Source organism: Saccharothrix coeruleofusca (assembly GCF_017876325.1).
GTDB lineage: Bacteria > Actinomycetota > Actinomycetes > Mycobacteriales > Pseudonocardiaceae > Actinosynnema > Actinosynnema coeruleofuscum.
In genome coordinates this window covers 453,969-508,802 of the sequence record NZ_JAGINV010000001.1, presented here as the reverse complement: position 1 = coordinate 508,802, position 54,834 = coordinate 453,969, and the positions used below count along the sequence as shown (strand labels likewise).

General features: G+C 72.4%; 63 protein-coding genes and 2 tRNA genes (2 of these 65 running past the window's edge). 19 read left to right on the top strand and 46 right to left on the bottom strand.

Annotation, left to right across the window (positions count from 1 at the left end; translation table 11 throughout):
* The 3 genes in view from crcB to JOF41_RS02525 are tightly spaced (each overlapping or abutting the next) and all read right to left on the bottom strand, a layout consistent with a single transcriptional unit that may run on beyond the window.
* Positions 1-180: the 5' portion of a fluoride efflux transporter CrcB gene (gene crcB, locus JOF41_RS02535; protein WP_189222006.1), read on the bottom strand. The gene continues 165 nt to the left of window position 1, outside the view; the window shows 180 of its 345 coding nt (coding positions 1-180); it begins with the start codon at positions 178-180; its stop codon lies off the left edge, out of view.
* Complete coding sequence (locus JOF41_RS02530) at positions 177-530, bottom strand: fluoride efflux transporter FluC (RefSeq protein WP_209615809.1); 354 nt, start codon at positions 528-530, stop codon at positions 177-179. The genes crcB and JOF41_RS02530 overlap by 4 nt, the downstream gene beginning before the upstream one ends.
* Complete coding sequence (locus JOF41_RS02525; RefSeq protein ID WP_209615806.1) at positions 527-964, bottom strand: MarR family winged helix-turn-helix transcriptional regulator; 438 nt, start codon at positions 962-964, stop codon at positions 527-529. The genes JOF41_RS02530 and JOF41_RS02525 overlap by 4 nt, the downstream gene beginning before the upstream one ends.
* 228 nt (positions 965-1,192) lie before the next feature.
* Between JOF41_RS02525 and JOF41_RS02520 the strand changes: the two genes are divergently transcribed.
* Entirely contained in the window at positions 1,193-3,199 is a 2,007-nt protein-coding gene (locus JOF41_RS02520) for a diguanylate cyclase domain-containing protein (RefSeq protein ID WP_307867190.1), read from the top strand.
* A 94-nt stretch (positions 3,200-3,293) separates the two neighbouring features.
* Here JOF41_RS02520 and JOF41_RS02515 read toward each other — a convergent pair whose 3' ends face one another.
* The 4 genes from JOF41_RS02515 to JOF41_RS02500 all read right to left on the bottom strand — a co-directional run bounded on the left by JOF41_RS02515 (position 3,294) and on the right by JOF41_RS02500 (position 7,269).
* Entirely contained in the window at positions 3,294-4,658 is a 1,365-nt protein-coding gene (locus tag JOF41_RS02515; RefSeq protein WP_209615803.1) for an NAD(P)(+) transhydrogenase (Re/Si-specific) subunit beta, read from the bottom strand.
* Positions 4,655-4,930, bottom strand: a complete 276-nt coding sequence (locus JOF41_RS02510) for an NAD(P) transhydrogenase subunit alpha part 2 (protein WP_209615800.1) — start codon at positions 4,928-4,930, stop codon at positions 4,655-4,657. Before JOF41_RS02510 ends, JOF41_RS02515 begins: the two co-directional genes overlap by 4 nt.
* On the bottom strand, positions 4,927-6,036 hold the full coding sequence (locus JOF41_RS02505; RefSeq protein WP_307867189.1) for an NAD(P) transhydrogenase subunit alpha: 1,110 nt from the start codon (positions 6,034-6,036) through the stop codon (positions 4,927-4,929). The genes JOF41_RS02510 and JOF41_RS02505 overlap by 4 nt, the downstream gene beginning before the upstream one ends.
* A 78-nt stretch (positions 6,037-6,114) precedes the next feature.
* Positions 6,115-7,269, bottom strand: coding sequence for a nitric oxide synthase oxygenase (locus tag JOF41_RS02500; protein WP_189222009.1), 1,155 nt, complete (start codon positions 7,267-7,269; stop codon positions 6,115-6,117).
* A gap of 319 nt (positions 7,270-7,588) precedes the next feature.
* Here JOF41_RS02500 and JOF41_RS02495 point away from each other — a divergent pair, with 319 nt between their 5' ends.
* Entirely contained in the window at positions 7,589-8,800 is a 1,212-nt protein-coding gene (locus tag JOF41_RS02495) for a macrolide family glycosyltransferase (protein ID WP_372448516.1), read from the top strand.
* Between the two features lie 83 nt (positions 8,801-8,883).
* Here the strand turns inward: JOF41_RS02495 and JOF41_RS02490 are convergent, their stop codons facing one another.
* Genes JOF41_RS02490 through JOF41_RS02480 form a run of 3 tightly spaced genes read right to left on the bottom strand, consistent with a single transcriptional unit; the run spans position 8,884 to position 10,831 of the window.
* Positions 8,884-9,123 (bottom strand): helix-turn-helix transcriptional regulator, encoded by a 240-nt coding sequence (locus JOF41_RS02490; RefSeq protein ID WP_189222011.1) that lies wholly within the window; start codon positions 9,121-9,123, stop codon positions 8,884-8,886.
* Positions 9,120-9,971 (bottom strand): ABC transporter permease, encoded by an 852-nt coding sequence (locus tag JOF41_RS02485; RefSeq protein ID WP_189222012.1) that lies wholly within the window; start codon positions 9,969-9,971, stop codon positions 9,120-9,122. Before JOF41_RS02485 ends, JOF41_RS02490 begins: the two co-directional genes overlap by 4 nt.
* A complete protein-coding gene (locus JOF41_RS02480) occupies positions 9,968-10,831 on the bottom strand; it encodes an ABC transporter ATP-binding protein (protein WP_209623995.1) in 864 nt (287 codons plus the stop codon). Before JOF41_RS02480 ends, JOF41_RS02485 begins: the two co-directional genes overlap by 4 nt.
* Before the next feature lie 193 nt (positions 10,832-11,024).
* Between JOF41_RS02480 and JOF41_RS02475 the strand changes: the two genes are divergently transcribed.
* The 6 genes from JOF41_RS02475 to JOF41_RS02450 all read left to right on the top strand — a co-directional run bounded on the left by JOF41_RS02475 (position 11,025) and on the right by JOF41_RS02450 (position 17,024).
* Positions 11,025-12,224: a cytochrome P450 gene (locus JOF41_RS02475; RefSeq protein ID WP_189222013.1), complete on the top strand. Its 1,200-nt coding sequence runs from the start codon at positions 11,025-11,027 to the stop codon at positions 12,222-12,224.
* Positions 12,221-12,415: a ferredoxin gene (locus tag JOF41_RS02470; protein WP_189222014.1), complete on the top strand. Its 195-nt coding sequence runs from the start codon at positions 12,221-12,223 to the stop codon at positions 12,413-12,415. The genes JOF41_RS02475 and JOF41_RS02470 overlap by 4 nt, the downstream gene beginning before the upstream one ends.
* Positions 12,416-12,567: 152 nt before the next feature.
* Positions 12,568-13,245, top strand: coding sequence for a Crp/Fnr family transcriptional regulator (locus JOF41_RS02465; protein ID WP_189222015.1), 678 nt, complete (start codon positions 12,568-12,570; stop codon positions 13,243-13,245).
* A 69-nt stretch (positions 13,246-13,314) separates the two neighbouring features.
* The gene (locus JOF41_RS02460) at positions 13,315-14,040 is read left to right on the top strand and encodes a hypothetical protein (protein ID WP_209615789.1); all 726 of its coding nucleotides are present in this window, start codon (positions 13,315-13,317) and stop codon (positions 14,038-14,040) included.
* Complete coding sequence (locus tag JOF41_RS02455) at positions 14,037-16,028, top strand: hypothetical protein (RefSeq protein WP_209615786.1); 1,992 nt, start codon at positions 14,037-14,039, stop codon at positions 16,026-16,028. The genes JOF41_RS02460 and JOF41_RS02455 overlap by 4 nt, the downstream gene beginning before the upstream one ends.
* Before the next feature lie 438 nt (positions 16,029-16,466).
* Positions 16,467-17,024: a DUF4352 domain-containing protein gene (locus JOF41_RS02450; RefSeq protein WP_209615783.1), complete on the top strand. Its 558-nt coding sequence runs from the start codon at positions 16,467-16,469 to the stop codon at positions 17,022-17,024.
* 197 nt (positions 17,025-17,221) lie between these two features.
* On the opposite strand, the gene JOF41_RS02445 is transcribed toward JOF41_RS02450, so the two are convergent.
* From JOF41_RS02445 to JOF41_RS02430, 4 genes are all read right to left on the bottom strand, one after another.
* Positions 17,222-17,836, bottom strand: a complete 615-nt coding sequence (locus JOF41_RS02445) for a YdcF family protein (RefSeq protein ID WP_244990041.1) — start codon at positions 17,834-17,836, stop codon at positions 17,222-17,224.
* 190 nt (positions 17,837-18,026) lie between these two features.
* Positions 18,027-18,101 (bottom strand) — tRNA-Ile (locus tag JOF41_RS02440).
* Between the two features lie 76 nt (positions 18,102-18,177).
* Positions 18,178-19,026, bottom strand: a complete 849-nt coding sequence (locus JOF41_RS02435; RefSeq protein WP_209615777.1) for an oxygenase MpaB family protein — start codon at positions 19,024-19,026, stop codon at positions 18,178-18,180.
* Between the two features lie 209 nt (positions 19,027-19,235).
* Positions 19,236-19,307, bottom strand: a tRNA-Asn gene (locus tag JOF41_RS02430).
* A 137-nt stretch (positions 19,308-19,444) separates the two neighbouring features.
* Between JOF41_RS02430 and JOF41_RS02425 the strand changes: the two genes are divergently transcribed.
* On the top strand, positions 19,445-19,693 hold the full coding sequence (locus JOF41_RS02425; RefSeq protein WP_189222029.1) for a hypothetical protein: 249 nt from the start codon (positions 19,445-19,447) through the stop codon (positions 19,691-19,693).
* A gap of 5 nt (positions 19,694-19,698) precedes the next feature.
* On the opposite strand, the gene JOF41_RS02420 is transcribed toward JOF41_RS02425, so the two are convergent.
* Genes JOF41_RS02420 through dnaG form a run of 3 tightly spaced genes read right to left on the bottom strand, consistent with a single transcriptional unit; the run spans position 19,699 to position 22,863 of the window.
* On the bottom strand, positions 19,699-20,442 hold the full coding sequence (locus JOF41_RS02420; protein WP_209615774.1) for a trans-aconitate 2-methyltransferase: 744 nt from the start codon (positions 20,440-20,442) through the stop codon (positions 19,699-19,701).
* 4 nt (positions 20,443-20,446) lie between these two features.
* A complete protein-coding gene (locus JOF41_RS02415; protein ID WP_209615772.1) occupies positions 20,447-20,971 on the bottom strand; it encodes a hypothetical protein in 525 nt (174 codons plus the stop codon).
* Entirely contained in the window at positions 20,971-22,863 is a 1,893-nt protein-coding gene (gene dnaG, locus JOF41_RS02410; RefSeq protein WP_189222032.1) for a DNA primase, read from the bottom strand. The genes JOF41_RS02415 and dnaG overlap by 1 nt, the downstream gene beginning before the upstream one ends.
* A 25-nt stretch (positions 22,864-22,888) precedes the next feature.
* Between dnaG and JOF41_RS02405 the strand changes: the two genes are divergently transcribed.
* Positions 22,889-23,797: a sigma-70 family RNA polymerase sigma factor gene (locus tag JOF41_RS02405; RefSeq protein ID WP_244990038.1), complete on the top strand. Its 909-nt coding sequence runs from the start codon at positions 22,889-22,891 to the stop codon at positions 23,795-23,797.
* Positions 23,798-23,827: 30 nt separating this feature from the next.
* Here JOF41_RS02405 and JOF41_RS02400 read toward each other — a convergent pair whose 3' ends face one another.
* From JOF41_RS02400 to JOF41_RS02385, 4 genes are all read right to left on the bottom strand, one after another.
* On the bottom strand, positions 23,828-24,394 hold the full coding sequence (locus tag JOF41_RS02400; RefSeq protein WP_209615769.1) for a carboxymuconolactone decarboxylase family protein: 567 nt from the start codon (positions 24,392-24,394) through the stop codon (positions 23,828-23,830).
* A 77-nt stretch (positions 24,395-24,471) separates the two neighbouring features.
* Positions 24,472-25,542, bottom strand: a complete 1,071-nt coding sequence (locus tag JOF41_RS02395) for a serpin family protein (RefSeq protein WP_189222035.1) — start codon at positions 25,540-25,542, stop codon at positions 24,472-24,474.
* 56 nt (positions 25,543-25,598) lie between these two features.
* Positions 25,599-26,849 carry a deoxyguanosinetriphosphate triphosphohydrolase gene (locus tag JOF41_RS02390; protein WP_209615766.1) on the bottom strand — a complete coding sequence of 417 codons (1,251 nt, stop codon included), beginning with the start codon at positions 26,847-26,849 and terminating at the stop codon, positions 25,599-25,601.
* A 10-nt stretch (positions 26,850-26,859) separates the two neighbouring features.
* On the bottom strand, positions 26,860-27,507 hold the full coding sequence (locus JOF41_RS02385; protein WP_189222037.1) for a YdcF family protein: 648 nt from the start codon (positions 27,505-27,507) through the stop codon (positions 26,860-26,862).
* 52 nt (positions 27,508-27,559) lie between these two features.
* On the opposite strand from JOF41_RS02385, the gene JOF41_RS02380 reads away from it, so the two are divergent.
* Both JOF41_RS02380 and JOF41_RS02375 read left to right on the top strand, forming a co-directional pair.
* Positions 27,560-28,291 carry a Type 1 glutamine amidotransferase-like domain-containing protein gene (locus tag JOF41_RS02380; RefSeq protein WP_189222038.1) on the top strand — a complete coding sequence of 244 codons (732 nt, stop codon included), beginning with the start codon at positions 27,560-27,562 and terminating at the stop codon, positions 28,289-28,291.
* A 16-nt stretch (positions 28,292-28,307) separates the two neighbouring features.
* The gene (locus JOF41_RS02375; protein WP_209615763.1) at positions 28,308-29,201 is read left to right on the top strand and encodes a serine hydrolase; all 894 of its coding nucleotides are present in this window, start codon (positions 28,308-28,310) and stop codon (positions 29,199-29,201) included.
* Positions 29,202-29,203: 2 nt separating this feature from the next.
* Here the strand turns inward: JOF41_RS02375 and JOF41_RS02370 are convergent, their stop codons facing one another.
* Positions 29,204-30,379 carry an HNH endonuclease signature motif containing protein gene (locus JOF41_RS02370; protein ID WP_189222040.1) on the bottom strand — a complete coding sequence of 392 codons (1,176 nt, stop codon included), beginning with the start codon at positions 30,377-30,379 and terminating at the stop codon, positions 29,204-29,206.
* A 224-nt stretch (positions 30,380-30,603) separates the two neighbouring features.
* Between JOF41_RS02370 and JOF41_RS02365 the strand changes: the two genes are divergently transcribed.
* On the top strand, positions 30,604-30,912 hold the full coding sequence (locus JOF41_RS02365; protein WP_189222041.1) for a hypothetical protein: 309 nt from the start codon (positions 30,604-30,606) through the stop codon (positions 30,910-30,912).
* A 172-nt stretch (positions 30,913-31,084) separates the two neighbouring features.
* Here the strand turns inward: JOF41_RS02365 and JOF41_RS02360 are convergent, their stop codons facing one another.
* The 5 genes from JOF41_RS02360 to JOF41_RS02340 all read right to left on the bottom strand — a co-directional run bounded on the left by JOF41_RS02360 (position 31,085) and on the right by JOF41_RS02340 (position 35,732).
* A complete protein-coding gene (locus JOF41_RS02360) occupies positions 31,085-32,596 on the bottom strand; it encodes a SulP family inorganic anion transporter (protein ID WP_229795136.1) in 1,512 nt (503 codons plus the stop codon).
* Positions 32,597-32,809: 213 nt separating this feature from the next.
* A complete protein-coding gene (locus tag JOF41_RS02355) occupies positions 32,810-33,145 on the bottom strand; it encodes a hypothetical protein (protein ID WP_189222042.1) in 336 nt (111 codons plus the stop codon).
* Positions 33,146-33,390: 245 nt separating this feature from the next.
* Positions 33,391-33,816: an anthrone oxygenase family protein gene (locus JOF41_RS02350; RefSeq protein WP_189222043.1), complete on the bottom strand. Its 426-nt coding sequence runs from the start codon at positions 33,814-33,816 to the stop codon at positions 33,391-33,393.
* Positions 33,817-33,881: 65 nt separating this feature from the next.
* Complete coding sequence (locus JOF41_RS02345; protein WP_189222044.1) at positions 33,882-35,267, bottom strand: glycine--tRNA ligase; 1,386 nt, start codon at positions 35,265-35,267, stop codon at positions 33,882-33,884.
* An 84-nt stretch (positions 35,268-35,351) separates the two neighbouring features.
* Positions 35,352-35,732, bottom strand: a complete 381-nt coding sequence (locus JOF41_RS02340; protein ID WP_189222045.1) for an antibiotic biosynthesis monooxygenase family protein — start codon at positions 35,730-35,732, stop codon at positions 35,352-35,354.
* Between the two features lie 17 nt (positions 35,733-35,749).
* On the opposite strand from JOF41_RS02340, the gene JOF41_RS02335 reads away from it, so the two are divergent.
* The 3 genes from JOF41_RS02335 to JOF41_RS02325 all read left to right on the top strand — a co-directional run bounded on the left by JOF41_RS02335 (position 35,750) and on the right by JOF41_RS02325 (position 36,908).
* Positions 35,750-36,016: a hypothetical protein gene (locus JOF41_RS02335; protein ID WP_229795138.1), complete on the top strand. Its 267-nt coding sequence runs from the start codon at positions 35,750-35,752 to the stop codon at positions 36,014-36,016.
* 80 nt (positions 36,017-36,096) lie between these two features.
* Positions 36,097-36,492, top strand: a complete 396-nt coding sequence (locus tag JOF41_RS02330; protein WP_189222046.1) for an ArsR/SmtB family transcription factor — start codon at positions 36,097-36,099, stop codon at positions 36,490-36,492.
* Positions 36,489-36,908 (top strand): Fur family transcriptional regulator, encoded by a 420-nt coding sequence (locus JOF41_RS02325; RefSeq protein ID WP_189222047.1) that lies wholly within the window; start codon positions 36,489-36,491, stop codon positions 36,906-36,908. The genes JOF41_RS02330 and JOF41_RS02325 overlap by 4 nt, the downstream gene beginning before the upstream one ends.
* A gap of 26 nt (positions 36,909-36,934) precedes the next feature.
* Here the strand turns inward: JOF41_RS02325 and JOF41_RS02320 are convergent, their stop codons facing one another.
* From JOF41_RS02320 to JOF41_RS02305, 4 genes are all read right to left on the bottom strand, one after another.
* Positions 36,935-37,345 (bottom strand): cupin domain-containing protein, encoded by a 411-nt coding sequence (locus JOF41_RS02320; RefSeq protein WP_229795140.1) that lies wholly within the window; start codon positions 37,343-37,345, stop codon positions 36,935-36,937.
* A 136-nt stretch (positions 37,346-37,481) separates the two neighbouring features.
* Entirely contained in the window at positions 37,482-38,204 is a 723-nt protein-coding gene (locus tag JOF41_RS02315) for a TIGR03943 family putative permease subunit (RefSeq protein ID WP_209615760.1), read from the bottom strand.
* On the bottom strand, positions 38,201-39,211 hold the full coding sequence (locus tag JOF41_RS02310; RefSeq protein ID WP_189222049.1) for a permease: 1,011 nt from the start codon (positions 39,209-39,211) through the stop codon (positions 38,201-38,203). Before JOF41_RS02310 ends, JOF41_RS02315 begins: the two co-directional genes overlap by 4 nt.
* A 42-nt stretch (positions 39,212-39,253) precedes the next feature.
* Complete coding sequence (locus JOF41_RS02305; RefSeq protein WP_189222050.1) at positions 39,254-39,634, bottom strand: winged helix-turn-helix transcriptional regulator; 381 nt, start codon at positions 39,632-39,634, stop codon at positions 39,254-39,256.
* Between the two features lie 88 nt (positions 39,635-39,722).
* Between JOF41_RS02305 and JOF41_RS02300 the strand changes: the two genes are divergently transcribed.
* The gene (locus JOF41_RS02300) at positions 39,723-40,328 is read left to right on the top strand and encodes an ester cyclase (RefSeq protein WP_189222051.1); all 606 of its coding nucleotides are present in this window, start codon (positions 39,723-39,725) and stop codon (positions 40,326-40,328) included.
* 63 nt (positions 40,329-40,391) lie between these two features.
* Here the strand turns inward: JOF41_RS02300 and JOF41_RS02295 are convergent, their stop codons facing one another.
* The 9 genes from JOF41_RS02295 to JOF41_RS02255 are packed head-to-tail and all read right to left on the bottom strand — an operon-like array spanning position 40,392 to position 46,928.
* The gene (locus JOF41_RS02295; RefSeq protein ID WP_189222052.1) at positions 40,392-40,661 is read right to left on the bottom strand and encodes a hypothetical protein; all 270 of its coding nucleotides are present in this window, start codon (positions 40,659-40,661) and stop codon (positions 40,392-40,394) included.
* Positions 40,662-41,027 (bottom strand): hypothetical protein, encoded by a 366-nt coding sequence (locus JOF41_RS02290; RefSeq protein ID WP_189222569.1) that lies wholly within the window; start codon positions 41,025-41,027, stop codon positions 40,662-40,664.
* 59 nt (positions 41,028-41,086) lie between these two features.
* Positions 41,087-41,908, bottom strand: coding sequence for an isoprenyl transferase (locus JOF41_RS02285; RefSeq protein WP_189222053.1), 822 nt, complete (start codon positions 41,906-41,908; stop codon positions 41,087-41,089).
* Between the two features lie 40 nt (positions 41,909-41,948).
* The gene (gene recO, locus JOF41_RS02280; protein WP_189222054.1) at positions 41,949-42,701 is read right to left on the bottom strand and encodes a DNA repair protein RecO; all 753 of its coding nucleotides are present in this window, start codon (positions 42,699-42,701) and stop codon (positions 41,949-41,951) included.
* Positions 42,702-43,598 carry a GTPase Era gene (gene era, locus JOF41_RS02275; RefSeq protein WP_209615756.1) on the bottom strand — a complete coding sequence of 299 codons (897 nt, stop codon included), beginning with the start codon at positions 43,596-43,598 and terminating at the stop codon, positions 42,702-42,704.
* A 58-nt stretch (positions 43,599-43,656) separates the two neighbouring features.
* Positions 43,657-43,989, bottom strand: a complete 333-nt coding sequence (locus JOF41_RS02270) for a cytidine deaminase-like protein (protein WP_189222056.1) — start codon at positions 43,987-43,989, stop codon at positions 43,657-43,659.
* The gene (locus JOF41_RS02265; protein ID WP_189222057.1) at positions 43,982-45,280 is read right to left on the bottom strand and encodes a hemolysin family protein; all 1,299 of its coding nucleotides are present in this window, start codon (positions 45,278-45,280) and stop codon (positions 43,982-43,984) included. Before JOF41_RS02265 ends, JOF41_RS02270 begins: the two co-directional genes overlap by 8 nt.
* A gap of 10 nt (positions 45,281-45,290) precedes the next feature.
* Positions 45,291-45,845, bottom strand: coding sequence for an rRNA maturation RNase YbeY (ybeY, locus tag JOF41_RS02260; RefSeq protein WP_189222058.1), 555 nt, complete (start codon positions 45,843-45,845; stop codon positions 45,291-45,293).
* A 15-nt stretch (positions 45,846-45,860) separates the two neighbouring features.
* Positions 45,861-46,928 (bottom strand): PhoH family protein, encoded by a 1,068-nt coding sequence (locus JOF41_RS02255; RefSeq protein ID WP_189222059.1) that lies wholly within the window; start codon positions 46,926-46,928, stop codon positions 45,861-45,863.
* A 126-nt stretch (positions 46,929-47,054) separates the two neighbouring features.
* On the opposite strand from JOF41_RS02255, the gene JOF41_RS02250 reads away from it, so the two are divergent.
* Entirely contained in the window at positions 47,055-47,846 is a 792-nt protein-coding gene (locus tag JOF41_RS02250) for a GNAT family N-acetyltransferase (RefSeq protein ID WP_307867185.1), read from the top strand.
* 236 nt (positions 47,847-48,082) lie between these two features.
* Here JOF41_RS02250 and JOF41_RS02245 read toward each other — a convergent pair whose 3' ends face one another.
* Positions 48,083-48,427 carry a histidine triad nucleotide-binding protein gene (locus JOF41_RS02245; protein ID WP_229795277.1) on the bottom strand — a complete coding sequence of 115 codons (345 nt, stop codon included), beginning with the start codon at positions 48,425-48,427 and terminating at the stop codon, positions 48,083-48,085.
* A 3-nt stretch (positions 48,428-48,430) separates the two neighbouring features.
* Positions 48,431-49,120 (bottom strand): alpha/beta hydrolase family protein, encoded by a 690-nt coding sequence (locus tag JOF41_RS02240; RefSeq protein WP_209615752.1) that lies wholly within the window; start codon positions 49,118-49,120, stop codon positions 48,431-48,433.
* A 177-nt stretch (positions 49,121-49,297) separates the two neighbouring features.
* Between JOF41_RS02240 and JOF41_RS02235 the strand changes: the two genes are divergently transcribed.
* Entirely contained in the window at positions 49,298-50,554 is a 1,257-nt protein-coding gene (locus JOF41_RS02235) for an SGNH/GDSL hydrolase family protein (protein WP_209615749.1), read from the top strand.
* Between the two features lie 201 nt (positions 50,555-50,755).
* On the opposite strand, the gene JOF41_RS02230 is transcribed toward JOF41_RS02235, so the two are convergent.
* The 4 genes from JOF41_RS02230 to hemW all read right to left on the bottom strand — a co-directional run.
* Positions 50,756-51,490, bottom strand: a complete 735-nt coding sequence (locus JOF41_RS02230) for a 16S rRNA (uracil(1498)-N(3))-methyltransferase (protein ID WP_189222063.1) — start codon at positions 51,488-51,490, stop codon at positions 50,756-50,758.
* On the bottom strand, positions 51,487-52,638 hold the full coding sequence (gene dnaJ / locus JOF41_RS02225) for a molecular chaperone DnaJ (RefSeq protein WP_189222064.1): 1,152 nt from the start codon (positions 52,636-52,638) through the stop codon (positions 51,487-51,489). Before dnaJ ends, JOF41_RS02230 begins: the two co-directional genes overlap by 4 nt.
* A gap of 84 nt (positions 52,639-52,722) precedes the next feature.
* Entirely contained in the window at positions 52,723-53,745 is a 1,023-nt protein-coding gene (gene hrcA / locus JOF41_RS02220; protein WP_189222065.1) for a heat-inducible transcriptional repressor HrcA, read from the bottom strand.
* A 116-nt stretch (positions 53,746-53,861) separates the two neighbouring features.
* On the bottom strand, positions 53,862-54,834 hold the 3' portion of the coding sequence (gene hemW, locus JOF41_RS02215; protein WP_209615738.1) for a radical SAM family heme chaperone HemW. Its footprint extends 242 nt past the window's final position; 973 of the gene's 1,215 nt are visible here — the last part of the coding sequence; its start codon lies beyond the right edge, outside the window — the gene reads right to left on this strand; it ends in the stop codon at positions 53,862-53,864.

Here is a 54,834-nt window from a genome sequence, read left to right as displayed (position 1 = left end):
CAGCGCCCACACCGCGGGCTCGGCGCCGACCAGCCACCCCAGCGCGAAGCAGCCCGCGACGTTCACCGCCAGCGTCGCCCACGGCAGCGGCGACGGGTACCGCGACCGGACGAACCGGTCCGCCAGGTAGCGCAGCGACGCCCCGGCGGCGCTGCCCAGGAACACCAGCAGGGCGGTCACCCCAGCAGCCTCCTGGTCACCGCGAGGGCCGCCCCGGTGGCGGTCAGCGCGACCACCAGCGTCAAGCCCAAGTACCCCAGCGCCACCGCGCCGCCCAGCCGCACCGCGTCCACCGCGTAGGCCGAGAAGGTGGTGAAGCCGCCCAGCACCCCCACGCCCAGCAACGGACGCACCAGCGGGTGCGCGCGCGGCGCGAACGCCATCAGCACGCCGATCAGCGCGCACCCCAGCACGTTGACCAGCAGCGTCCCCCACGGTCCCGGCACCAGCAGGCCCAGCCCGTACCGGGCCAGCCCGCCCAACCCGCCGCCCAGCGCCACCGCGGCGAGCGCGCCGCGCGGGGCGGTCAACTCGTGCGCAGGTGGTCGACCAGCCGGTCCAGCGCCGCCAGCGCCCGCACGACGTCCTCCCGCTCCCCCGGCTCCAGCCGGTCCAGCGCCGCGCCGATGCGCTTCTCGTGCGCGCTCTGCCACACCGCGAGCTTCTCGTGCCCCAGCGGGGTCACCGACAGCCGCGCCACCCGCCGGTCGGTCGGGTCGCCCGCGCGGGTCACCAGCCCGCCGTCGATCAGCTGGCCGACCAGGCCGCTGACCGTGTTGGGGGCCAGCCGCAGCTCGGCGGCGAGGTCGCCGACCCGCATCGGCGGGCGCTCGGCGAGGGTCTGCAGCAGCTCCACCCGCGCCATGGGCAGCGCGTCCCACGGCCACTCCGAGCGGATGCTGGTGCGCAGGGCGCGGCGCAGCCGCGTGACCACGTCCGTGAGCGTGCGAGCCTCGTCCGACATGGGCCAAGGGTACTGATCCACGGCCGCGGCGGGGTGTCCGGAGTGGAGCATCCCGCATCGGACGCGGATCACCCGCAAGGGTCCGGATTTCGCCCTCGCGGCGGCTGGCAGTGGGTGTGTTGACCCCAGCCGCTAGGCCGATCGGGGTCAAGAGCGTTCCACACCTGCCGCAGTGGTCGTGTCCGTCAGTAACCTCCACGCGACCGAGCAGTGGGAGGTGCGCCTGCCGTGCACGAGCACTCCGCCCAACTGCTGGCCCGCGCGTGGACGCGGGCCGTGTACCAGACCGCGTACGTGCCGATGTCCTCCGCCGAGGTCGAGCGGCACCTGCTCGGCCTGGTGGGCGTGGTGGTCGACGCGCTGCGCGCGGAGCCGTTCCGCCCGGACCCGGCGGGCGCGGTCGGCGAGGAGCTGGTGCGGGCCCGCTTCACCAACCACGAGGCGCTGCAGCGCACGGTGGAGGTGCTGGGCCGTGCCCTGCTGGAGGCCCCGGAGCTGGCCGGGGTGGCGGACCTGCCGGGGAAGGTGGTGGCCGTGCTGGGCGTGCTCGGCGCGAGCTTCGCCTCCGCGGTGCGGCACGACGCCCTCGACCAGCACGAGGAGATCACCTGGGCGCTGCTGTCGGCCAAGCAGCGCGCGGAGCGGGGGCTGCGGGTCAGCGAGGCGCGGTTCCACGAGGTCTTCGACGCCTCCGCGCTGGGCATCGCGGTCAGCGACCTGCGCGGGATCTGCCTGCAGGCCAACGACTCGATGGCGACCATGGCCGGGGTGACCAAGCAGGAGCTGGTGGGGCGCGAGGTGGCCGCGCTGTTCGAGCCGGTGGACGCGGCGGCGCGGGGCCCCGAGCTGGAGCACCGGCAACGCGAGCAGCGCAGGCTGCGGCGCGCCGACGGCGAGGCGCTGTGGGTGCGGGTGGCGGTGTCGCTGCTGCGCGACGAGGACGGGCGGCCCGCCTACCAGGTGACCGTGGTCGAGGACATCAGCGACCTGCACCTGCTGCGCGCGCACCTGGACCACCAGCTGCTGCGCGACCCGCTGACCGGGCTGCCCAACCGGCAGCACTTCACCACCCGGCTGGAGGCGCTGCACGGCTCCTCCGGCGCCGGGATCACCCTGTACCACCTGGACCTGGACGCCTTCTCGGTGGTCAACAACGGTCTCGGCCACGCCGGGGGCGACGAGCTGCTCAGGGAGGTCGGGCGGCGGTTGGAGCGCGTGGTCGCGGAGGAGCGCGCGCTGGTGGCCCGGCTGGGCGGCGACGAGTTCGCCATCGTCGTGGACAACTCCCCCACCACGCCGCGGGTGCCCGCGATGGTGGAGCGGATCTACGCGGCGCTGGCCGAGCCGACCGGGGCCGGGGTGGCGCTGTCGGCGGGCATCGGCGTGGTGGACCGGCCCCCGACCGGGTGGGACGCGGCGGAGCTGCTGCGCGCGGCCAACGCCACGCTGCACCGCGCCAAGCGCCGGGGCGCGCGGCAGTGGCTGCCCTACGACCGGTACGAGGACGACCGCGCGCGCACCTGGTTCGCCCGCGCCGCGCGGATGCCGGGCGCGCTGGACGGCGGCGAGATCGAGGTCGAGTACCAGCCGGTGGTGGCGCTGGCCGACGGCTCGGTGACCGGCCACCTGGCCCGGCTGCGGTGGGCGGAGCTGGGCCACGACGAGTGCGTGGACCTGGCCGAGCGCACCGGGCTGTCGCTGCGGCTGGCGCGGTGGGCGCTGCGCGAGGCGGCCACCGCGGCGGCGGGCTGGGACGCGGGCGCGCTGCACGTGGAGCTGTCGCCGATGCAGTCCAGCGACGAGGACCTGGTCGGCGCGGTGAAGCGGACGCTGGACGAGTCCGGGCTGCCCGCCGACGCGCTGCGGCTGTACCTGGACACCCGGTCGATGCTGGTGGCCGAGGGCGAGGACAACGCGCGGGTGCTGCGGGACAGCGGGATCGCCACCGGGCTGGCCGCGTTCAACGGCGGCCAGGCGGAGCTGGCGCTGCTGGAGGAGCTGGCGGTGGACGCGGTGGTGCTGGCCCCCTCGGTGGTGCGCAGGCTGGCCGGACGCGAACCCGGCCTGCTGCACCGCGCGATCGGCCTGATGCTGCGGGAGATCCGCGCGTCGGGGGTGGCGGTGACCGTGCCCGGCGTGGACACCGAGGAGCAGCGGACGTGGTGGGCGGGCGTCGGCGCGGACCACGCCTTCGGCGAAGCCCTGGGCGCCCCCGTGCCCGACTACGAGCTCTAGCCTCGCGAGTCGCCCATAGGTGGGTGACACCGGGGGCGGGCGTGGTCGTCCTGAGTGTTGAACTCGGGGGTTCTGGGGGTTCGACTCGCGGGGGTCAAAGCTGCTTCACGGCGGTGAGCAGCTTGGTCAGGGAGTCCTTGGCGTCGCCGAAGAGCAGGGTCGTCTTCGGGTGGTAGAGCAGGCCGTTGTCCACGCCCGCGAAACCGGGGCGCATCGAGCGCTTCATGAACACCACGGCCTTGGCGTGGTCGACCTCGAAGATCGGCATCCCGTAGATCGGGCTGGCGGGGTCGTCGCGCGCGCCGGGGTTCACCACGTCGTTGGCGCCCACCACGAGCGCCACGTCCACGCTGCCCATGCCGGGGTTGACGTCGTCGAGCTCCTTGAGGTTCTCGTAGGGCACGTCGGCCTCGGCCAGCAGCACGTTCATGTGCCCCGGCATCCGCCCGGCGACCGGGTGGATGCCGTAGTCCACCCTGATCCCGCGCTTCTCCAGCAGCTGCGCCAGTTCCCGCACGGCGTGCTGGGCCTGCGCCACGGCCAGCCCGTAGCCGGGCACGACGAGCACGGAGTGCGCGTAGCCCAGCAGGATCGCCACGTCCTCGACCGTGCCGGACCGCACGGTGCGCTGCTCGCCGCCCGCGGCGGTGGCCCGTGCGGCGGTGAAGGCGCCGAACAGGATGTTGGCCAGCGGCCTGCCCATCGCCTGCGCCATCAGCCGGGTCAGGATGGTGCCGGACGCGCCGACCAGCGTGCCCGCCACGATCAGCAGCGTGTTGCCCAGCACGTAGCCCGACGCGGCGACGGCCAACCCGGTGAAGGCGTTGAGCAGGGAGATCGCGATCGGCACGTCCGCGCCGCCCACCGGCAGCACGAACAGCACGCCCAGCGCCAGCCCGACCGCGAACAGCGCCACCAGCAGCGGGACCGACGAGGTCGCCACCACGGCGGGCGCCAGCGCCAGGCCGAGCAGCGCGACACCCGCGCCGACGAACCGCCCCGCGGGCAGCAGCACCGGGCGGGTGGTCATCACCTCCTGGAGCTTGAGGAAGGTGACCACGCTGCCGGAGAAGCTCACCGCGCCGATGAGCACGGTCAGCACGGTGGCGACGTCGAACAGCGCCGACCCGTCCACCTCGACGAACTCCACCAGCGCCACCAGCGCCGCCGCCGCGCCGCCGACTCCGTTGAACAGCGCCACCATCTGCGGGATGGCGGTCATCTTCACCGACCGCGCGGCGGGCACGCCGACCACCGCGCCCGCCGCCACCGCGAGCAGGATGAGCGGTCCGTTGTGGACCGCGCCGTGCGCGTAGGCGGTGACCACCGCCAGCGCCATGCCCGCCGCGCCCACGAGGTTGCCCAGCCGCGCGTACCGGGGCGTGCTCAACCCCTTGAGCGCCAGCACGAAGCACAGCGCGGCGACGAGGTAGGCGAGCTGGACCCAGGTGGGGCTCACCGCTTGTGCCCCTTGAACATCTCCAGCATCCGGTCGGTGACCACGAACCCGCCCACCACGTTGACCGTGGCCAGGAACACCGCCGCGAGCCCCAGCGCCAGCTCCGGACCGCCCTCGGCGCGACCGGTGATCAGGATCGCGCCGACCAGGATCACGCCGTGGATGGCGTTGGCGCCGGACATCAGCGGCGTGTGCAGGATGGTCGAGACCTTCGACACGACCTCGAACCCGACGAACACGGCCAGCACGAAGATCGTCAGCAGGTCGATCACAGCAGCTCCCCGGTGGGTCCGTGGCGCACGCGCCCGGCGTGGGTCAGGCAGCAGCCGCCGATCACCTCGTCGTCGAGGTCGGGCCGCACCACGCCGTCCTCGGTCATCGCCAGCAGCAGGTTGGCCGCGTTGCGGGCGTAGAGCCTGCTCGCGTGCACCGGCAGCGAGCTGGGCAGGTTCAGCGCCCCGTGCACCAGGACCTCGCCGACCCGCACGTCCTCGCCGGGGGTCGAGGCGGCGCAGTTGCCGCCCGACTCGGCCGCCAGGTCCACCACCACCGACCCCGGCGCCATCGCCTTGAGCATGTCGTGGGTGACCAGCACCGGCGCCCGCCGCCCCGGCACGGCGGCGGTGCAGATCACCACGTCCGAGGCGGCCACCCGCTCGGCGATCAGCTCGCGCTGCCGCTCCAGGAAGTCCTCGGACTGCTCGGCGGCGTAGACCCCGGACTGGGTCTCCAGGGACAGCTCCAGGAACCGCGCGCCCAGGCTGCGCACCTCCTCGGCGGCCGCCGCCCGCACGTCGTAGGCCTCCACCACCGCGCCCAGCCGCCGCGCCGTGGCGATGGCCTGCAACCCGGCCACGCCCGCGCCCAGCACCAGCACCTTGGCGGGCGGCACGGTCCCGGCGGCGGTGGTGAACATCGGCAGGAACCTCGGCAGCCGCTCGGCGGCGACCAGGACCGCCCGGTAGCCCGCCACCAGCGCCTGGGAGGACAGCGCGTCCATGCCCTGCGCGCGGGTGACGCGGGGCAGCAGGTCGAGGCTGAAGGAGGTCACGCCGCGCTCCACCAGGACGCGCACCAGGTCCAGCTCGGCGGCGGGCGGCAGGAAGCCGATGGTGATGTCGCCCTCCCGCAGCAGCCGGGCGCGCTCCGGGTCCAGCGGCTGCACCGACAGCAGGACCTCGGCGGCGCCCGCCGGGTGGTCGGGGACGACGGTCGCGCCCGCCGCCTGGTAGGCGGCGTCGGGGACGTGGGCGTGCCGCCCCGCCCCGGACTGCACGTCCACCGCGAGGCCCGCGCCGGTCAGCAGCGCCACCGTCTCCGGCAGCGCGGCCACCCGGCGCTCGGCGGGCCGCGACTCCGCGGGGATGCCCACTCTCACGGGGGACCACGTTAGTCGATCAAAGGTGACGCAGGCCACACCGCGCCGTTCACGGTGAACCCGTTCACCCGACCGCCGTCAGTTGATCATGGGGCAGACCCCCGTGGTGCCCGCCGGGAAGAAGTTGGGCAGCAACTCCTCCTTGGAGTAGTACCGGTGGAACACGCTGGTGGCGCCGCCCGAGATCGGCGGCACGATCCACGACCAGTCGGCCGGGCAGGACCGCCCGGCCGCCTCCTCGCGCTGCACGTGGGTCAGGAACCGGTCGGACTCGGTGTGGTGGTCGGTGATGGTCACCCCGTCGGCGGCGAAGGAGTACAGCACCGCCCGGTTCAGCTCGACCAGCACCCGGTCCTTCCACAGCGTGCGCACCGAGGAGGTGTCCAGCCGCATCCGCCGGGCCAGGTAGGGCAGCAGGTCGTAGCGGTCGGTGTCGGCGAAGTTGCGCGCCCCGATCTCGGTGCCCATGTACCAGCCGTTGAACGGCGCGGCCGGGTAGTCGACGCCGCCGATGCGCAGCCGCATGTTGCTGATCGCGGGCACCGCGTGCCAGCGCAGCCCCAGGTCGGCCAGCCAGGGCAGCTCGGGGTGGCGCAGGGTCACCTCCAGCACCGCGTCGCGCGGCAGCTCGACCATGGTGGTGTCGTACCCCGCGCGGGAGACGATCAGCGGCAGCACGTCGAACGGCCCGCGCTTGGGCGGCGGCCGCCAGCCGCGCGCCACCGCCTCGGCGGTCAGCTCGGCGTTGCGCCGGTCGCCCAGCACGCCGCCGTCGGCGCCGACGTACCCGGCGTACCTGATCAGCTGCTCGTTGTGGATGCGCGGCCCCTTCGCGCCGGGCTCGTCCGGCGCGAAGACCGTGATCACCGGCCGGATCTTGCCGCCGTTGGTGGCCAGCCGCAGGTGCTCGACGCACTCGTCGGCGATCTCCTTGGGGTCGCGCAGGTCGCGCAGGTCGCGGACCTTCAGGCTGCGCCAGTAGAGCCTGCCGATGCAGCGGGCGCTGTTGCGCCAGGCCACGCGCGCCCCGAAGGTCAGCTCCTCGGGGGTGTGCCGGTAGGTGCCGGTCGCCGCGATCTCGGCGCGCACCCGCGCCAGCCGGTCCTCGACGGGACCGGCCTCCGGGTGCTCGGCGTGGTGCAGCCGGATGAAGTCCTCCGCCTCCGCGATGTCCACGAAGGGCTCGGCACGCAGGGGGATGGCTTCAGCCGGACACAGGGGAACGGGGGCCATGACGGGACACCGTAGTTGCACTTTCGCGGACCTCGCACAGACCCGCCGGGCACCGGGCGACCGACACGGGGCGCAAGCGGCCTCGCACCGTATGTGCCCGATCGGGTGAGTGGGTGGAAGTCCTGCGGAAACAAGGACTATCGGATGGTTACCCGCCGGAATCACACCGATGACCCGTGATTTACATCACCCTCGGTTTTCCCGTGTCGCGCGCCGCGCCGCCCGCGGTGGCGGACAACTCGGTGGCCGGTCCGTCCGCACCCGCGCTACCGTCGAGCGCATGTGGGGATTCCTGGTCATCTACCTCTGATTTCCGGCTCTGACCGCCAACCCGCGCGCACCGCGCGACGGGGCCCGAGTCATCCCGGAAAACAGGAGCACGACCTTGTCCCACATCGCTTTCCTCAACATCCCCGGCCACGGGCACGTGAACCCGACGCTGCCCGTCGTGGCGGAGCTGGTGGCCCGCGGCCACCGGGTCGGCTACGCGGTGGACAACACCTTCGCCGCCGCCGTCGAGCGCGCGGGCGCCACGCCGGTGCGCTACGAGACCACGCTGCCCGCCGCCGACCAGGTGTGGCCCACCGACCTCGCCCCGGCCATGCACCTGTTCCTCGCCGAGGCGAAGGCCGTGCTGCCGCAGCTGACCGCCGCCTTCGCCGACGACCGGCCCGACCTGGTCGTCTACGACATCGGCGCGTGGACCGCGCGGCTGCTGGCGCAGCGCTGGGGCGTGCCCGCGATCCAGTTCTCCCCCACCTTCGTGACCTACGAGGGCTGGGAGGAGCAGATGGGTGAGGTGTACTCCCAACCCGACGTGCTGGACTTCTTCGACCAGCTCGACGCGTGGCTGCGCGAGCAGGGCTCGGCGGTGGACGGGCGCACCTACGTCGGGCACCCGGAGCGGGCGGTGGTCAGCATCCCGCGCTCGTTCCAGATCAACGGCGACACCGTCGACCCCAAGTACACCTTCGTGGGGCCGTGCCTGGACCGGCGGGCGCACGAGGGGGACTGGGAGGCGCCCGGTTCCGCGCCGGTGCTGCTGATCTCGCTGGGGTCGGCCTACACCGACCGGCCGGAGTTCTACCGGCGCTGCCTGGAGGCGTTCGGCGGGACGCGGTGGCACGTGGTGATGGGCATCGGCAAGCACGTCTCCCCCGCCGACCTCGGCCCCGTCCCGGCCAACGTCGAGCTGCACGCCTGGGTGCCGCAGCAGGCCGTGCTGGCCAAGGCGAGCGCGTTCATCACGCACTGCGGCATGGGCGGGACCATGGAGGGCCTCCACCACGGCGTGCCCATGGTCGGCGTGCCCACGCTGGGCGAGCAGCACATGAACGCCGCGCGGCTGGAGGAGCTGGGCGTAGGGCGCTACCTGCCGCACCCGGAGGCCACCCCCGAACGGCTGCGCGCGGCCGTGACCGAACTGGTCTCCGATCCCGCCGTCGCCACGCGGCTGGCGGAGCTCCAGCGGGAGATCCGGGCGGCGGGCGGCACCCGCGCCGCCGCCGACGTGATCGAGTCCCTGCTGTAGTCACGACGCTGTAGCCACGACGCTGTAGTCACGACCGCGAGGCGGGTCAGCCCGCGCCCCGGCGAGCACCGGGGCGCGGGCGGCTACGCCGATCTCTCCCCGCTGCCCAGCCGGGGGAACGGTTCGGTGGAGAACACGACCTCGACCGGGACCTCGAAGTACTGGGCGATGCGCAGGGCCAGGTACAGGCTCGGGCTGTACTCGCCCCGCTCCAGGTAGCCCACCGTCTGGTAGTGGATGCCCAGCGCCTCGGACAGCTGCCTGCGCGACACCCCTCGCTCCGCGCGCAGCATGGCGATCCGGTTGTGGACGGTCTCGCTCACACCGAGCCCCTCTGCAGCGCCGCCTGACGGCGCTGCTCCATGTCGGCCCCCGACTCCCGGCGGGCCATCCGCCGCAGGATCGTAGGCGCCAGCAGGAAGCCCAGCAGCGCCCACACCCCCAGCACGCCGAAGGTCTCCAGGTGCCGCCACGAGCCGCCGATCTCGGCCGCGGCGGCCTCGTCGGGCAGCATCGCCGAGCGGGTGCCCAGCCCCACCCAGTAGACCGGGAAGACCTGGGCCACGCCCTGCACCCACTGGGGCATCCCGTAGATGGGGTAGAAGATGCCGGAGATCGCGGTCAGCCCCATCATCGGCAGCATGGTCAGGCCCATCGCGCCCTGGGGGCTGCGGGTCAGCGAACCCACCACCGCGCCCCACGGCATGGTGGCCAGCAGCCCGGCCACGAACACCGCCGCCAGCAGCGGCCAGTTCGTGCCGCCGAGCAGGCCGCTGACCACGATCAGGCCCGACACCAGCACGCAGGTCGCGCTGATCAGGGCGTCCAGGGAGACCTGGGTGATCCGGCCCACCAGGTAGCCGACCACGCCGCCGGGCACCGCCTTGGCGCGCAGCAGCGTCCCGTCCTCCCGGTTGACCGCCAGCTGCCCGGCCGGGCCGACCAGGCCGTTGAACGCCACGATCATGCCCAGCGAGCTGGGCATGGTCACCGCCGCCAGCGACAGCGCGGTGCCCTCCACGGTGGAATCGCGCTGCAGGACCAGCACGACGACGAACGCCACCATGACGAACAGGTTGAACGTCTGGTCCGCGCTGAGCAGCGTGTGCCGGAACTCCCGCAGGCCGCGTTCCAGCCCCAGCCGGGCCGCGTGCGCGGTGTGCCCCTTCACAGTGCGGCCACCTCCTCCCCCTGGCCGCTCTCGAACCGCTGCACGAGAGCCATGTACGTGTCCTCCAAGGTGCTGCGCCGCACCTCCAGCTCGGTGACGCCGTCGTCCCCGGCGAGCAGCTCGCGGACGAACCGGGTGGCGTCCTCGGTCGGGTGCACGTGCCGCTGCCCGCCGCTGGTCCAGCGCACCTCCGACTGGCCCGCCACCTGCCTGCCGAGCTGGTCGGGGCTGCCGTCGGCGATGATGCGCCCGCCCGCCAGCACCAGGATGCGGTCGGCCAGCTTCTCCGCCTCGGCCAGGTCGTGCGTGGTGAGCAGGATCGTCATGCCCTCCAGGTCGGCCAGCCGGTGCACCAGGTCGTGGAAGTCCCGGCGCGCGTGCGGGTCGAAGCCCGCGGTCGGCTCGTCCAGGAACAGCAGGTCCGGCTTGCCCACGATGCCGATGGCCACGTCCAGCCTGCGGCGCTGGCCGCCGGAGAGCCTGGCGATCTTCTTGTCCGCGTGCTCGGCCAGCCCGACGGTCTTGATCAGCTCGTCGGTGTCCATCGGCCGGGAGCGCTCCGGCGTGCCGTACGGCTGGTAGTACCGGCCCAGGTGGTGCAGCAGCTCGCGGACCTTCCAGCGGCCGTGGTCGCGCCAGGACTGCAGCACCACGCCCAGCCGGGCCCGCCACGCCTCGTCACCGTGGACCGGCTCCACGCCCAGCACCCGCACGTGTCCCGCCGACGGCGCCCGGAAGCCCTCCAGGATCTCGATCGTCGTGGTCTTGCCCGCGCCGTTGGGCCCGAGCAGCGCCACGACTTCACCGCGCCGCGCGGTGAAGTCGATCCCTCGCAGCACGTCCACGGTCCCGTAGCGCATCCGCAGGTCGCGCACTTCTATGACCAACTGTCCCCACCCCCTCGTCCGACCTCTCCGGCATTGTGTAGCACATCTACTACGGGTAGTCGAAGGAACCCGACATCTTCTCCATCGGCTTAATCGCCTTCACAAGTTCGTGAATCTTCTGTACCTTGCGAAGAGGTCTTCGCCAACGCACTGGGAGGTGTGCGAGATGACCGAAACGCTGCACCCCGTGCTGCCCACCACGCGCAGCACACCGTTCGACCCGCCGCCGGAGCTGGGGGCGCTCCGGGCCGAGAAGCCCATCAGCGAGCTGCGCTTCCCCGACGGCCACCACGGCTGGCTCGTCACCAGCTACGACCTGGTCCGCGAGGTGCTGGCGGACCGCCGGTTCAGCAACCGGGCAGAGCTGCAGCACGCGCCGATCACCGTGGGCGGCCAGGTGGTGCCCACCCAGCCACCCGCCAAGCCCGGCATGTTCATCAACATGGACGCGCCCGACCACACCCGCTACCGCAAGCTGCTGACCGGGCAGTTCACCGTGCGGCGGATGAACCAGCTGCTGCCGCGCGTGGAGCAGATCGTCGCCGAGCACCTGGCCGGGATGCGGGCGCTGGGCTCGCCGGTCGACCTGGTGCCGAACTTCGCGCTGCCGGTGCCGTCGCTGGTCATCTGCGAGCTGCTGGGCGTGCCCTACGAGGAGCGGGAGAGGTTCCAGCGCGACACCGGCAAGATGCTGTCGCTGGACGTGCCGTTCGACGAGATCATGGGTGCCCTCGAACGGGTCGAGCGGTTCGTCGCGGACCTCGCCCGGCGCAAGCGGGACCAGCCCGGCGACGACATGCTCAGCGGCCTGGTCCACAGCGGTGAGCTGACCGACGAGGAAGTCGCCAACATGGGGCTGCTGCTGCTGGTCGCGGGCCACGAGACCACCGCGAACATGCTCGGCCTCGGCACACTGGTGCTGCTGCGCCACCCCGAGCAGCTCGCCGCGCTGCGCGCCGACCCGTCGCTGGTGGACAACACCGTCGAGGAGCTGCTGCGGTACGCCTCCATCATCCAGTTCGGCACCGGGCGCGTGGCGCTGGAGGACGTGGAGGTGGGCGGCAAGCTGGTCGAGGCGGGCAGCACGGTGATCCTGTCGATCCCCGCGGCCAACCGCGACCCCGACCGCTTCGAGCGGCCCGACGAGTTCGACATCCACCGGTCCGCCAGCGGGCACCTCGGCTTCGGCCACGGGGTGCACCAGTGCCTCGGCCAGCAGCTGGCGCGCATCGAGATGCGGGTCGGGTTCAACGCGCTGTTCCGCGAGTTCCCGGACCTGCGGCTGGCGGTCCCCGTGGAGGAGATCCCGATGCGCACGGACATGGGCATCTACGGCGTGCACAGCCTGCCGGTGGCGTTCTCGTGAAGGTCGAGGTGGACAAGGAGCGCTGCGCGGGCGCGGGCATGTGCGCGCTGACCGACCCCGAGGTGTTCGACCAGGACGAGGCGGACGGCACCGTGGTGCTGCTGGACCCGTCGCCCTCCGGCGAGCACCAGCGGAAGGCGCGCGAAGCCGCACACCTGTGTCCGGCAGGCGCGATCCGCGTCGTGGAGTGAACCGGACCGGTCGGGCCGCCCGTCACCGGGCGGCCCGACCGGCATTTTCCAAACCCGATAAATCGGGGCCACTCTGGACACCTGCTCGGCTGAAAGCGTGAAATCCAACGGCGGTCACCCGCGTGCAGGACTTGACGCCGGACCATGTCCCCGTGTCCGAAAACCCTGCTGAACGAGGCTTGCACGCGCTGCGCGCCGCCGCGGGACGGCGAAGGCGCTTCCGCAAGGGCGACATCCTCATCACCGCGGGCGACACCAGCGACGAGGCGCTGCTGATCGAGAGCGGGCTGCTCAAGGTCGTGCTGCCGTGCGACGGGCACGACCCGCTGGTCAGCCTGGTCGGCCCCGGAACGCTGGTCGGCGAGCTGGGCCTGATCTGGCAGCAGCCGCGCAGCGCGCACGTGATCGCCCTGCGCGACGGCGAGGCCGCCTACCTGGCGGCGCGCGTCTTCATGCGCCTGCGCCAGGAGAACGAAGACGTGCGCACCCTGGTGGAGTACACGGCCTACCAGCGCCAAGTGGACAACGACGCGCGGCAGCTGGCGCAGACCCGCGGGGTGTTCCCGCGAGTGGTCGGCTGCTTGCTGCGGTGGAGCGCCCAGCACGGCAGGCGCACCGAGGAGGGCCTGGTGCTGGAGGGGCTGAGCCAGCGGGAGATCGCACAGGCGGTCAACGCCTCCGAGCGGCGCGTCGAGACCCTGCTCAAGTCGCTGCGCGAGAGCGGCCTGCTGCGCACCAGGAGGCTGCGGTACGTGCTGCCCCACCCCGAGGAGCTGGCCCGGCGGTTCGGCATCCCGGAGGAGGGGCCCGCCAGCTGGCTCCGCAATTGAGCGGGGAACTGCCGCCCGGATGGCCCCAGACTCGCCTCCCTACGACTTCACCCCTGGGGAGGTACACCGGTGAACCGGATTCCTGAGCACCGGGCGCTGTTCGGCGTCGACGTCGTGGGCGCGGCGCGGAACGAGGGCCACCACCTCACCGCCGTCCGCCAGGCGGTCGACATGATGGTCGAGCAGGCGCTGCGCCGCGGCGGCATCGGTTCCGCGGACGTGCTGGAGTGGGAGACCACCGGCGACGGCGCACTGCTCACCCTGCCCAGCGGGTGGCTGGGCGCGCTGCTGGACGTGGCGCACCACCTGGACACCATCGCCGAGGAGCACAACCGCTGGTACAAGCCGGACATCCGGTTCCGCATCGCCGTCGAAGTCGGCCCCGTCGGCCCGCAGCCCGGCCTTTACGAACCCAAGATCGCCCACGCCCGGCTGCTCGGCGCACCCGCGTTCAAGGAGCTGTTCGCCCGCTGCGCCGAGCACAACCCCGACACCACGACCTGCCTGATCCTGTCCGAGCAGGCGCTGCGCGCGGTGTTCGGCGGCGGCTACACCAGGTACGCGCGCCGATCGGACTTCGCACCGGTCCCGGTGCGGCACAAGGAGTTCGCCGAGACGGCGTGGGTGCGCGTGCCCGGCTTCGACGCCCGCAGCATCCGCGAGTTCGCCGCACGCGCCGAGCCCCGGGAGTCCCCAGCGACGCCCCACAGCGTGACCAACACCGTCCACGGCACGATGAACGGGGTGCAGGCCGGGACCATCACGGGCGGCGTGCACATCGGCGGACCGCGATGAGCGAAGCCGCGCCCGCCGAGAACAAGGACGCGGAGAAGGTCGAACCGGAGCACCGGCTCATCCCCACCACCGCGAACACCGCGCACGGTGGCGTCTCCGGCGCGCAGGTCGGCACCGTCACGGGCAACATCACCATCCACAACGGGGTGGCGAGCCAACCGGACCTGCGGGTGCTGCGCGCTACCGACGACGAGATCAACGAGGTGCGCCACCACTTCGAACCGCCGGGGCACTTCCGCGACGCCGGCCGCGCGCTCATCGACAAGCGGGTCGTGGTGCTGGCCGGTCCGGGCACCGGTCGCACCTACACCGCTCGCAGGCTGCTGGTCGACCTCGGTGCGACCGCCGTGGTCGACGCGAACCGCGACCGCCCACTCGGCTCGTTCCAAGCCGACGAGCTGCGCAGCGGCGAGGGATACGTCTGGGACGCCACCGAGCTGGGCGAGCGGCCGTTCACCGACCGCGAGTTCACGCAGTGCCTGGGCGTGGTGCGATCGGTCGGGTGCCACCTGGTGATCGTGGTCGACCGCCGAACCCAAGCCCCCTCGGCCGCCGCCGACCACGTGGTCACGCTGCTCGCGCCCAATGCACTGGCAGTCGCCCAGGAGACGATCCGCAAGCTGAGCCCGGACGCCGTCGAAGGGCCGACCATGGTGCTCAAGTCCGACTTGGCACCGGTGCTGGCCGACCGAGACCCGCCGGAGAAGGCGGTCCGCGCGGCGGCACTGGCGGTCCGCGTCTGCTTGGGCGAACTGACCGCCTCCGAGGCGCTGGCACAGCTGGAGGAAGACGTCGAGGACGCGGTCGCGCACTGGCTGCGCGAGTGGTCGACGCTGGAGTACTCGTTCTCCTTCGCCGTGGCCCTGCTGGAGAACCAGCCGTACGACGAGGTGGTCACGCACGCCCTGGCGCTGGACAAGAAGATCCGCGAAGCCGAGCTGCCCGAGGACAAGAAGCTGCGGCCGAGGCGCGTGTTCGACTCCTCCAAGGAGCAACTGCTGCGCGACGTGGGCGCGACGACCGTGGTGCGCAAGCACCCCAAGCACGACGGCCTGCGTGAGGAGACGGTCCGCTTCGAGCGCCAGGGCTGGGCCGCGGTGGTGCTACGCCGCCTGTGGCGCGAGTACCCGATGGCGCAGGAAATCCTGTGCGAGTGGATGTGCGCCCCCGCGATGCTGAGGCGGTTCCGCGAGGCCACGCGACGCGCGCTGTGCGCGTTCATCACCGAGGTCCCCGCCCACGACCCGCTGCGTGTGCTCGACAACCTCGCCGCGCGAGGTGGCGTTACCTACAAACCTCTGATCGCGTCGACCCTGCAACACCTGGCGGACGACCACAGGTTGGCTCCGCTGGTCGAGCAGGCCTTGGAGTCCTGGACGAAGAACAAGGGCTCCCCCTACCGCCAGTGGACCGCGGCATGGGTCTACGGCTCACCGTTCGGCAGGCGCGACGTGCACCACGCGCTCGCCCGGTTGGGCAGGATCGCCGAGTCCACGAACTACGCCGCCCAGAACGGGGTGGTGTACGCGGTGCTGAGCATGCTGGAGGACCGTCACCTCCACACCGCGGTGCTGGACCAGGTCGTGTCGTGGACCTCGGGCCGGGGCCGCCGCAACGGTCTGCGCCCCGTGTCGTTGGCGCTGGGCCTGTGGATCGCGGGTTTCCCCGCGCACAGGCCGCGGTGGTTGGAGGACCTCCACCTCGAAGCCACTCACCCCCGCCAGGTGCGGGCACTGGCGAATATGGTCATGGGCGACGACCAGTTCGGCGACGTCGCCATCAACCGCCTCTCCGCGCTGGCCGTGGAGTCGCGGTGGAAACCGACGAGCGCCGCGCGGCTGGTGCGCCTGGCAACATTGATCTGCGACGACCTGAGCTGGTGGGGCAGACGCGCGACAGTGCGACGCCTGGCCCGCTGCCACCCGACTCGGCGCACCGAGCTCCACCGCGCGTTCCGCGCGGCACGCCGGGTCCAGCGTCGCGATTGACCCGCGATCCGACAGATCGTTGGCCGCCTTCCCCGTCGCCTGCCGACCATTGCCAGCACCCGCCACTATCAGTCCGCTCAGCGTCCGCGGAGCTGTCCACAGGTGCGACAGCCGAGCGCCCCAACCACCGCCCTGGTGAACTACTTGACGCTTGCCCGAACTGCGTTCGGCAACTTCGGTGGCTCGCGACCACCGCAGTACCAGCAACCCGCAGTCTCCCTCCTCCTCGCGTTCATCACGCATCGCGACTCCCGGTGCGGTACACGGTCGTGACCGTTGCAGCGGACCTTGCGGTTACACAAAGCGGAGCGCCCCTTTTGAGCACGAACACTGATCAAATATCATGCTCGACCTTTGCATGATCGAATACGTTCCTGCGGTGTGGCGAAAATTTCGATACAGTGACCAACCGTCAAAAACAGCCAAAAGGCACGTAACATGAAGATTATTGTCACATTGAGCACTGCGGCGCTGATCGGGTGTGGCACCTCCGACCAGCCCGCGACTCCTCCGCGGAACGAGCCGACGCAGAGCACACCTGCCGCCTCCACCATCGAACCCGCCAAGCTCGGCGAGTCACGCCGGGACACTGGCCATCGCTACTATCCTGAGATCGCGTTCACAGTGTTGCAGTTCAAGGAGTCCACCGAATTGCCCACCGACAGTGAATTTTGTCCGCCCGCAATCCCAGCGAGTAACGGAAAGTGGGTTGCCGTGCAGGTCAAGGTAGTCAACGAAGGCACTGAACCCGTCACCTTGACCACTAACGCCAACCAGTCGCTTTACGATGACACCCGTCGATACGAGTCGGAACCCTTGGGGGGCTGTTCACCCGCTGGACTGTTGGAGGCCAAACTTCAACCAGGCGATCAGGAAACCGGGATCTTCGTGTGGGACGTGCGGCCCGACGTAACCCCCGACCGGGTCGAACTTATCGTCACAGATCGTCACGGAATCGACCGCGAGAGGCCAGGAGCTCTGTTCTCCCTCCATTAGAGTACCGAAAGCGGCCACGAGTCCCCTGTACCGGTGGAGAGACTCCGCCGGTGCACAAGCGTGCACTGTTGTCCGCCCCTTTAGAAAGCTGTCGCGGCGAGCGCAGCTCTTACTCCTCGCGGTCCCCGGACGGGCCGCCTTGACGAAGAAAAGAAACTCTGAACACAGGAGCGCCGGGGCCACGCCTGGCGGGTCGACTACCGGATGAGTCGGCTGGTGTAACCGGCGTTGACAAGTCGCTCGTAGGCCGCTTGGACCTCGGCGGGCACCTCCTGAGGGATGGCGTACCCGGCATCCGCGAAGACGGTCATGCGCTGCGTGTCCCCGACCAACATGCTGATGACGAAGTCGACATCACCGATCCCGACCACGTACTCATCGATCGGCGGACGGTGCGAGGTGCAGATGACGTCCAGCTCGGGCCAGAGCTTCCGACACGTGGCATAGGCGCGACGCTCCTGGTACGGACGGGACACCAGGACAGCCGACGAGACCTCGATCCCCTGAGCCTGCAACACCCTCCGGCTCAACTCGAAGTTCTCGGCCGTATTGGTCGCCTCGGTCTCGATGACGATCGCCTCGTCCGGCACGCCGCGCTCTAGGGCGTACTCCCGGTAGTGAACGGCTTCGCCACGGGGAAAACGCTTGACGGTCGTTGGGGCGTTCGCGCCGGTGAACAGCAGCAGTGGAACGGTTCCGGCGTCGTACAGCTCGACGGCCCGAACCGCCACACCGATGTCATGGCTGCCCAGACCGATCCCGACATCGGCGGGACGCATCCGGTGCTTCATGTCGTGGTAGTCCCACAACATCAAGACGTCGGCACGGTGCTCAGCAGGGACGGAACGGCGGCGTGACACGTCGCTGCCCTGCCTGCGGCGCTCCTCGGCGTTGCTCTCGGTGCCCATGTGGCCATGATCGGACCGCCGTCAATGGGCAAGACCATGGACAGCCACCCGGAGCATGATCTCCGGCAGGTCACGTTTTCGCAGGTGAACTAGGTAGGGCGGGTGGGGTTCGAACCCACGACCTGACGGATTATGAGTCCGCTGCTCTGACCGGCTGAGCTACCGCCCCCTGACGTGCGGTTCTGGAGAGTACCGATCAACCGCCCAGGCGTCTCAGCAACCCGGCAGCACGTGACCAACCCGTGCTACGGAGCCCCGAGGTCGGACGGGCTCAGCGAGCCCGGATAGCCGGGGTAGGTGCGGTTGCCGGGGTCGTTGGTCAGCCGTGGCACTTCGCGCGGCGGCAGGTGGCGGACCACGCGGGCGCGGATGCGCAGGCCCAGGCGGGTCAGAGCGCCGATCCAGCGGGGCGGTGGGGTGAAACCGACAGCGGCCAGCATGGGGGACTCCAGCAGGCTCCGCACGGCCAGTGAGACGGCGGGGCGCGTCCACGCCGGGTACCACGAGCAGAACAGGTCCAGGGTGTACTGACCGATCTGGCGGTTGGAGTCCGCGTAGGTGAAGTGCTCGGCCTCGTAGTCGCGCTTGAAGGCCAGGAACGCCTCGTAGGAGTCGGGGATGCCGCGGATGCCCATCCGCGCGCCCACGGCCCGGTAGAAGTGGAACGCCGCCTGGCGTTCGTGGTCGGTGAGGTCGCGCCAGCCGTAGGCGGAGATCCACTCGATCGGGTCGTAGATGAACGTGGACAGCACGTACCGCATGTCGGCGGCGGCGATGTCGTACCGGCCGTGCAGCCGGTTGATCACGCGCAGCGCTTCCTTGCCGCGCGCCGAGTCGTAGCCGTGGTCGACCAGTTCGGCCATGAGCAGCGCGGTGTCGTCGTAGCGCTTCTGGGGGCGCCGCTCGAACTCGCCGGTGGCCGCCAGCAGGGCGGAGACGGAGGGCACGCAGTAGGTGCGGAACAGGGCGAACTCCAGGGCCCGCAGGTAGTCCCAGGGGAACTCGTACGCGGTCGAGATGCGCAGGATTTCCTGCGCGTCGCGCTCCGGGTCGAGGGCTGTGATGCGGCGCACGTTGGCGAAGCGGTCGGCCATCCTCCGAGGGTGACGGAGAACGTGACAAGTGCCACACCCCGTGACGCGCGTGCCACCCGTGTGGGCGATCAGGTTTCGGGCGGGACGGCAGCGGCCATCCTGATCGCGACGGAAGAGTGAATCGTGCCGAAAGCGTGGGTCTCGCGTGGGGCAGGACCGATACGGATCGGCCCCCGTCCGCAGTGGACGGGGGCCGATCCGGCAAGGCGCTCCCCCAACTGGATTCGAACCAGTAACCCTTCGATTAACAGTCGAATGCTCTGCCGTTGAGCTATGGGGGATTGTTCAGTTGTTCCGCCTGACCTGGTCGGCCTGACAGGTCATAACTCTAGCGCATCGTCGGAGGTGCTCGCGCACACCCCCCTCCTGTTCCGGCAGGATGGGGTGTGACCAGGCACGATGAGAGGAGGACCTGCTGATGAAGGGCATCATGTTCGGCGCTGCCGTCGGCTACGTGCTGGGGGCGCGCGCGGGTCGGCAGCGGTACGACCAGATCGTCCGGGCGTACCGGGCGATGGTCGACCACCCCGCGGTCCAGGGCGCGGCCGGGATCGTGCGGGCGAAGGTCGGTGAGAAGACCGGGTTCGGGCGGAGGTCGCGGACGACCACCGCCCCCTCCGACGCCAACGGGCACCGGATGGACCCGGTCATCCCGCGCGCCAACTAGGACACCTAGGACACGCGGGCCACGGCGAAGACGCGGCGGAACGGGAACCACGTGCTCCCGTCCGTCCGCCGTGGGTACGCCCGCGCCAGCAGCGGGGCCAGTTCGGCCCGGAACGCCGCCCACTCCTGGTCGCCCAGAGCCGCGCGGATCGGCCGCAGGGCCGTTCCGGTGATCCACTCCAGCACCGCGTTCTCACCGTGCAGGACGTGCAGGTACGTGGTCTCCCATGCGTCGACCTCGCAGCCCTCCAGCACCTCGGCGTAGCCGGCCGGGGTGAACACGTGGAACCTCAGCAGGTCCTCCAGCTCCGGCCACGACCGTCGCACCACCTCCAGCAGCAGCTCGTGGGACGGGGCTTGGAAGTTGCCCGGTACCTGCAGCGCCAGCCACGCGCCGGAGGACAGCTCGGTCGTCCAGCGGCGCAGCAGCGCGTCCTGGTCGGGCAGCCACTGGAGCACCGCGCTGCTGATCACCACGTCGGTGTCCGGGGCGGGCCGCCATTCGGTGATGTCCCCCACACTCGCGGCCAGGCCGCGTTCCCGCGCCGCGGCGACCATCTCCGGCGACGAGTCCAGGGCTTCCAGTTCCGCGTCGGGCCAGCGCTCGGCCAGCGTGGTGGTCAGGTTGCCGGGGCCGCAGCCCAGGTCGACCACGCGACGGGGCGCCTCGGCCCGCACCCGTGCCACCAGTTCGTGGAACGGGCGGGAGCGGTGGTCGGCGAACGCTAGGTACTTGCCTGGATCCCACATGCCATCAGTCCACCGGCGGAGGCGGGAGCGAGGCCACGAACGCGGGTGTGATCTCTTTCACGCGCTCCACGTCCTCGCCATCGTCCGGCCGCACCTGGACCACCAGGCCGTCGCGACCGGGCACCCGGCGGCGCAGGAACCACGCCCCCGGCGACTCGTGGCGGTGCCGGGACCGGATCGCCCCGGTCACCCGCTTGTGCACGGCCTCGGGCAGCTTGCCCGGCTCCTCCAGGGCGAACCGCCGCGGCGGCAGGTCGCGCAGCACCACGACCTCACCCACGGCGCCGTCCTCGACCGCCTCGACCACGCTCAGCGCACCGCCCGACCAGGTCGCCTTGCTGATCAGGTGCCAGCCCAGCCTGCGGGGCCGCGCGCCGGGCAGCCACAGGCCCAGCGACGTGGCCACCAGCCAGCCGTCGCGGGTGGCGGCCGAGGCCACCACGTGCTCCGCGGGCTCCAGCGCCCCGGTGAACCCCTCGGGGGCCCCCGAGCCGAACAGCCTGCGCAGCAGGTCTCCCACCGCACCCATCACAGGGCTCCGTTCGCCTGCTCGCCCAACGCCTTGTGGTAGTCCTCCAGCGCGATCAGGTCGCCGAACAGGGCGCGGTACTCGTCCGGCTCCTCGATCGGCGAGACCCTGCGCAGCTTGGACTTGATCTCGGTGATCTGCGCGGCGACCAGGATCTGCTGCAGCCGCGCCAGCACGCTCTGCACGTACCGGTACTCGTCGCCCTTGACGTGCAGCGGCTCCACGGCCAGCTCGGTCAGCACCGACCGCACCGACTGCGGCCCGCACGCCTGGCCCACCGCGTCCAGCAGCGCGGGTCCCGACAGCCCGGAGGAGACCCCGCCCGCGTCCCGCACCGCCCGGTGCAGCGCCAGGTAGGTCGGGTGGGTGAACGCCTCGTCGGGCAGCGAGTCGTAGTACGGCCCGGCCATCTCCGGCAGCTGCAGCGCCGCCTTGAGCGCCTCCCGCTGGTGCCACAGCCGGGGGTCGCGCGGGTCCGGCCGCGGCGGCCCGTCCACGTCCACGGCCAGCGCGCCCTGGTTGGGGTCCACGGCCGCGCGCCGGGCGCGGGGCGCGGGCGCCCGCCCGTTCGCGGTCTCCCTGACCCGCCGCACCACGGTCGCCTCGTCCTCCCAGCCGACCCACCAGGCCAGCTTGGTGGCGTAGCCGTCGCGCTTGGCGCGGTCCTTGATCTGCGCCACGAACGGCACCATCTTCTTCAGCGCCTCGACCCGGCCGTCCACCGAGTCCAGGTCGTAGTCGCGCAGCTGGGCCTTGATGGCGAACTCGAACAGCGGGGTGCGCCGCGCCACCAGGTCGCGCACGGCCACGTCGCCCTTGACCTGGCGCAGCTCGCACGGGTCCATGCCGTCGGGTGCCACCGCCACGTAGGTCTGGGCGGAGAACTGCTGCTCGCCCTCGAATGCCTTGAGCGCGGCCTTCTGGCCCGCCGCGTCGCCGTCGAAGGTGAAGATCACCTCGCCGTTGAGCGAGTCGTCGATCAGCAGCCTGCGCAGCACGTTCATGTGGTCGGCGCCGAAGGCGGTGCCGCAGGAGGCCACCGCGGTGGGCACGCCCGCCAGGTGCATGGCCATCACGTCGGTGTAGCCCTCGACCACCACGGCCTGCCGCCGCTTGGCGATCTCCCGCTTGGCCAGGTCCAGCCCGAACAGCACCTGGGACTTCTTGTAGATCGGGCTCTCGCTGGTGTTGAGGTACTTGGCCTGGATCGGGTCGTCGTCGAAGATCCGCCGCGCGCCGAAGCCCACCACGTCGCCGCCCAGGTCCTTGATCGGCCACAGCAGCCTGCGGTGGAACCGGTCGATGGGGCCCTGGCGGCCCTCCTTGGTCAGCTGCGCCTTGATCAGCTCGGCCAGCTCGAACCCGCGCCCCAGCAGGTGCTTGGTCAGCCGGTCCCAGCCGCCGGGGGCGAAGCCGCAGCCGAACTGCCTGGCCGCGGCCTCGTCGAAGCCGCGCTGGGCGAGGAACTCGCGCGCGGGCATCGCCTCGGGCGTGGCCAGCTGCTCGGCGTAGAACTCGGCGGCGGCCCGGTGCGCCTCGATGAGCCTGCTGCGGGTGCCCCGGTCGCGCTGGATCGTCGCGCCGCCGCCCTCGTAGGTCAGCTGGACGCCCGCCCGGTCGGCCAGCCGCTCGACCGCCTCGACGAAGCCGAGGTGCTCGATCTTCATCACGAACGCGATGACGTCGCCGCCCTCGCCGCAGCCGAAGCAGTGGAAGGTGCCGTGGGTGGGGCGGACGTTGAACGACGGCGACTTCTCGTCGTGGAACGGGCACAGGCCCTTGAGCGCGCCGCCGCCCGCCCGGCGCAGCGACACGTGGTCGCCCACCACCTCGTCGATGCGGCTCCGGTCGCGCACCAGTGCGATGTCGCTCTCCCGGATGCGTCCTGCCACGTCCGCCGAGTCTAGTGCCGGCAGACTGGGCGCCGTGACCACCGCCGAGGAGAGCCTCGCCGAGACCTTCACCGGTCACCGCGCCCACCTGGTGGGGGTGGCCTACCGGCTCACCGGCAGCGTCGCCGACGCCGAGGACGCGGTGCAGGAGGCGTGGCTGCGGCTGTCGGGGCTGTCCGACCAGTCGCGGGAGGCCATCCGGGACGTGCGGGCGTGGCTGACCACCGTGGTGGGGCGGATCTGCCTGGACCGGCTGCGCTCGGCCGCGGTGCGCCGGGAGCGCTACGTCGGGCAGTGGCTGCCCGAGCCGCTGGTCACCACGGGCGAGGACGACCCGTTGGACGCGGTGGTGCGCGACGACGGGGTGCGGATGGCCGCGCTGGTGGTGCTCGACCGGCTCACCCCCGAGCAGCGGGTGGCGTTCGTGCTGCACGACGCCTTCGGGCTGCCCTTCGACGAGATCGCCGCCACGCTGGGCGTGACGCCCGCCGCGGCGCGCCAGCACGCCTCGCGCGGCAGGCGCGCGGTGGCCGACGCGGCGCCCCCGCCGAGGGTGGCGCTGGAGGAGCAGCGCGAGGTGCTGGCCCGGTTCACGGCGGCGCTGGCGGCGGGCGACGTGCGGACGGTGCTCGGCCTGCTGCACCCGGACGTGGTGCTGGTCGGCGACGGTGGCGGCAAGGCGCGCACGGCGGTCAACCGGATCGAGGGCGCGGACCGCGTGGCCCGCTTCCTGCTCGGCCTGCGGCGCAAGTACGGCGAGCTGCTGGCCGACAGCACGCCCGCGCTGGTCAACGGCGATCTCGGGCTGCTGTACCCGCAGCGGGGGCCGCTGTCGGCTCGGGTCAGCGCGTTCGCGGTGCGGGACGGCCGGATCGCGGCGATGTTCGACGTGGTCAACCCGGACAAGCTCGGCCACGTGGACTTCGGCGGGTGACCGCGCGGCGCCGCCACCCGCCGCACCGCGTCACGGCATCGGCACCCGGCAGGCCTCCCCTGAGGTGAAGCCCTGGTCGACGATGCCGAAGGCGGAGTTGAACCGGCCGCGCATGTTCTCCAGCGCGATCAGGTAGGTCAGCTCGACCACCCCCGCGTGCCCCAGGCGGTCCACCAGTTCGGCGACCTGCTCGTCGGTGACCGCCGTGGGGGTCTCGGTCATCGCGTCGGTGTAGGCCAGCGCCAGCTTCTCCAGCTCGGTGTACTTGTCCGACTCCCGGTAGGAGCCGATCTCCTTGAGCCGGTCGACGTCCAGGCCCTCGTGCTTCTGCAGCATCGTGCCGAAGTCCACGCACCACGAGCAGCCCAGCTTCACCGCCGCCGCGTAGACCACCAGCTCGCGCAGCGACACCGGCAGCGCGGTGGCCGCGCGCTGCACCGCCAGCTCGTGGCGGCCGCTGGCCATCAGCAGCTTGGGGTGGTGCGCGGTGACCGCGAACGGCTCCGGCACCGCGCCGTAGCGGCGCTTGGCGAACCGGTAGACCAGCTTCAGCAGCGGGTTGGCGTCCTTGGTCGACACCAGCGGAATCCTCGCCATGGGTCCTCGCTCCTCTCGTTCTCGTCGTGGGGACGAGAGGGCGGGCCGGGGTGTGACAGACCGGGACCAGGACCGGGTCAGGGCTGGGCGACCTGGGCGAGGAAGAAGATCGCACCGCTGCCCGCGTGCCGGATCAGCACCAGGTGCGGCCGGTCGACGCGGACCACGCGCGGGTCCGGGTGCATGATCAGCGACACCGCGCGGATCATCACGGCGGTCGCGGCGGCTCCTTCGAAGCCCTGCTCGTCGACGCGCAGCACGGACTCGTGGACGACCTCGTCGACGGTCAGCCTCGGGTCGGGGCTCAGCCCGGTCAGGTCGGCCTCGGCGGTGAACACCGTCCGCACGCCGAGCCGCCGCAGCGGGTCGGCCAGCAGCGCCGAGGAGGTCAGGGACAGCTTCGGCCAGTGCAGCTCGACGCGCTCGAAGTCCAGCGCCGCCAGCACCTCCGGCACGCCCGCCGTGTCGCCCAGCTCGCCGTCGGGCAGCAGCACCACCGCCTCGACACCGCCGCGCGCGGGCACCGCGACCGCCTGCCAGCCCGCTCGGGCGGCGTAGCGCAGGGTCGCCTCCTTGCGCATGGTCGGCACCTCGACGGTGCCGCCGGGGGCGTGGAAGGGCCGCGGCTCGGTGTCGCCCTCCGGGAACTCCTCGGTCCAGGCCACCTTCAGGTACAGGGCGTTGACCAGGCCGGCCACCGTGTCCTCGTGCACCGAGCCGGACTTGAGCAGCTCGGGGATCAGCTCGCGGGTGGTCTCGGCGACGTCGGCGTTGATCGCCTTGCGCGCCGCCTCGGGGTCGGTGGCGAACGGCGCGGAGCGCACCTTCGCGCCGGGCCAGCGGGCCAGCTCGGCGGTGAAGTCGGGGTCGAGCGGCAGCTCGTCCCACACCCACAGCGTGTTGGCGACGGCGAACTCGGCCTCCTCGTCGGCGATCGCGGCCGAGCGCAGCACCTCGGCGTTGTCCTCGCCGAGCAGGGCGACGATCTCCTCCCCGGTGGCGCCCCGCGCGGCTTGCGCGGTCATGCCGAGCGCGCTGGCCACCGAGTACGGCGACCAGCACGCGTTCACCCCGCGGTCGGGCGCGAGGGCGTCGTGCAGGGTCAGTGCGAACGTCAGGTGCGCTCGGTCAGGCGCTCGGTCGGGCACAGGGACTCCTTCACCGCTGTCGGGTCGTGCCACCCGCGTCCCGAGTGTGCCACCGATCACGCGGGCCGGGCGTGCGCCTCGTGCCAGGCCACCGCTTGGGCGTCGGTGAGCAGGGCGACCTGGTCCACCACCACGCGCAGCCGGGCGGCGTCGTCGGCCGCGGCGTGCCACGCGGGCGCGAACGCGGGGTCCAGCGCGTCGGGGGCGCGGTCCAGCAGGGCGTGCACGAGCTCGGCCACCAGCTCCCGCTGCCGCTGCTGCATGGCCAGCCGGGCCGGGTCGCTCATCACGTACCGCACCGCGACCGCCTTGAGCAGCGCCACCTCCGCGGCGACCCGCGGCGGCACCACCAGGTCGGCGGCGTAGCGGGTCAGCGGGCCGTCGCCGTGCGCGGCGCGGGTCGCGCCGACCGCCGCCGAGGCGAAGCGGCCCACCAGTTCGCTGGTCAGCCGCTTCAACGCCACCTGCGCGCCCAGCGACCCGTCGTACTCGGCCAGCGGCGCGATCACCGGCAGCCGCAGCAGCTCGTCGGCCACCGACTCCAGCGCCGACACCGGCTCCGGGGAGAAGTGCTTGGCGGCCAGCTCCGCGATGGCCGCCCGCTCGGCGGGGTCGCCGAGGGCGGCCAGCCTGATCCGGTGCGCCAGCACCCCGTCCTCCACGTCGTGCACGGAGTAGGCCACGTCGTCGGCCCAGTCCATGACCTGCGCCTCCAGGCACCGCCGCCGCTGCGGGGCGCCCTCGCGGACCCAGCCGAACACGTCCAGGTCGTCCTCGTAGACGCCGAACTTCACCAGTCCGGGGCGGCGCGGCCACGGGTACTTCATGGCCGCGTCCAGGCAGGCGCGGGTGAGGTTGAGCCCGCGTTCGGTCTTGGGTTCCAGGCGGGTCAGGATGCGCAGGGTCTGGGCGTTGCCCTCGAACCCGCCGCACGGCTGGGCCAGCGCGTTGAGCGCCCGCTCCCCGTTGTGCCCGAACGGCGGGTGGCCGATGTCGTGCGCCAGCCCGGCGGTGTCCACCAGGTCCGGGTCGCAGCCCAGCTCCTCGCCGATGCCGCGGCCGATCTGGGCCACTTCCAGCGAGTGCGTCAGCCGGGTGCGCGGCACGCCGGTGACCTCGGCGCCCTCCCCCGGCCCGACCACCTGGGTCTTGCCCGCCAGCCTGCGCAGGGCGGCGGAGTGCAGCACGCGGGCCCGGTCGCGGGAGAACGCGCCGCGCCGCTCGGGCCGGGCGCCCGGCAGCACGGCGGTCTTGGGCCGTTCGGGCAGCAGCCGCGCGCGGTCGTGCTCGGTGTAGCCCGTGCTCATCGGGCCAACGCTAGAGCACGATGCCGTCGAACGCGCCCGCCGGCGCCTTCATCAGGTGGTAGTACAGCAGGCCGCCGGTCTCGCGGCGGATGTAGAACAGCTGCGTGGCGCGGGTCTGCACGTTGGGTCCGCTGCGGGTCGGCGAGGTCCACGCGTCCAGGCCCTCGTCCTCGGCCATGGTGCGGGCGCGCAGGGAGTGCCAGGGGTCGCTGACGATCACCGCGGTCTCCAGGGACTTCTCGCGCGCCTTGGCCGCCACCGCGCGGATGCTGCCCAGCGTGTCGGAGCCCTCGCCGACCTCGATGATCCGGTCGGCGGGCACGCCGCGCTCCTCCAGCCAGATCCGGCCAGCCTGGCCCTCGGTGTAGTTGTCGCCGGGTTGGCGGCCCCCGGTGGTGGCGATGTAGCCGACCACCCCTTGGGCGAACAGCCGCCGCGCGTGCTCCAGCCGCGCGGCCAGCACGTCGGAGGGCACGCCGTTGTACTGGGCGGCGCCGAGGACGATGGCCATGTCCGCGTGCGTCCGGTCGTCCTCCCGCGCCACCTGCCACACGCGGAACGCCGTGCCGCCGACCACGAGCACCGCTACCGCGATCCCCCCGAGCACGACGCGCTGGACGACACGGCGGAGCCTGGACAGGAAAGTGGTGGGTCGCACAAGGTGAATGTTTCCACAACCGCCGCTCCGACCACGCTGCGAGGATCACGACATGCCTGCAGAGCAACCGACGATCCTGGCCACCTCCGGCGGTTTCCGCGCCGGGCACCGGACGATGCTGGAGTTCGGCGGCCTGGTCCGCTTCGCCGTGGACCTGGCGGGGGTGCAAGGCCGCAAGCCCCGCCTGCTGCACGTGGGCACCGCCAACGGCGACCAGCGCCACTTCAACGCCCACATCACCGAGGCCGGTCAGCTGGCCGGGTGGGAGGTGTCGCACCTGAACCTGTTCACGATGCCGCCCACCGACGACGTGCCGGGGTTCGTGCTGGAGCACGACGTGGTGTGGGTCGGCGGCGGCTCGGTGGCCAACCTGCTGGCGGTGTGGCAGGTGCACGGCCTGGGCGCGGTGATGCGCCGGGCGTGGGAGGCGGGCGTGGTGCTCGGCGGCGTCTCGGCCGGGTCCATCTGCTGGCACGTCGGCGGCACCACGGACTCGTTCGGCCCCGAGCTGCGCGTGGTGGACAACGGCTTGGCGCTGCTGCCCTACGGCAACGGCGTGCACTACGACACCGAGGCCGCGCGCAGGCCCGCGGTGCACGAGGCGGTCGCGGCGGGCACGCTCCCGCTGACCTACTGCACCGACGACGGCGCGGGTCTGCTGTACCGGGGCACGGAGCTGGTGGAAGCGGTGTCCGAGCGCGGCAGCGGCGGCGCGTACGTGGTGCGGCGGGACGAATCTTCAGGTACCGCACAGGAGGATTCGCTCGACATCAGGCGGTTGTGAGCAGCACCGTTGAGGTGTGGGAAGGCTCTGGTGGCTGGTGGCGGCGCTCACGACGGTGAGCGCGCTGGCAGTGGCGCTGGTGCTGGGCTGCCCACCGAGCGACGGCGCTCCCGAGCCCAACCCCGAGGCAACCCCGCACGCCGCGGTGCCGCGCGGCTCCGAACCGCCCGGCTCCGAACCACCCGGCTCCGAACCGCCCGGCTCCGAACCGCCCGGACCGTCGGAAGCCGAGATCGCCGAGGCGGTCGACCGCGCGGCGGCGGCCACCGGCGTGGACCTCGGCTTGGCCGTGCTCGACCTGGCAACCGGCGCGCTGGCAGGCCACAACGGTGACACGCCCTTCCGCTCCGCGTCGCTGAGCAAGCTCGTCGTCGCGGTGGACGTGCTCGGGGCGGGTGCTTCCGACCAGGACCGCCACTACCTGCAGCGGGCGCTGAGCGTGAGCGACGACAACGCCATGAACGCCCTGTGGGTCCTGCACGACGGCATCGGGGCCATCACCCGCGTCGCCGAGCGGGCGGGGCTGCGGAACACCACCGCCCCGGCCGACCCGTCGCAGTGGGGCGAGGTCGAGATGTCCGCGGTCGACGTGGTGCGGCTCTACCAGTACGTCCTGCGGGAGTTGCCGGGTGAGGCGCGGGACTTCATCGTCTCCGCGCTGTCGTCTGCCCCGACCACCGCGGCGGACGGGTTCGACCAGGGGTTCGGGCTGCTGGGGCTGGGCGGCTACACCAAGCAGGGCTGGATGTACTACCTGCCCGCCGACCTGTACCTGCACAGCGCGGGCGTGGTCGGCGACCGGTACGCCGTGGCGCTGCTGTCGGTGCAGACCGGCGTGGCGACCGCCACGGCCCGCGACAACGTCACCGCCATCGCCAGGACCGTGGTCGACGCTCTCACCGACCCGTGAGATCAGGCCGCGTGCCGGGTGGGTTGTCGGTGCAGCAGGTTCTGCCGGGGCTGTTGGGCGGGGTCGATGTGGCGGGGCGGGATGAACACCGGGACACCTCCGGTGATGGTGATGCGCCACCGCGAGTGGTGCACCAGGCTGTGGTGCAGACGGCACAGCAGCAGGAGGTTGTCCAGGTCGGTGGGGCCGCCGTCGGCCCAGTGGACCACGTGGTGGGCGTCGCACCACTTCGCGGGTCGCGGGCAGCCGGGGAAGGCGCACCCCCGGTCGCGGGCGTGCAGCGCCCTGCGCTGGGCCACGCTGACGGTGCGCCGGGTGCGACCCAGGTCGAGGACCTCGGACGCACCGCCGAGCACCACCGGGATGATCTTGGCGTCGCAGGCCAGGTGTCGGGCCTGTGCCGCGCTCAGGTGCGCGCCGCCGTCGAGCAGCGCGTGGCCCACTCCGCGCCGCAGGGTGTCGTAGTCGAGGGTGACGCTGACGTGCGGGCGTTCCCCCGCCTCGACCGGCAGCGCACCGGAGGTCAGCACGAGGGCCAGGAGGTCGCCGAAGCCCTCCCCCTGGCGCTGCGCCCGATCACGCGGTCCCTCGGGACGCGGTTGGGACAGCGGCTCCAGCGCGGCCTTGAACCGCGCCCCGCTCCGCGCCGACAGCTCGCCCCAGAACTCGAGCCGCCCGCCGGGCAGATCCCGCAGCCGCAGCACATCGCCCTGGTCGGCCGCGTCCTCGTCGACTTCGTCCTTGCCGTCCTGGACGACCTGGTCGTGGATGCGGTCGGCCAACCGCCGCACCGCCTTCGGTTCCACCGAGCGAGCCGCGGTCACCAGGATCTCCTGCGATCCCTCCGGCAGCCGCAGCCCGACGGCACGGGCCAACTCGGTCAGGTGGCCGTCGCTCAACTCCTCCACCGCCGCCGCGACCACCGGGTCCGCCGCCTCCACGGGCTGCCCGGTCGGCCCTCGTCCCGGCAGGAACAGCCGCGCCTGGGTCAGCCACCTCTTCACCTCGGCCGGGTTGGCCCGAGTGGCCTGCTGGTAGGAGCGCACGTCCAGACCCCGCTGGACCACCTCGGCGAGCAGGCGCAAACGCTTCACGTGCACCTCGCGCGCCCACGCCTCGACCTCGGCGACGGCGGCGAACAGGCCATCGTCGGTCAACAGGGCGGGCGAGAGATCCATGAACCCACGCTATCGAACAGGCGTTCGATCAGGCTATTACACGATCAGGTACGCCCATCGCGGCTCAGGACGAGCGGCTCAAGCTCGGCTGGCTCCCTTGACTGCTTGATCAAGACCTCCACCAGTCTCACCAGGCTGTCGGACACGGCGGTGGTGTTGGAGCCGTGACGCGAAGCAGCGGATCATCAACAGGAGCAAGCACGCTTTCGGGGAGGAGAACCCGGATGGGGAACCAGCCGCCGCGCGGGACCTACCGCTGGGGGTTGCTGTTCCGGTGGTCGTGGATCGCGGTGTTCGCCCCGTTCCTCATCGGCTTCCTGATCGCCGGGGCTGTGGCCCACCGGGTGTTCCTGGTCGCGTTCGCGCTGTGGACGGGCGCGCTCGCCTGCGTGCTGCGCGCCGAAGCGCTCAACGCGCGAGCCCGCGCCACGGCCGACCCCGGCGCGGGTCTGCTGGGGGCGCGAGCCGGTTGGCTGTTCGTCGCCCTGGTGCTGCTCTTCGGCAGCGCCGCGATCGTGCGCGCGGTGCTGTGAGCCGGTTGCCCCGGCTCGCGGACAGCGGAAACGGATCCGCCAGGGGTTCGGCGGGCAACCACCTCACTACCTGGGAAGCGCTGCGCGATCACCCCCCCCCCCCCCGCCGAGGAGGACGCCGTGGCGCACGAGCACGACGTCCTCCGCGAGCGGTGCCTGCTGTTCGTCGCCGCTACTCGTGCTCGTGATGCTCTGCGGGTGTCCTACGTCGATCGGGCGAGCCCGTTCCTGACCGCTCCCGCGGCCTGATCAGCTCGACCCCGACCCGCTGCGCGGCCCACTGCTCGATGGCCTGCCCGCAGGCGCGGTCGAGGTGGCGGACGTCGCTCAGGTCCACCCGCACGCGCCCGTCGGGCAGCGCCTCCAGGGTCTCCAGCAGCCTCGGCAGGCGCAGGAACGTCGCGTTGCCGCGCACCGCCACGTGGTGGTGGTCCTCACCGTGGTCGGTGACCACCACCGAGAGCCGGGAGACGTCCCAGGCGGTCTTCACCACCGCCGCGAGCAGACCCGCCAGCGTGCCGGTGAGCAGGTCGGTGAGCACGATCAGCCCGGCGGTCAGCAGCAGCACGCCGCCCTCCGCGCGGTCGGCGCGCACCAGCCGGGCGACGCCGCGCACGTCCAGCAGCTTCCACCCGGCGTGCACCAGCAGGGCGGCCAGCACCGCCAGCGGCACCGCCGACAGGACGCCGGGCAGCAGGACCACGAACACCAGCAGCCACACGCCGTGCAGCACGCGGGACAGCTTCGTGCGCGCCCCGGCGTCCACGTTCGCGGCGCTGCGCACGATCACGGCGGTCATGGGCAGCGCGCCCAGCACGCCGCAGACCGCGTTGCCGACGCCCTGGGCGACCAGCTCCTTGTCGTAGTGGGTGCGCGGGCCGGAGTGCATCCGGTCCACCGCCGCCGCGCTGAACAGGCTCTCCGCCGAGGCCACCAGGGCGAAGGTGAGCATGGCGCCGACGACGCCCGCGTCGAGCACCGAGAAGTCGACCAGCGAGACGACGCCGGTCAGCGAGCCGACCTCGATGCGCGGCACGTCCAGGTCGAGCACCGTGGCGACGGCGCTGGCCGCGGCGACGGCCACCAGGATGCCGGGGACCTTCCCCACCGGGCCGGGGACGCGGCGCCACAGCACCATCGCGACGATGGTCAGCAGGCCCAGCGCCGCCGAGGCGGTCAGCGGGTCCAGGCCCGGCAGTCCGGCGAACTTCTCGCCGGTGGTGGCGGGCTGCTGCCTGCCGACCAGCGGGTAGAGCTGGCCCAGGATCAGCACCAGGCCGATGCCCGCGAGCATCCCCTGCACCACCGCGGGCGAGATCGCCCGGAACCACCGGCCCAGCCGCAGCAGGCCCAGCAGGACCTGGAGCAGGCCCGCGCCCAGCACGATGACGCCCAGGGCGCCGATCCCGTGCGCGGCGACGGTGTCGGCCACCAGCACGGTCAGCCCGGCGGCCGGGCCGCTGACCTGGAGGCTGCTGCCCGGCAGCAGGCCGACGACGATGCCGCCGACCACGCCGGTGACGATGCCCAGTTCCGCGGGGACGCCGGAGGCGACGGCGATGCCGACGCACAGCGGCAGCGCGACGAGGAAGACCACCAGCGACGCGCCGAGGTCGCTGGTCCACGACTGCCGCCAGGTCAACCCGCGCGAGGGCGGCGCGGAACGCTCCAACTGCCCGGTCACGGCCGCGCTCCGATCGGGCCGGGCGCGATTCGCGAATCGGCGTGGGCGGTGGACAGGACTCGCGGTGACCACCCCGCCGCGAATCCGCGGAACATTTTCGGGGACGGTCGGGTCAGGCGTGCGCGGGCACGCCGAACCGAGGACTTGTATTCCATTCAATTTCTCCACTGATCGCGTGTGGTCTGCTGCGGACGGCGGCGGGACCACGTGGGATCAGTGGCGGAACACCTGCAGGGCGCAGGGTGAGGTCCAGATGGCGCAGGCGGGCGCTCTGGGCCGCACGTCGGGGACCGCGAACCGGTGCGGCGGTCGGGACGGGACGCGGGCGAGCGCCCGGTCCGACCGGCGTGGACTGTCGATCCGCTGGTCGGGAAGGGCTCCCGCGCGGGTGGGGGGCGCTTCGCGGGACTCCCGCGGCGCGTGCTCCTCGGCGGGCGCCGCCAGCGCGGGGCTCGCGGGCACCACGGCGGGGGGCACGTCGTGCCGCACGCCGGGGAGGAATGCGGCCAGCATCGCCAGCGCGGTGATGAGCACCGCTGAACGCACCATGACACCCCCCGACGAATGGAGCCGTGCATTCAGTGTCACAGCAACCGGTGACGTGGAGGTTAAGAGCACCCGCCCGCCGGAGGATCCCGACTAATATTCACTCGTTTGTTCGTGATCTACGTCATTCAATCGTATGAATATCACTCTACGTAAGGTCGGCTATGCATACCACAGGCCCCTTTCCGCCCCGTCCGGCGGAGAGATGAAGTATGAAAATGCTTCGGCTCCGATGACGGGGGCGGGGTTCAGACCGCGAGGAACAACGCCGTCGTCGCTCCCAGCGCGGCCAGGGCGCGCACGTGGTTCCACGCCGTCCAGACCGCCAGGTAGCGCTTCCAGAACTCGGTGGAACCGTCGCGCTCCAAGGCGTTGTTGCGCGGCACGTGCACCACGGCCGTGAGCAGGAACGAACCCACGACGTACAACGCGGCCCCGGCGACCGCCCCCGGTCGCCCGGAGAAGGCGGCGATGACCGACACCACCGCCGTACCCGCGAACACCCCGAGGAAGCCCGGCCGGACCGCGGCGGCGTTGATCGAGCGCATCACCGCCACCCCCTCGGCCGGGTCGACCGCTCGGAGCGCCGGCATGACCATCACCGAGAAGACGAAGAACGCGCCCGCCACCAGGGCGCTGCCGAGAGCCGCGATCACGATGAGCGTGGAGAACATGCCCCCAGTGAAGTCGATCACCTCGCGCCGGGCCAGCACCGGTGGCCTGCTCGCCCGCGGGCGGGTCAGGCCCCGATCAGCCGGGCCGCCAGGTAGCCCTCCAACTGGTCCATCGACACCCGCTCCTGCGACATGGTGTCGCGCTCCCGCACCGTGACCGCCTGGTCGGTGAGCGTGTCGAAGTCCACCGTCACGCAGAACGGCGTGCCGATCTCGTCCTGCCTCCGGTAGCGCCGCCCGATCGCGCCCGCGTCGTCGAACTCCACGTTCCAGTGCTTGCGCAGCGCGTTGGCCAGGTCCCGCGCCTTGGGCGAGAGCTCGGCGTTGCGCGACAGCGGCAGCACCGCCGCCTTCACCGGGGCCAGCCGCCGGTCCAGCCGCAGCACCACGCGCTTGTCCACGCCGCCCTTGGCGTTGGGCGCCTCGTCCTCGGTGTAGGCCTCCAGCAGGAACGCCATCATCGGCCGCCCCACGCCCGCCGCGGGCTCGATCACGAACGGGCGGTAGCGGGAGTTGGTCGCCTGGTCGAAGTAGGACAGGTCCACGCCCGAGTGGTTGGAGTGGGTGGTCAGGTCGTAGTCGGTGCGGTTGGCGATGCCCTCCAGCTCACCCCACTCCTGGCCGCCGAAGCGGAAGCGGTACTCGATGTCCACGGTCCGCTTCGAGTAGTGCGACAGCTTCTCCTTGGGGTGCTCGTAGTGCCGCAGGTTCTCCTTGGAGATGCCCAGCTCGGTGTACCAGCGGGTGCGCTCGTCGATCCAGTACTGGTGCCACTCCTCGTCCGTCCCCGGCTCGACGAAGAACTCCATCTCCATCTGCTCGAACTCGCGGGTGCGGAAGATGAAGTTGCCCGGCGTGATCTCGTTGCGGAAGGACTTGCCGATCTGGCCGATGCCGAACGGCGGCTTGCGGCGCGAGGTGGTCTGCACGTTGAGGAAGTTGGTGAAGATGCCCTGCGCGGTCTCCGGGCGCAGGTAGTGCAGGCCCTCGTCGGTCTCCACCGGCCCCAGGTGGGTCTTGAGCAGGCCGTTGAACATCTTCGGCTCGGTGTACTGGCCGCGGGTGCCGCAGTTGGGGCAGGGCACGTCGGAGGCGTCGCCCTCGGCGACCTGCTTGCCGGTGCGCTCGGCGTACTCCTCGACCAGGGTGTCCTGGCGGAACCGCTTGTGGCAGGAGTTGCACTCCACCAGCGGGTCGACGAACGCCTCGACGTGGCCGGAGGCCACCCACACCTCGCGCGGCAGGATCACCGACGAGTCCAGGCCCACCACGTCCTCGCGCCCGCGGACCATGAAGTTCCACCACTGGCGCTTGATGTTGTCCTTGAGCTCGACGCCGAGCGGCCCGTAGTCCCAGGCCGACCGGGTGCCGCCGTAGATCTCACCGCACGGGTAGACGAACCCACGGCGCTTGCACAGGCTGACGACGGTTTCGATGCGATCGGCTGCCACGGACACTCCAACGGAGGCGAACAAAGGGGGCTTACCAGGGTAGTCCTGCCGCCCGTCGCGCCATCGGGCGACCACGGACCGGGGTCAGCGCGGGGTGGCGGGCCCGGCGGCCTCGCCCAGCCGGACGGTGGCCGCGTCGCGGGCGAGCAGGCTGGTGTGCCTGCTGGTGGCGCCTCCCTCGGCGCTCAGCAGCGGCTCGTAGGCCGCGGGCGCGTCGGTCTCGGCCTGCGACAGCAGCGGGACGACGTGCTCGCGAACCTCGAACGGGGACAGCGCGCGCCGGTAGGCGACCACCGACTCGAACTCGACGGTGAGCACGTACCGGTCCGCCTCGTCCAGCGCCCGGCTGAGCCCGCCGCGCAGGCAGCCGGGCTGGGCGGTGAGCAGCTCCAGCGCCCGACCCGCGCGGGCGGTGAAGTCCTCGGCGCGGGCATCGGGCACGGTGAACCGGCAGACGAGCAGCACGGTGCAAGGATGCCAGGGTGGCGAACGACTTCAAGCGCGCACTGGTCCCCGGCCGCGGCCCGCTGTCGCGGGTGCCCGCGCCCGCGGTGTTCCTGCTGGTGCTGACGCTGTTCGGGGTGGGGGTGTGGGTGCGCGGCCCGGTCGGGGCGGCGCTGCTGGGCGTGCTGGTGCTGGCCGTGGCGGGGCTGCTGGCGGCGACCTGGCGGCTGCTCACCCCGAGCGCGCGGGTGCTGCGGGTGCTGGTGCTGTGCGTCCTGGTGCTGGTGACCGCTTCCACGCTGTAGCCGCGATCCGCCGTTCGAGGTGCCCCACTGGAGCACCCCTTAGTATCGGTGGTGAAAATCCATACCACGTGGGAGGCGCCGTGGCGGTAGGAGTCCGGGGCGATCACGTGCACTCCCCCGAGCGCGGCGCGGGCCGCCCCGCCCCGTCCCGGCCCGCGGGCACGCTGACCGCCGCGGGCGAGCTGCTGCGGGCGCTGGCCGCGCCGGTGCGCATCGCGATCGTGCTACAACTGCGCGGCGCCGACCGGTGCGTGCACGAGCTGGTCGAGGCGCTGGGCGTGGCGCAGCCGCTGATCAGCCAGCACCTGCGGGTGCTCAAGGCCGCTGGCGTGGTGCACGGCGAGCGGCACGGCCGCGAGGTGGTCTACCGGCTCGTCGACGAGCACTTGGCCCACATCGTGGTGGACGCGGTCACCCACGTGGAGGAGGGGGCGCGTGGTATCAACGACCGGGCATCCGGGACGGAGGAACTGTGACCACTAGCGAACGCCCGAACACCGCGGTTCCGGGCTTGCGCTCGACCAAGCAGCGCACCGCGGTGTCGAAGCTGCTGGACCAGCTCGACGACTTCCGGTCCGCTCAGGAGCTGCACGAGGAGCTGCGCAAGCGCGGCGAGGGCATCGGGCTGACCACGGTGTACCGCACCCTGCAGTCGCTGGCCGACGCGGGCGAGGTGGACGTCCTGCGCACCGACTCCGGGGAGGCGATCTACCGGCGCTGCTCGGCGCACCACCACCATCACCTGGTGTGCCGCTCGTGCGGGCGGACCGTGGAGGTGGAGGGCCCGGCGGTGGAGAAGTGGGCGGACCGGGTGGCCGCGGAGAACGGGTTCACGGCGGTCAGCCACACCGTGGAGATCTTCGGCACCTGCGCGGAGTGCTCGGTCGGCTGACCGTCGCACCCCGCGCCGGGGTTGGGTCAGAAGTCGCAGCCGGGGTTGGGCGCGTCGACGGTCAGCGGCGTGCCGACCTTGTGCTCGTAGTAGAACGCCAGCATGACGACCGGCGTGGAGCCCGGGTTGCGACCGAAGTGCACGCTGTCGGGCCCACCTCGCTCCCGCATGACCTGTCCCTGGCGGTAGACCCCGTCGACGGCGCAGTCCGACGAGTAGTGGACCAGCTCGCCCTGCTCGACGATGCCGAACGCGTCGCTGGTGTGGTAGTGCCAGCCCGAGGTGCCGCCGGGCTGGATCGTGACCCGCTGCACGATGTACTCGGTGTCGCCGATGGTCTTCTGGAGGATCGTGACGCCGCTGACCCCGGATCCGGGGGTCGCGTTCGCCGCGGGCACCGCGGTCGCGGAGAGGCCGACGACAGCGGCCGCGGTCAACAGACAACGGGAAGTCCTGCCCATGAAAGCGCCCTCCTCCGGGACCGGTCCGAAGGAGTATCTCCAAGTGATCATGGAATTGCAATGTTGCAAATAGCAACGGTGCGATGCATGTCCAGCGAGGATCCCCGCGGCGCTAGCTCTCGTAGGTGTCCTCGGGTGGGGTGATCGGGGTGACGCCGGAGACGGTGAAGGTGGGCACGTAGGCGGTCTCCTTGGTGGCCGAGCCGGGGACGACCCTGCCGGTGGCCTCGATCCACTGGTCGTCGGGCAGCGGGCTGAAGTCCAGGCCGGTCATCAGGACCTTGACCGGGGAGGCGTCCGCGGCGCAGCAGGAGATGGCCAGCCGGGCCACGTAGACGTCGTCGCCCTTGCGGACCACGAAGCCGGTCAGCTTCACCGTCCGGTCGTCCAGCGAGCCGCTGTCGTCCCAGGCGGTGCGGGTGACGAACTCGGTGATGGTCAGCGGGATGACCTCGTCGTCGGGCAGCGGGGCGAAGCCGCTGGCGACCTTGGACTCCTGGGCGGCGTTGCGGTCGGAGCGGTTGACCGTGTCCGAGCCCAGCGCGGGCGGGCTGATCAGGAACACCGCCAGCACCGGCAGCAGCAGCATCCACGTGCTGCGCGCCGCGTGCTCGTGCTGGTCGTGCCCGTGCTGGTCGCCCTCGTGCCCGCGCCCGCCCGCGCGCAGGTCCCGGACGATCGCCACGGCCGCGAGCACCACCATGACCACGCCGGTGACGACCAGCCACGGCTGCAGCGACGCCTTGACGTAGCGCAGGTAGGTGCCGGTCAGCGCCAGCTTCAGCAGCGCGCCGCCGAGCAGGACCAGCAGGACGTTCTGGGTCTCGCGCCTCACAGGAACACCCACCCCGCCACCAGCGCGCTCGCGATCGCCACGGCGAAGGTGGCCGGGGCGAAGCGGGCCGCGAAGGACTTGCCGAACGCGCCCGACTGCAGCGCGATGAGCTTGACGTCGACCGCCGGGCCGACCACCAGGAACACCAGGCGCGGCAGCAGCGGCAGCGCCGACATCGACACCGCCACGAAGGCGTCGGCCTCGCTGCACAGCGCCAGCACCACGGCCAGCAGCGCCATCACCAGCACCCCCAGCACCACCTGGGAGCCCAGGGTCTGCATCCACTCCGGCGGCACCAGCACGCTGAACGCCGCCGCGAACAGCCCGCCCAGCACCAGGAAGCCGCCCGCCTCGACCAGGTCGTGGCGGGCGGTCTCGGCGAACACCGCCCAGCGCGAGGTGCCCTCCCGCTCGGGCAGCGCGCGCAGCGCCCGCTCGGCGATCCACCCGGCCTTGCCGAACCGGGTCCACAGCCAGCCCATGACCACGGCGGTGAGCAGCGAGCCGGTGAACCGCGCGGCGACCATCCACGGGGTGTCGCGGAAGGCCACGAACGTCGAGACCAGCACGATCGGGTTCACCGCGGGCGCGGCCAGCAGGAACGACAGCGCCACCGCGGGCGCCACGCCCTGCTGCATCAGCCTGCGCGCCACCGGCACCGAGGCGCACTCGCAGCCGGGCAGCGCCACGCCCGCCACGCCCGCGACCGGGACGGCCAGGGCGGTCCGGCTGGGCAGCAACCGGCGCAGCGCGCTCGCCGGGACGAACGCGGCGATGGCGCCGCTGATCAGCACGCCGAGCACGAGGAACGGCATCGCCTGCACGCAGATCGCCACGAACACCGTGGACGCGGTGCGCAGGACGGGCACGTCGAGCACGCCCACCAGCCAGTCCTGGAGCAGCAGGGCCAGCACCAGCAGCGCGCACAGCACCTCCAGGGAGGTGACGCGCCACCGCGCGGGCGGGCGGGGCGGGCGCGGAGCCCGGATCTCGCCAGTGATTGTCACTTCCGAGATGATGCCGGCCACCGCAACCCCCGCGCGCCGGGGTCAGGACTCGGCGGCGCGCTCGTCGTAGCGCCGCTGCGCGCCGAGCACCTCGGGCATCCGGCCCTCGACCAGGGCGATCAGCTCCTGGACCTTGGCCGCCGCGGCCTCGCCGAGCGGGGTGAGGCTGTAGCGCACGTGCAGCGGGAACACGCCCTGGGCGCGGCGGTCGACGAAGCCGTCCCGCTCCAGCGCCTGCAGCGACTGGGCCAACATCTTCTGGTTGACCCCGTCGATGCGGCGGCGCAGCTCGTTGAACCGCATCGGGCCGGTGCGCAGCGCGCTGAGCGCCAGCATCCCCCACCGCCCGGTCAGCACGTCCAGCGCCGGGCGGGACGGGCAGGTGCGCGAGAAGACGTCGTAGGCCACGTCCTCGGATTCCACCGGTTCATGGTAACCGTTGACGCTGCGGTTACTTACTGATACTAGTTTCTAGAAGTAACCGGAATGTGGATGTGCGAGGAGAACCCAGATGACTGACCGACGTGCGTTCCTGCGCGCGAGCGGCTCCGCGGCGCTCGGCGCGACCGTGCTCGGCGCGTTCCTCGGCGGCGGTTCCCCCGCCCAGGCGCTGGCCGCCCACCAGCCGCTGCCCGACCCGGCGACCACGCCGGTGCCCAACCCACCGCTGCCGCACGGCCTGACCCCGCAGGAGCACCGGAACCTGATCACCTTCGACGAGCTGGACTTCGACGTGTTCAGCCACGCCCGGTGGGACCGGCTGCGGGAGAGCCACGCGCGCGACATCCGCGTCCACTGGCCCGACGGCCACTACACCGACGGCATCGAACCGCACATCGCCGACCTGAAGGCGATGTTCGCCTGGGCTCCCGACACCCGCATCCAGGAGCACCCCCTGCGGGTCGCGCACAACGAGTTCACCGCGGTGGTCGGGGTCATGCGCGGCACCTTCACCCGCCCCATGCCCGACGGCGCGGGCGGCTCCATCCCGCCCAACGGCCGCCAGTACGCCATCAGCATGGCCACCATCGGCATCTGGAACCGCAAGGGCACGATGAGCGAGGAGTTCCTGTTCTGGGACAACCTCACGTTCAACCGGCAGCTCGGCCTGGCCTGAACGCCTCCGGGCGCACCACGGCCCCCGCGCGGCGAGGGCGCGCGGGGGCCGTGGTGGCGGGCACTACTCCGGGTCTTCCTCTTCCCGCAGCTCGTCGATGGTGGCCAGGACGTCGGCGACGTCCTCCACCGGCAGCAGCGGCTCGACGATCGCCGAGACACCCGTGCGCTGCGACACCACCGCCTCGGCCAGCCCCACCGCGTCCTCGCGCTCGTAGGGGCCGCACACGAACGACGCCCACTCCTCCCCCGACGACGCCTCGAAGGTCACCGCCCAGGGCAGCCCCTCGACCTCGGTCTCGTCGTCGGGCTCGTAGACCACCACGCCGCCCATTCAGGCGCCTCCTTCGACACTGGCCAGCAGTTCGCCCCGCAGTTGCGAGGCGGTCGAGACCACGAGCATCAGCAGCGTGCTCAGCGGCTCGGGCTTGAGTCCCTCCGCGGGGAAGGCGTACCGCAGCGTCACGTCCATGCCCCGCCCGGTGTGCACCACGCCCAGCGTGCCGAACAGGCCCTGCCCCGCGCGCTCGGCCGCGGACACCGCCAGGTTGCGGTCGTCGGGCAGGTCCCAGGCCACCACGCAGGTCAGGCTCAGCACGGTCAGCCCCTCGGCCAGCCGCATCGCCTGCACCGCGCACGGCACGTCGCCGTGCCGGAAGCTCAGCGCGCCGTCATCGTCCACGTGCACCTCGTGGAACATCTCCAGCGCCTCGCGGGCGGAGGTCAGCAGCGTCGCGGTGACCGCGGCGTCCTCATCGGTCACGGGGTCTCCTCCACGTCGGGCTTGTCGACGGCGCCGCCGAAGCGGCGGTCCCGCCGGGCGTAGGCCTCGCAGGCCCGCCACAGGTCCAGCCGGTCGAAGTCCGGCCACAGGATGTCCTGGAACACCAGCTCCGCGTAAGCCGACTGCCACAGCAGGAAGTTCGACGTGCGCTGCTCGCCCGACGGGCGGATGAACAGGTCCACGTCGGGCATCTCGGGCTGGTACAGGTACTTGGCGATGGTGCGCTCGTCGACCTTGTCCGGGTTGAGCCTGCCCTCGGCGGCCAGCCGGGCGATCTCCCGCGCCGCGTCGCCGACCTCGGCGCGCCCGCCGTAGTTGATGCACATCGCCAGGTTCAGCACGTCGTTGTCCTTCGTGCGCTCCTCGGCGACCTCCAGCTCGTTGATGACGCTGCGCCACAGCCGCGGCCTGCGACCCGCCCAGCGCACCCGCACGCCCAGCTCGTCCAGCTCCTCGGTGCGGTGGCGGATCACGTCGCGGCTGAACCCCATGAGGAAGCGCACCTCCTCCGGGCTGCGGCGCCAGTTCTCGGTGGAGAACGCGTACAGCGACACCCACTTCACACCCAGCTCGATGGCCCCCTTGGCCACCTCCACCACGACCGCCTCGCCGCGCTTGTGCCCCTCCACGCGGGACAGGCCCCGCTGGTTGGCCCAGCGGCCGTTGCCGTCCATCACGATCGCGATGTGCCGGGGGACCAGGTCCGCCGGGATGGCGGGGGGCTTGGCGCCCGAGGGGTGCGGGTCCGGGGGTCGGGGAACGCGCTGCTCGCGCTCAGCCCGCCGTCGGCGGAGCATGGGGCTGTCCTCTCGAAGAACTCTGGTGCGACGGGCGAGCCTAGCCCTCGCCCGCGGACGGCCTGCGCTCGACCAAGGGCAGCGACCGCAGCGACCGCTCCAGGTGCCACTGCAGGTGCGCGGCGACCAAGCCGCTGGCCTCCCGCCGCGCCCCGTGCGGCAGACCGTCCACCACGTCCCAGTCCCCGTGCAGCAGCGCGGTCAGCAACCGCAGCGTGTCCCCCGACGGGGCGGCCGAGCCCGGCGGGCGGCAGCGGGCGCACACCACACCGCCCGCCTGCACGTTGAACGCCCGGTGCGGACCCGGCTCACCGCACCGCGCGCACTCGTCGACCGCCGGGGCCCAGCCCGCGAACGCCATGGCGCGCATCAGGAAGGCGTCCAGCACCAGCGACGGGTCCCGCTGCCCCTCCACCAGCGCCCGCAGCGCCCCGGTGACCAGCAGGTACAGCCGCAGCACCGGCTCACCCTCCTCCGCGGTGAGCCGGTCGGCGGTCTCCAGCACCGCGCACGCCGCGGTGTAGCGCTGGTAGTCCCCCACCAGGCCGACGCCGAACGCGTCCACCGTCTGCACCTGCGTCACCACGTCCAACGAGCGACCGGGGTAGAACTGCACGTCCACGTGCCCGAACGGCTCCAGCCGCGCCCCGAACCGGGACGAGGTGCGACGCACGCCCTTGGCCACCGCGCGCACCTTGCCGTGCCGCTGGGTGAGCAGCGTGATGATCCGGTCGGCCTCCCCCAGCTTCTGCACCCGCAGGACCACCCCGGTGTCCCGGTACAGGTTCGCCATCTAGAACCCGAGCCTGCGCAGCTGCTTCGGATCGCGCTGCCAGTCCTTGGCGATCTTGATGTGCAGGTCCAGGTAGACGCGGCTGCCCAGCAGCTTCTCGATGTGGCGGCGCGCGGTGATCCCCACCTGCTTGAGCCGCTCACCCCGGTGCCCCAGGATGATCGCCTTCTGCGACGGCCGCTCCACGAACAGGTTGGCGTGCACGTCCACCAGGTCGTCGCGGCCCTCGCGGGGCAGCATCTCCTCCACCACCACGGCGATGGAGTGCGGCAGCTCGTCGCGCACCCCCTCCAGCGCCGCCTCGCGGATCAGCTCGGCCACCAGGGTCTGCTCCGGCTCGTCGGTCAGCTCCCCGTCCGGGTACAGCGGCGGCCCCTCCGGCAGCTTGCCCACCAGCAGGTCGGCCAGCACGTCGACCTGGAAGCCGTCCACCGCCGAGACCGGGATCAGCTCGGCGAACTCCATCACGCCCTGCAGCGCCAGCAGCTGCTCGGCCACCTGCTGCTGGCCCACCAGGTCGGTCTTGGTGACGATGCCGACCACCGGGGTGCGCTTGGCGATCTTGGCCAGCTCCGCGGCGATGAACCGGTCACCGGGGCCCACCTTCTGGTCGGCGGGCACGCAGAAGCCCACCACGTCGACCTCCGACCAGGTCTCCCGCACCAGGTCGTTGAGCCGCTGGCCGAGCAGCGTGCGCGGCCGGTGCAGACCGGGGGTGTCCACCAGCACCAGCTGGCCGTCCTCGCGGTGCACGATGCCCCGGATGGTGTGCCGGGTGGTCTGCGGCTTGCTGGAGGTGATCGCGACCTTGGTGCCCACCAGCGCGTTGGTCAGCGTCGACTTGCCCGCGTTGGGGCGACCGACGAAGCACGCGAACCCGGAGCGGTAACCATCCATCCCGCTATTGTCCCCGGTCCCCTCGACCGCCCCTCGCCAGGTCCGCGCCCGCGACCGGTCAGACGGTTTCCCGCAGCTCGCCCGACGCGTCGGCGCGCAGCACCGGGGCGTCCGCGCCCAGGTCGCGCACCGCCGCCAGCGACTCCGCGTCCACCTCGTCCGCCGCCGTCACCACCGCGGCGGCCTCCAGGCCCTCCGCCCCGCTGGACACCGCCGCCGCCACCGCCGCCTGCAGCGCGCTGAGCCGCAACGACGGCAGCGCCACCGTCGTCGCCGCGTAGGTCCGGCCGTCGGTGTCGCGCACCGCCGCCCCCTCCGCCGCCCCGGTGCGCGCCCGCGCCGACCTGGCCAGCGTCACGATCTTGGCGTCCTCCGGACCCAGCTCAGCCACCGCTGTCCTCCTCCTCGTCCTCACCGCCGAGCGGGCGCACCAGCACCGTGGTGATGCGCATCCGCCCCCGCTCGTCCTTGCCGCCCTCGGCCCGCATCCGCAGACCCGCGATCTCGGCCTCCGTGCCCGGCAGCGGCACCCGCCCCAGCCGCTGCGCCAGCAGACCGCCGACCGTCTCCACCTCGTGGTCGTCCAGCTCCGTGCCGAACAGCGCGTCCAGGTCGTCCACCGGCAACCGCGCGCTCACCCGCACCGCGCCGTCGTCCAGGTGCTCCACCGGCGGCCGGTCGTCGGTGTCGGACTCGTCGGTGATCTCCCCGACGATCTCCTCCAGGATGTCCTCGATGGTCACCAGCCCCGCCGTGCCGCCGTACTCGTCGACCACCACGGCCAGGTGGTTGCGCGACAGCTGCATCTCCCGCAGCAGGTCCGCCACCGGCTTGGAGTCCGGGATGAACGTCGCGGGCTTCATCACGTCCGCCACGACCTTGCCGTTGGGCTCCTCCGACAGCGTCAGCCGCACCAGGTCCTTGAGGTTGACCACGCCCAGGATGTCGTCCACGCTCTCACCGATCACCGGCACCCGCGTGTAGCCCGTGCGCAGCGACAGCGCCAGCGCCTGCCGCACCGACTTGGCCTGCTCGATCCACACGATCTCGGTGCGCGGCACCATCACCTCGCGCGCGATGGTGTCCCCCAGCTCGAACACCGAGTGGATCATCTCCCGCTCGCCCTCGTCGACCACGCCGCGCTCCTGCGCCATGTCGACCAGCTCGCGCAGCTCCACCTCCGAGGAGAACGGCCCCTCCCGGAAACCGCGCCCCGGCGTGATCGCGTTGCCCACCAGGATCAGCAGCTTGCTCAGCGGCCCCAGCACCCGGCCCAGCACCCGGATCGGCCCGGCCGCCAGCAGGCTCACCGCGTACGGGTGCTGCCGCCCGATCGTGCGCGGGCCCACGCCCACCAGCACGTACGACACCACCAGCATGCTCAGGCCCGCCACCAGCACGGCCACCCACCCGGTGGCGATCAGCCGCAGGCACACCACCGTCACCAGCACCGTCGCCGCCAGCTCGCAGCCCAACCGCAGCAACAGCAGCAGGTTGACGTGCCGCGGCCGGTCGGCCAGCACCAGCATCAGCTGACGGGTGCCCGCCCGGCCCTGCCGCTGCAACCCCTCCACCCGCGCCCGCGACACCGTGCCCAGCGCCGCGTCCGCCCCCGCGAACGCACCCGCGGCCAGGATTAGCACCGCGGCCAGCACCAGCAGGCCGGTCGAACCAGCTACCACCTCGGCCGCCTCAGGCCGGGGGCTCGGAGCGGTCCGAGTCCTCCAAGCCGACCGCGCCCAGCAGCTTCGAGTCGGCCTCCCGCTGCGCCGACTTGCGCTCGGCCTCGGCCGCCGCCGCCCGGAAGTCGCCCAGGATGCGGTTCTGCAGCGTGAACATCTCCCGCTCCTCCGCGGGCTCGGCGTGGTCGTAGCCCAGCAGGTGCAGCACGCCGTGCACGGTCAACAGGTGCAACTCGTCCAGCAGGCTGTGCCCGGCCTTGCGCGCCTGGTCCTTGGCGAACTCCGGGCACAGCACGATGTCGCCCAGCAGCGCCGGACCCAGGCCCGCCGCGTCCGGGCGGCGGGCCGAGTCCAGCTCGTCCATCGGGAAGGCCATCACGTCCGTGGGGCCGGGCAGGTCCATCCAGCGCTGGTGCAGGTCGGCCATCACGTCCAGCTCCACCAGCAGCACGGACAGCTCGGCCAACGGGCTCACGCCCATCCGGTCCAGCGCGAACCGGGCGGCGGAGACGATGGACGGCTCGTCGACGCTGACACCCGACTCGTTCGCGATCTCGATGCTCACGGCGCCTATCGTCGCCTATCGTCCCCGGCGCTGACCGCGCGACCTGGCACCCGGCCCGGCGTGCTGCCCGTGCCGGTCGCCGACCTCGCGCTCGTCCTGCTCGACCTGCCACTTCTCGTAGGCGTCGACGATGTCGGCCACCAGCCGGTGGCGCACCACGTCGTTGCTGGTCAGCACCGAGAAGTGGACGTCGTCCACGCCCTCCAGGATGTCCTTGACCACCTTCAGGCCGCTGCGCTGGCCGCCGGGCAGGTCCACCTGGGTGATGTCGCCGGTCACCACGATCTTGGAGCCAAACCCCAATCGGGTGAGGAACATCTTCATCTGTTCGGGCGTCGTGTTCTGCGCCTCGTCCAGGATGATGAACGCGTCATTCAGCGTCCTTCCCCTCATATAAGCCAGTGGGGCTACCTCGATGGTGCCCGCCTGGGTGAGCCGGGGGATGGACTCCGGGTCGACCATGTCGTGCAGCGCGTCGTAGAGCGGGCGCAGGTACGGGTCGATCTTCTCGTAGAGCGTGCCGGGCAGGTAGCCCAGCCGCTCGCCCGCCTCGACCGCGGGGCGGGTGAGGATGATCCGGTTGACCTGCTTGGCCTGCAGCGCCTGCACGGCCTTGGCCATGGCCAGGTAGGTCTTGCCGGTGCCCGCGGGGCCGATGCCGAACACCACGGTGTTCTTGTCGATGGCGTCGACGTAGTGCTTCTGGTTCAGCGTCTTGGGCCGGATGGTGCGGCCGCGGCGGGAGATGATGTCGAGGCTGAGCACCTCGGCGGGGGACTCGCCGGTGCCCGCCGACAGCATGGCCACCGTGCGGCGGACCGTGTCCGGTCCGATCTGCTGGCCTCGGCTGGCCAGGGTGATCAGCTCGGTGAACACCCGTTCGGCGAACGCCACGTCGGCGGGCTGGCCGGAGAGGGTGATCTCGTTGCCGCGCACGTGCACGTCGGCGTCGAGCAGTTCCTCGGCGAGCCGGAGGTTCTCGTCGCGAGAGCCGAGCAGGGCGAGCACCGCGCCGTCGGGCACGGCGAACTTGGACTGGGCGTCAGCCGCGGTGTGCGGCTTGTTGTCAGCGGTGTCGGCCACGTGGCCTCGGGCCTGCTTCCTGCGCGTTCGCGCCACTCGGGTACTGGCCCTTCGATGCTAGCCGCAGCAACCGACAGTCCGCATCGAAGTATGGAACCCGCTGGACGTGGGCGGTGTACTCGGGGTGTGGAGACCTTGCGCGAGTTGACCGTGGACGACGTGCCCGCCTGCCTGGCGCTGGCGGCTGACCGGGGCTGGTCGCGGGAGGAGGGCAAGTGGCGGTTGCTGCTGCGGGTGGGCACCGGGTTCGGCCTGTTCGACGGGGATGAGCTGGTGGGGACGACGATCGTCACGCCGTTCGGCGCCGAGCACGCGGCGGTCAGCATGGTGCTGGTGGCGTCGCGGTCGGGTGGTCGGGGGCTGGGGCGGCGGTTGGTGGAGCACGCCCTGGAGGTGACCTCGGCGCCGGTGGTGTCGCTGCACGCGACGGAGTTCGGCAGGCCGCTGTACGAGCGGTTGGGGTTCCGGTCGGTGGGTCGGGTGACCGCGCACTTCGGGGTGTTCGCGGGGGTTCGGCCGGGGGTGTCGCGGCCCGCCGGGGAGGCGGACCGGGCGCGGGTGGTGGCGCAGGACGCGGCCGCGTTCGGCGCGGACCGGTCGGCGCTGTGGTCGGCGCTGTGGGAGTTCGCGTCGCAGGTCCGGGTGGTGCCGGAGGGGCACGCGGTGTCGTGGCGCGAGGGGGAGGTGGAGACGGTGGGGGTGGTGGCGCCGTCGGTGGGGGTGGCTCGGGACCTGGTGGCGGACATGTCCCCCGATGTGACCGTGCGGGTGGACGTCGCGGAGCCGAAGCTGGGTGGGTGGCTGGCCGAGCACGGTGTGGTGCCCCGGCACACCGTCGACCTGATGGTGCGCGGGGCCGCCGAGCTGCCCGGCGACCGGGGCCGGCTGTTCTCCCCGGTCATGCAGGCCTTGGGCTAGCGCGTGCGCAGGCCCCAGCGCCCTCCTCCCGCAGCACTCCCGGACGCCTGCAAGTACTACCCGAGGGTCGCCGCGGGGCCGGTAACCACTACCCGGGATGCGCGTACGCGCGGTTCGCGGTGCTCGAACGCTCGGTTCGTGGTGTCCCAACGCTTGGTTCGCGGTGTTCGGCTCGGTGTTCGGCTCGGTGTTCGGCGCGGTGTTCGGCGCGGTGTTCGGCGCGGTGTTCGGCTCGGTCAGGCCAGGGCGCCGAGGGGGCGTCCGCCGAGCACGTGCAGGTGGGCGTGGAAGACGGTCTGGCCCGCGTCGGGGCCGGTGTTGAACAGCAGTCGGTAGCCGCTGTCGTCGATGCCCTCGGCCTTGGCGACCTCGCCCGCGGTGAGGAAGAGGTCGTCGAGCACGCCGGGGGCGGCCTTGGCGAGGGCGACCGCGTCGGTGTCGTGGCGCTTGGCGATGACCACGACGTGCGTGGGCGCCTGCGGGGAGATGTCGCGGAAGGCCAGGGTGGTGTCGGTCTCGTGGACCACGGTGGCGGGGATCTCGCGGGCGGCGATGCGGCAGAACAGGCAGTCCATGGGCAGAGGCTACTGAAGGGGCCGCTGGAGGTGGGTCCGGCTCAGGTCGAGGGCGGCTTCGCGGCAGGCCGCCCAGGCTTCGGTGCCGGGTGTGATCAGCTCCATGTGGCCCGCGCCGGGGATGCGCACCAGTCGGGCGCCGCGGGCGCGGGCGAAGGTCTCGCTCTGCTCGAAGGGCACGTCCTCGTCGGCGTCGCCGTGCACCAGGACCAGTGGTTTGCCGATGGGCGGGAGGGCGGCCGGGGAGGCGTCGGCGTAGCGGTCGGGGACCTGGTCGGGGGTGCCGCCGAGCAGTTCGGCGGCGCGGCGGGTGATCTGCGGGTGCAGCAGGAGGTCCAGCACGCCCGCCTGGGCGACGGCGCCGGTGACGCGGGGGTGGCGGGCGGCGGCCCAGACGGCGAGGTGGCCGCCCGCGGAGTGGCCCAGGGTGACCACCGGGCCGAGGGAGTCGTCGAGGGCGTCGATGGCGGCCAGCACGTCGTGGCCGGTCCGCGGCCAGCCGCCGCCTCCGCCGACGCGGCGGTACTCGATGTTCCAGGCGGTGCGGCCGTGGGCGGCCAGGTCGGCGGCGAGCGGTCGGCCCAGTTCCAGGCCGTAGCGCTGGTGCCAGAAGCCGCCGTGGATCACCACGACGACGGGGCCGCTGCCGGACAGCTCCCCGAACTGGCTGGGGTCGGGGCCGTAGGGGATGCGCCGCACGCGGTCGAGGATGCCAACGCGCCGCCTCCCGTGTTCCGCCGGGCGTGCTTAATCGGTTGATCAGAACAGCTCAGCGTCTGCGGTGGATCGCTCCGCCGATGGCAGCTTGACCGTTTAAGGGCAGCGCGCCAGCGTCGAGGGGTCGCCGCCGACGACGGGCACGAGGAGGAGGCCGCTATGAGGCGCGGAGGACGGCGCGGAGGACGGCGCGCGGGACCGGTGGTGGTGATCGGGGTGCTGGTCGCCCTGGTCGGCGGGGTGCTCCCGGCGGGGGCGGAGCGGGGCTGGGTGGCCGGTTGGGCGGCCAGCCCGGTGGTCGGCAGCGAGATCCCCTGGTCGAGCTGCCCGGCGGGCGGTGGCCTGCGGGACGCCACCGTGCGCAACGTGGTCTTCGTGAGCACCGGCGGCAGGGCGGTGCGGGTCCGGCTGACCAACGCCTTCGGCACGCGCCCGCTGCGGGTGGGTGGCGCGTCGGTGGCCGTGCGGGGCTCCGGCGCCACCGCCGAGGAGGGCACGGTGCGGGTGCTGACCTTCCGGGGCTCGCGGTCGGTGACCGTGCCGCCGGGCCGGGAGCTGTTCAGCGACCCGGTGGCGCTGGGCGTCAGGTCGCTGTCCACGCTGCTGGTCAGCGTGCACGTGCCGGGGCCGACCGGGCCGATCACCAACCACCCGTTCACCGCGCAGGGCAACTACCTGGCCGACGGCGACCTCAGCGGGGCGGTGTCCGGGGACTTCCGGGACACGCCGTGCTGGATGTTCGTCAGCGGTGTGGACGTCGTGCCGTCGCGGCGGGTCGCGGGGGCGGTGGTGGCCTTCGGCGACTCCATCACCGACACCGCGAACACCACCGGCGACGCCAACCGCCGCTGGCCGGACTTCCTGGCCCGCAGGCTCGACGCCGTGCGCGGGCGCACGCTGTCGGTGGTCAACGCGGGGCTGGGCGGCAACCGGCTGCTGGCCGACCGGGAGGGCGAGCCGTACTACGGGGTGGCCGCGCTCAAGCGGGTGGAGCGCGACGTGCTGGCGCAGAGCGGGGTGGCGGCGGTGATCACGCTGCTGGGTGTCAACGACATCGGGTACGGGGCGACCGCCGCGGAGCTGGTCGCCGGGCACCGCGAGCTCATCGCCGCCGTGCGGGCGGCGGGGGTGGCGGTGCACGGCGGCACGATCCTGCCGTTCCGGGGTTCGGTCGCGTGGACCGCCGAGCGCGAGGCGGTGCGGCGCGAGTTCAACGACTGGGTGCGCACGTCGGGCGAGTTCGACGGGGTGGTGGACTTCGCCGCCGCCACGGCCGCGCCGGGCGACCCGACCGCGCTGGACCCCGCCTACGACAGCGGGGACCACCTGCACCCCAACGACGCGGGCACCGCGGCGATGGCGCAGGCGGTGGACCTGGGGGCGCTGCTGGCGCGTGGATCGGTGGCGGCGGGCTGAGCGGAGTCCGTGGAGGAGGAGGGCCGCGTCGCGGTGGGACCTGGGGGTCGCCCCACCGCGACGCGGCGGCGCCGGACCGAGGGGGGAGGTGTCCGGCGGCCTCGGGGAGGGAGCGCCGGAGGGGCTTGCGTGCCCTCGCGATCCCTCGCGGCAAAAGCGTAACCCCTACTCCTGGCGTTCGCCAGAAGGGAGCAAGGTCGACTACGCCCAGCGATCGGTCAGCACACCCAGCGCGCCCAGCGCGACGGCTCCGGCGGTGGAGGCCCGCAGCACGGTGGGGCCGAGGCGGACGGCGCGCGCGCCCGCCTCGACCAACTCCGCGAGCTCCTGGTCGGTGATGCCGCCCTCGGGGCCGACCACGATCAGCACATCACCCGACGGGGGCAACCCGATCGAGCCGATGCCCACCTTGGCGGACTCGTGCAGCACCAGTGCGGCGGCCGAGGAGGCCGCCAGCCGCGCCAGGTCGCGGGTGGTGACCGGCTCGCCCACCGACGGCACGCGCGCCCGCCGGGCCTGCTTGGCCGCCTCGCGGGCGGTGGCGCGCCAGCGGGCCAGCGCCTTGGCGCCGCGCGGGCCCTCCTCCCACTTGGCCACGCAGCGGGCGGCCCGCCACGGCAGCACCGCGTCCACGCCCGCCTCGGTGGCCAGTTCCACTGCCAGCTCGCCGCGGTCGCCCTTGACCAGCGCCTGCGCCAGCACCACGCGCACGGCGGGCTCGGGCGCGGTCCACCGTTGGAGCACGCGCAGCCGCAGCGAGTCCTTCAGCGCCTCGTCCACCACGCAGCGCACCTGCTCGCCGGACCCGTCGGAGAGCACCAGCTCCTCCCCCGCGCGCAGCCTGCGCACGGTGGCGGCGTGGCGCCCCTCGGGGCCGTCCAGCACGGCGTGCGGACCGGCGGGCAGGGCGTCGACCAGGAAGACCGGCAGCGTCACCGGTGCCCGCGCCCGGAGCGCAGCCGCGAGAACAGCCCGCCGCTGCCCTTGCCGTTGTGCGCCAGCGTCGGCTGGTCCTCGCCGCGCGCCGCGGCCAGCTCGCGCAGCAGCTCGGTCTGCCGGGCGTCCAACCTGGTCGGCACCACGACCTCCAGGTGCACGTGCAGGTCGCCGTGGCCGTCGATGCGCCCGTTGGAGCGCAGCCGGGGCATCCCCCGGCCGGGCAGCACCAGCTCGGTGGCGGGCTGGGTGCCGGGCTCGATCTCCAGCTCCTCCTCGCCGTCGAGGGTGCGCAGCGGCAGCACCGCGCCCAGCGCGGCGGTGGTCATCGGGATGCGCACCGAGCAGTGCAGGTCGGCGCCGTCGCGCTCGAAGATCTCGTGCGGCACCTCCTCGACCTCGACGTAGAGGTCGCCCGCCGGGCCGCCGCCGGGGCCGACCTCGCCCTGGCCCGCCAGCCGCACCCGCATGCCCTCGGCCACGCCCGCCGGGATCTGCACCGAGATGGTGCGCCGGGAGCGGACCCGGCCCTCGCCCGCGCACTGCCCGCACGGGTCGGGGATGACCTCGCCGAAGCCGCGGCACACCGGGCACGGGCGGGCGGTGACCACCTGGCCGAGGAAGGACCGCTGCACCGACTGCACCTCGCCGCGGCCGCCGCAGGTGTCGCAGCGCACCGGGGAGGTGCCCTTGGCGGTGCCGCTGCCCACGCAGACGTCGCACAGGATGGCGGTGTCCACGGTCAGCTCGCGGTTGGCGCCCGCCGCGCACTCCTCCAGCGTCATCGACAGCCGGATCAGCGCGTCGGAGCCGGGCTGCACGCGGCTGCGCGGGCCGCGCCCGCCGCCGCCGGAGCCCGCGCCGAAGAAGGCGTCCATGATGTCGCCGAGACCGAAGCCCGCGAACGGGTCGCGCGCGCCCGCGCCACCGCCGCCGGGCTCCAGCGGGTCGCCGCCCAGGTCGACGACCTGCCGCTTCTTCGGGTCCGACAGGACCTCGTAGGCGGCGGTCACCTCCTTGAAGCGGGCTTCCTCGTTGGGGTTGACGTCCGGGTGCAGCTGCCGCGCGAGCTTGCGGTAGGCGCGCTTGATCTCCTCGGGAGTCGCGTTCCTGGAGACCCCGAGCGTGCCGTAGTAGTCCCTCGCCACCGTGTGTCCTCCTGCGGGCGCGCGCGCCGGGCACGCGCTCGCTCGCTTGCGAAACGTCCTGCGGGTGCGGGCTGTTCCCGCCGGTCAGCGTGCGGTCAGGATCTCCCCCACGTAGTTGGCGACCGCACGCACCGCCGCCATGGTCCCCGGGTAGTCCATCCGGGTCGGCCCGACCACGCCCATGCCGCCCAGGAGCTTGTCCTGGCTGCCGTAGCCGATGGACACGACCGAGGTGCTGCGCATCTCGGCCGCCTCGTTCTCCTCGCCGATGTGGACCGTGATCGTGCCGGGGTCGCGCGCCGCTGCCAGCAGCCGGAGCACCACCACCTGCTCCTCCAGCGCCTCCAGCACCTGGCGCAGCGAACCGGGGAAGTCTGCCACGTTGCGGGTGAGGTTCGCGGTGCCACCCAGCACCAGGCGCTCCTCGGGGTGCTCGACCAGCGATTCGATCAGCACCGTGCTCACCCTCGTCACCACGTCGCGCAGCTCGCCGGGCACCTGCTCGGGCAGCTTGGCGACCTCGGCGGAGGCGTCGTAGAGGGGCTTGCCGACCATCGCGGAGTTGAGCATCGTGCGCACCCGCGCCACGTTGTCCTCGGTGATCACGTCGCCGAGGTCGACCGAGCGCTGGTCGACCCGGCCGGTGTCGGTGATCAGCACCAGCATCAGCCGGGCGGGGGTGATGGCCAGCACCTCCAGGTGCCGGACGGTGGAGCGGCTGAGCACCGGGTACTGCACCACCGCGACCTGGCGGGTCAGCTGGGCCAGCAGCCGCACGCTGCGGCGCAGCACGTCGTCGAGGTCGTAGGCGCCTTCCAGGAAGTTGCGGATGGCCTTGCGCTCGGCCTGGGACAGCGGCTTGACCTCGCTGAGCCGGTCCACGAACAGCCGGTAGCCCTTGTCGGTGGGGACGCGGCCCGCGCTGGTGTGCGGCTGGGTGATGTACCCGTCCTCCTCCAGGGCGGCCATGTCGTTGCGCACCGTGGCGCTGGACACGCCCAGGTTGTGCCGCTCGACCAGGGCTTTGCTGCCGACCGGCTCGTGGTTCGAGACGTAGTCGGCGACGATCGCGCGCAAGACCTCGAACCTGCGCTCGTCCGCGTTCACCTCGTCACCTCCACCTTCCCCGCTTCACCACAAGTTTACGGAGCGGTACGCGCTCAAGGGCAGTGGTGGATCCTCCAAGCTCCGCAGCGGTGGTGAGACCGCTCATGTGAGACGGCTCATGTGAGACGGCGCACCACGGCGTCGGCCAGCAGCCTGCCCCGGTCGGTGAGCACGCAGCGGCCCGCCGCCAGCGCGTCCGGGTCGAGCAGGCCGTCGGCGGCGGCCTGCCGCGCCTGGTCCCGCCCGTCGTCGTCGAGGACCTCCACCGGCAGGCCGGTGGCCAGGCGCAGCTCCAGCAGCACGCGCTCGATCCGCCGGTCCTGCGCCGAGAGCACCTCGCGGCCCGCGGCGGGCGAGCCGCCGGAGGCCAGCACCGCGGCGTACTTGGCCGGGTGCTTGACGTTCCACCAGCGCACGCCGCCGACGTGGCTGTGCGCGCCGGGGCCCGCGCCCCACCAGTCCGCGCCCTGCCAGTACAGCAGGTTGTGCGCGCACCGGGCCTCGGCGGAGGCCGCCCAGTTGGACACCTCGTACCAGCTCAGGCCCTGCTCGGTCATGGCCGTGTCGATCAGCTCGTACTTGTCGGCGAGCACGTCGTCGTCGGGCATGGGCAGCTCGCCGCGGCGCACGCGGCGGGCCAGCGCGGTGCCCTCCTCCACGATCAGCGCGTAGGCCGAGACGTGGTCCACGCCCGCCGAGCGCACCGCGTCCAGCGACGCCCGCAGGTCGTCCGCGGACTCGCCGGGGGTGCCGTAGATCAGGTCGAGGTTGACGTGGTCGAAGCCGGCCGCGCGGGCCTCGCGGGCGGCGGCCACCGGGCGGCCGGGGGTGTGCGCGCGGTCGAGCACGGCCAGCACGTGGCGGGCCGCGGACTGCATCCCCAGCGACACCCTGGTGTAGCCGGCCTGGCGGATCTCGGCGAAGAACTCCGGCGAGGTGGACTCGGGGTTGGACTCGGTGGTGACCTCCGCGCCGGGCGCCAGGCCGAATGAGGAGCGCACCGCGTCGAGCACGTCGGCCAACCCGGCGGAGCCGAGCAGTGACGGGGTGCCACCGCCGACGAACACCGTCCGCGCGGCGGGCGGGGTG

Excerpts from the sequence above, each read along its gene's own strand:
- JOF41_RS02290 (WP_189222569.1), bottom strand. The coding sequence starts at position 41,027 with ATGTTCCACGAGGTGCACGTGGACGATGACGGCGCGCTGAGCTTCCGG.
- JOF41_RS02455 (WP_209615786.1), top strand. The coding sequence starts at position 14,037 with ATGAGCGAAGCCGCGCCCGCCGAGAACAAGGACGCGGAGAAGGTCGAA.
- JOF41_RS02300 (WP_189222051.1), top strand. The coding sequence starts at position 39,723 with ATGACTGACCGACGTGCGTTCCTGCGCGCGAGCGGCTCCGCGGCGCTC.
- JOF41_RS02425 (WP_189222029.1), top strand. The coding sequence starts at position 19,445 with ATGAAGGGCATCATGTTCGGCGCTGCCGTCGGCTACGTGCTGGGGGCG.
- JOF41_RS02285 (WP_189222053.1), bottom strand. The coding sequence starts at position 41,908 with ATGCTCCGCCGACGGCGGGCTGAGCGCGAGCAGCGCGTTCCCCGACCC.
- JOF41_RS02370 (WP_189222040.1), bottom strand. The coding sequence starts at position 30,379 with ATGGATCTCTCGCCCGCCCTGTTGACCGACGATGGCCTGTTCGCCGCC.
- JOF41_RS02480 (WP_209623995.1), bottom strand. The coding sequence starts at position 10,831 with ATGCGCTACGGGACCGTGGACGTGCTGCGAGGGATCGACTTCACCGCG.
- JOF41_RS02420 (WP_209615774.1), bottom strand. The coding sequence starts at position 20,442 with ATGTGGGATCCAGGCAAGTACCTAGCGTTCGCCGACCACCGCTCCCGC.
- era (WP_209615756.1), bottom strand. The coding sequence starts at position 43,598 with ATGGATGGTTACCGCTCCGGGTTCGCGTGCTTCGTCGGTCGCCCCAAC.
- JOF41_RS02435 (WP_209615777.1), bottom strand. The coding sequence starts at position 19,026 with ATGGCCGACCGCTTCGCCAACGTGCGCCGCATCACAGCCCTCGACCCG.
- JOF41_RS02390 (WP_209615766.1), bottom strand. The coding sequence starts at position 26,849 with ATGAGCACGGGCTACACCGAGCACGACCGCGCGCGGCTGCTGCCCGAA.
- JOF41_RS02500 (WP_189222009.1), bottom strand. The coding sequence starts at position 7,269 with ATGGCCCCCGTTCCCCTGTGTCCGGCTGAAGCCATCCCCCTGCGTGCC.
- JOF41_RS02450 (WP_209615783.1), top strand. The coding sequence starts at position 16,467 with ATGAAGATTATTGTCACATTGAGCACTGCGGCGCTGATCGGGTGTGGC.
- JOF41_RS02355 (WP_189222042.1), bottom strand. The coding sequence starts at position 33,145 with ATGGTGCGTTCAGCGGTGCTCATCACCGCGCTGGCGATGCTGGCCGCA.
- JOF41_RS02235 (WP_209615749.1), top strand. The coding sequence starts at position 49,298 with ATGAGGCGCGGAGGACGGCGCGGAGGACGGCGCGCGGGACCGGTGGTG.
- JOF41_RS02475 (WP_189222013.1), top strand. The coding sequence starts at position 11,025 with ATGACCGAAACGCTGCACCCCGTGCTGCCCACCACGCGCAGCACACCG.
- JOF41_RS02400 (WP_209615769.1), bottom strand. The coding sequence starts at position 24,394 with ATGGCGAGGATTCCGCTGGTGTCGACCAAGGACGCCAACCCGCTGCTG.
- JOF41_RS02295 (WP_189222052.1), bottom strand. The coding sequence starts at position 40,661 with ATGGGCGGCGTGGTGGTCTACGAGCCCGACGACGAGACCGAGGTCGAG.
- JOF41_RS02350 (WP_189222043.1), bottom strand. The coding sequence starts at position 33,816 with ATGTTCTCCACGCTCATCGTGATCGCGGCTCTCGGCAGCGCCCTGGTG.
- JOF41_RS02525 (WP_209615806.1), bottom strand. The coding sequence starts at position 964 with ATGTCGGACGAGGCTCGCACGCTCACGGACGTGGTCACGCGGCTGCGC.
- JOF41_RS02380 (WP_189222038.1), top strand. The coding sequence starts at position 27,560 with ATGCCTGCAGAGCAACCGACGATCCTGGCCACCTCCGGCGGTTTCCGC.
- JOF41_RS02365 (WP_189222041.1), top strand. The coding sequence starts at position 30,604 with ATGGGGAACCAGCCGCCGCGCGGGACCTACCGCTGGGGGTTGCTGTTC.
- recO (WP_189222054.1), bottom strand. The coding sequence starts at position 42,701 with ATGGCGAACCTGTACCGGGACACCGGGGTGGTCCTGCGGGTGCAGAAG.
- JOF41_RS02415 (WP_209615772.1), bottom strand. The coding sequence starts at position 20,971 with ATGGGTGCGGTGGGAGACCTGCTGCGCAGGCTGTTCGGCTCGGGGGCC.
- JOF41_RS02445 (WP_244990041.1), bottom strand. The coding sequence starts at position 17,836 with ATGTTGTGGGACTACCACGACATGAAGCACCGGATGCGTCCCGCCGAT.